Source organism: Alkalihalobacterium chitinilyticum, assembly GCF_029028005.1.
In the GTDB taxonomy this organism is placed as follows: domain Bacteria; phylum Bacillota; class Bacilli; order Bacillales; family Bacillaceae_F; genus Alkalihalobacterium; species Alkalihalobacterium chitinilyticum.
Genome location: NZ_JAOTPO010000024.1, coordinates 1 through 57,671, shown reverse-complemented (window position 1 = coordinate 57,671; position 57,671 = coordinate 1). Strand labels below are relative to the sequence as shown.

Sequence of the window (57,671 nt, the reverse complement as noted above, 5' to 3'; positions counted from 1 at the left end):
GACTGAGGAGGTATGTGTAGTGAAGTTAATTATAGCTGTTGTCCAAGATAAAGATAGTAATCGCCTGTCAGAGGCACTAGTAAAGACGGACTACCGAGCAACGAAACTTGCAAGTACAGGTGGTTTTTTAAAAGCAGGAAATACGACTTTTTTAATTGGGACTGAAGATGAGAATGTCGATGATGTATTGGAAATCATTAAGGACAATTGTAAAAGCAGGGAACAACTAGTGGCCCCTATTTCACCAATGGGCGGAAATGCCGACTCGTATGTTCCTTATCCAGTAGAGGTGCAAATTGGTGGTGCAACGGTATTTGTTTTACCAGTTGAACAGTTCGAGCAATTTTAAAATAAAAGGTGTTGGGAATTAATGACGTGGGAGCAGCTTAATCAAACTCAACATAAGGTTGTCCAAATATTAACGAATAGTATTACTAAAGATCGCTTAACCCATGCCTATGTTTTTGAGGGAAGCAGAGGTACAAGGAAAATGGAAGTCGCTCTGCAACTAGGGAAAAGTTATTTTTGTAAAGAAAAAACGACTGCTGAACCGTGTGGTCAGTGCTCGGATTGTAAACGGGTCGCTTCTGGAAATCATCCCGATGTTCACCTGATCTCACCCGATGGGCAATCCATTAAAAAACAGCAAGTAGAATTACTGCGAACTGAGTTTTCTTACCGTGGAATGGAATCAAGTCAGAAGTTTTATATTATTAAACATGCAGAGAAAATGACTCCAAGTGCTGCAAATAGCTTGCTTAAGTTTCTTGAAGAACCTGAAGCACCTACTATTGCAGTGCTTCTTACTGAAAATTTACATCAAATGTTAAATACAATTATTTCACGAAGTCAAGTCTTATCCTTTACGCCGCTTTCTAATAGAGAGATGGAAAAGGTGTTAGTAGATGAAGGTCTATCACGCCCTATAGCAAAAATTCTTACGGAAATGACTTCCAATCTAGAAGATGCACGCCAACTTTGTCAGGAAGACTGGATTGTACAAGCACGTAATGTAGTGTTACAATTAACGGAAGAGGTCTATTCTCGCCCCCAGCAAATGTTCTTTACCCTTCAAGAAAAGTGGTTACCGCACTTCAAAGGAAAAGAAGAGCTTGGGTTAGGAATTGATTTATTGCTCTTATGGTATAGAGATTTATTATACACACAGCTTGGTGAAAAAGATGGTCTGATTTTTGTAGATCAACTGGAACGCCTTGACCACCAAGCGTTATATAGCTCACAAGAGAAAATTTCCAGACAAATGTCGGCTATTTTTGATGCAAAGAGACATCTGAGTTCAAATGTAAATCCGCAATTATTAATGGAGCGGCTTTTGCTCAGATTACAGGAGGGATAGTTGATAGTGCATCATGTCGTAGGTGTTCGCTTTAAAAAAGCGGGTAAAATTTATTACTTTTCCCCTGGTGAATTCGAGTTACCTAAAGGTGAATGGGTAATTGTCGAAACATCAAGAGGGGTGGAATATGGAAGGGTAGTCATTGAAAAAAAGGAAGTCGATGATAACGATGTCGTTCTTCCGTTAAAGCAAGTTCTTCGTATTGCTGATGAAAAAGACAAACTAATTGTCAATGAGAATAAAGAAGCCGCGAAGAAAGCTTTCAATGTTTGCCAAGAAAAAATAATAGAACATCAACTAGATATGAAGCTTGTTGATGTAGAATATACGTTTGACCGCAATAAAGTTCTGTTTTATTTTACAGCTGATGGAAGAATTGACTTCAGGGAGCTTGTAAAAGACTTAGCAGCTATATTTAGAACCCGAATTGAATTACGTCAAATTGGTGTTCGAGATGAAGCCAAAATGCTAGGTGGAATTGGTCCATGCGGGCGAGTTCTTTGCTGTTCATCGTTTTTAGGCGATTTCGAACCTGTCTCAATTAAAATGGCTAAAGATCAAAACTTGTCGTTAAATCCGGCAAAAATTTCAGGGTTATGTGGTCGTCTCATGTGTTGTTTAAAATATGAAAATGATCATTATGAGTCTGTTAAACAATCTTTACCTGATATTGGGAAAGAAATTAAAACGCCAAATGGACGAGGTAGAGTAGTGGGGCTTAACATTTTAGAGCGTATTATTCAAGTTGAGTTATTTGAACAACAACGAATCGTTGAATTCACACTTGAAGAGCTTTTTGAAGAAACGGTTTCGACCCAAGTCACAGAGTAATGAGGTGGGAAACGTGGATAAAAAGGAGATTTTCTCACAAGTTAGTTCAATTGAAGAGCGAATTGGCGGTTTACACGATGAACTCCGCGGTTTAAAGGAACAGCTTGCGCTACTCATTGAGGAAAACCACTATTTAAAGGTGGAGAATGAGAATTTAAGAAAACGCCTTAATGAAACAGTTGAACAAGAAGAAGCGATTGAAGAAAGAGATCCTGCGAAGAAGAAACCAGTAGGTGAAGGGTATGATAATTTAGCTAGGTTGTACCAAGAAGGGTTCCACATTTGTAGTACGGATTACGGTAGTATCCGTAAAGATGATTGTCTCTTTTGCTTATCATTTTTTAATCAAAAATAATCGAACAGCTATTTAGGATGACTCAAAAATGTTTGATCTGTTGTTTACAATAAAGCCTTGCTAATTACAGCAGGGTTGTAGCAGAAGGTCTGGACATTTTACTGGGTCATCTTTTTTTTAGAGTTATAATTGTGAGTGTTAGTGTACAATAGGACTAACGCAATGAAATCTGGAGGAAGTAATGGTTACAATACATACGAGTGAAAGAATAGATTATTTACCCAACCGGTCCTTGCAAATTATACAGGCTAGTGACGTATTTTCATTTTCAATGGATGCCGTTTTACTAGCTAAGTTCGCTTATGTCCCGATCCAAAAAGGAAAGATTATCGATTTATGTACAGGAAACGGGATCATCCCATTTATGTTAAGTACGAGAAGTAAAGCCTCGATTACTGGGGTAGAAATTCAAGAAAGATTATATGATATGGCTGTTCGGAGTAATGAACTTAACCAACTTTCTAGTCAGATCGATTTTGTTCAAGCCGATATTAAGTCATTGCCTCCAGAAATTTTAGGTCAAGAATACGATCTGGTCACATGCAACCCACCTTATTTTGAGAAAAAAGAATTATCCGATCGCAATGTAAATATACATTTTCAAATAGCACGGCATGAGATTTATTGCACATTAGAAGATGTTATACAAGTCTGTTCAAAATTAGTAAGACAAAAGGGAAAGGTTGCTCTCGTTCATCGACCAGAAAGGCTGACGGATATCTTTGAGCAGATGAGAAAATATCGAATTGAACCTAAACGAGTTCAGTTTGTTCAACCGAAGGCTAATAAAGAAGCCAATATTGTGCTAGTTGAAGGAATTAAAGACGGGAAACCTGGCGTTAAATGTTTACCGACTATTATCGTCTATGAAGATGAAAAAACGTATACGAAGGAGTTTCAAGCCATCTATTATGGGTAATCATTATGTATATATGATTCGGTGTCAAGATGACTCGCTCTATACAGGATATACCAATAATATTGAGCGCAGAATCCAAATGCACGAAGCTGGAAAAGGAGCAAAGTACACTCGCGGGAAGGGCCCATTTGTACTTGAATTTTGTCAGGAGTATTTGACGAAAAAGGAAGCGATGCAATCAGAATATGCGATCAAACAACTTTCAAAACGAGACAAAGAGCGTTTAATACAAGAAGGGAAGTTAAATGATGTGGCAGCAAAAGAGCTTTGAAGAAAAAGAAGAAGATATAGGAAGTTTGTATTTAATACCAACTCCTATCGGGAACTTAGAAGATATGACGTTTCGAGCGGTCAAAATTTTAAAAGAAGTAGATGTCATTGCAGCAGAAGATACGAGACAAACGAAAAAATTATGCCTTCATTTTGATATCGATACTAAACTTGTAAGTTATCATGATCATAATAAACGAGGGAGCGGGGAGAAGTTACTCCAAACTCTAAGAGAAGGACGAAATGTGGCTTTAGTAAGTGATGCAGGCACACCTGCTATTTCAGATCCTGGTTATGAACTCGTTGTAGATTGTCTAGCAGAAGAAATTTCAGTTATTCCTTTACCAGGAGCAAATGCAGCCATTACAGCTTTAATTGCGTCAGGACTTAATACACAGCACTTTTACTATTATGGTTTTTTAAATCGACAAAAAAAAGAGCGGAAAAAGGAATTAGAGCAGTTAAAGAATATTCAAGTTCCGCTTATTTTTTATGAATCTCCTCATCGTTTAGAAGAGATGTTAAAGCATGTGCTAGAACAATTAGGTGATAGGAAAATAGCCATTTGTCGCGAACTAACTAAGAGATACGAGGAATTTATTCGTGGAACAATATCTGAGGTCATTGAATGGAGTCAATCTTCCCAGGTCAGAGGGGAATTTTGTGTAGTTGTCGATGGAGCAAGTGAAGTACTGCTCACAGAAGACGTATGGTGGGAGAACTTTTCAATAAATGAACATGTTGAACATTATATAGAAGAGAAGCAGATGAGTAGTAAGGAAGCCATTAAGGAAGTAGCTAAAGAAAGGCAGTTACCGAAGCGTGATGTGTATGCAGAATACCATAAGTAAAAAAGAGAAGGCTCTGCATTTGCAGAGCCGCGTTTTTTATATCAACTTATTTATTCGTTTTTTCTAAGTAACTAGAAAGCTCATCAATGATTGCTTTAGCACCTTGAGGACTTAAGATGATTTTTCCGTCAGCAATTGAAAGGTTGTCATCAGATACTTCCCCAGTAATTTGACAAGTCATATTTGGCTTATATTTCTTTAAAATAATACGGTCGTTATCAACATAAATCTCTAATGCATCTTTCTCTGCAATATCAAGTGTACGGCGAAGCTCAATTGGAATAACTACCCGTCCTAACTCATCAACTTTACGAACAATACCTGTAGATTTCATGTTCTTTTCTCCTCCCAATGTTTGGTTATATCTTGTTTTATTGATGTCATTTTTCGACAAAATTCTTTATAAACCAAGAATACCAGTGTTTCCAAAACAAGTCAATTCATTTTTTTTACAAATTTAAGTATATCGCTAGTAATTTTTTCTAATTTTTATGTTAAGTTGTTGTATAACAAGGGTTTTAAAATGAGAGGTGAGTGTGGTTGTTAGAAGTACAAAGACATTTAATAGAAAAAATGACAAAAATGGATAGTGAACTGCGTATGAAATATGGAAATAAGCAAAGTGTTAATTCGACAATTCGACAAAGTTTATTCGACAAAAATGGACAGTTTCGACAAATGTCTCGTAGTGAAGCTGATTTTTTGTCGAACTGGATTGCCGAACTAGAGGTAGCAGCTGTTGATGGTTCGGTTAATCAGACAAAAGGTGAATATCCTCATGTTATCTATTTCTTTCAAGCACTGGCACGAACCATTAAAGGAAAAGAAAAATGGGAATTTGATCTATACACTCCTTTGCTGGAAGAAGTCGAAGAAACGATTGAAGAGGAAATTGAAAGTCAAAAGCGAGTCCGTTCATCAAAAATGGCTGAATTAGAATTGATGGTGGCTAAAGCGATGATGGAAGAAGGATCTATCAAACTTATTTTAATGGATGGTTCACTTACACATTATGCCATTGATGCACCAAAACTTTGGCAAGAAGTAAGAGAGCTGGCGCTTTTGAATAATGTTCTTATCGCCGGTGTTACAGAGGAAGTAGGTACAAGCTTTTTGTATCAGGTTTTAGAGCTGGAGTTTAATGAAGCACAGGGTCAACAGTTGGTGTATGACCGAGATTTGTTATTTGGTGTATTAAAGCAAGGTGAGATGTTGTTTCTTGAAAAAGCTCAACATAAACCCCATGTGCATACAGCATGGCTGAGGCCTTCGACGGATCCAGCTGTAATTGGTGTCGATGTATTAATTGAACAAACAGAAGAAATCAATCGAATTTGTGACTTTATTTTCTCGATTACTCCGAAAGAGGGAAGAGGAATTCCCTTATTTCTAGATATGGTTGATCGCGATGTGCGTATTACTGATAAGTTAGTAGAAGCTTTAGTCGAACAGTATATTGATCCGGAACTTATTCGACGTTTATTCTCACCGAAACGAACACATAGATTATATTGATAAAAGGGAGAGGGTAGTATGCAAGTAGTTGGTATAACGACACAACATGAAATATATGTTGTCTCAAAAGAACATAAATTTAGAATTAATGAAATTTTGCTCATTGAAGATGATAGCCTTGGAAATCCAATGGGTGAAGTCGTAGAAACCTTTTCCTATAATCGCTTTATTCCGATGGGGTATGACAAAGGAATTGTGGATGCTCAGGTGTTAAAGACACTAGAACAACTAGGGTATGATATCGGTGCGGACGAGATCAATCTCTCTAAAGTGAGGTTATTTGAAGAAGCGATCCAACCGATTCAAACGGGTGCTACTGTAAGAACTCCCGAATTTGCCGAAGTTCAACATTTTTTAGTAAAAGTACAACCTCAGGAGGGCTTAGTGTTAGGTGAAATAAGAAGTACAGATCATTTAGTGGAAACGTTACCCTCTAACCTTAAGCAGCTTATGAAAATTCAAGAACAAGAAGTGGAACGTGACCAAAATGGAGTACCTTTTATTTTTGATATAAAAGCAATGCAACAATACCCGCATATTGGTGTGTTTGGTGGATCTGGTTCTGGAAAATCTTTTGGTTTACGAGTGATGTTAGAAGAAATCATGAAACAATCGATTCCTGCAATCGTATTCGACCCTCACTTTGAAATGAACTTCAGTCATTTTTCAGACGGGATGAATGGAATAGATTATCGTACTAAATACGTATCAGTGCAAATTGGAAGAGATGTAGGGGTTGATTTTAGTTCTTTAACAACGAGAGATATTGAACGTCTTCTCGGTGCTGCTGGTTCTTTAACAGAATCGATGGTAAACGTGATCCAAAGTGTACATAAGCGAAAAGACAGTTACCAATCGTTTAGTGACCGCATAGCTAATCTAGTGGATGCTTTGGAGTTAGGTAAACAGAAAGTAGAAGCATTTATTTATGATGGCAATGGTTTGTCTCGTGAGCAGCTGGAACAATATGATACGTATCAAAAACTTTTAAATCAGTTTGGCAGCTTGCCTTTGTCTTCGGTGAAAGGAATTCAATGGCGTTTAAACCGGTTATATCAATCTGGTTTGTTTCAACATAACATCCGTGCCATTGAAGAAGGCTTGAATAGTGGTAAATTAGTAGTCATCCAAGGTTCGGTTTGGCTATTGCAAGTATTCTCCAGCTTTGTCATTGGAGTACTTTATACGAAAAGAAGAACGTATAGAGACGCTAAACTACAAAATGAACAAGGAACCTTTTTCCCGCCATTTGTGATCGTAACTGATGAGGCTCATAATTTTGCTCCAAAAGGATATGATGCTCCTGCCAAAAGTGTATTAAAAGAAATAGCGCAAGAGGGACGAAAATATGGGGTGTTTCTTATTTTTGCGACACAACGACCGACTCTATTAGATGAAACGATTACAGCTCAATTAAACTCAAAATTTGTATTTCGGACGGTTCGTGGTACAGATATTCAAACGATAAAGGAAGAAACCGATTTAACACACGAAGAAGGAAAAAGACTGCCGTATTTGCGTTCTGGAGATGTTTTTGTTTCGTCTGCTATTTTTGGGAGAACGCTGGCAATTCGGATTCGCCTTGCAGATACGACGAGCCCGCATGTCCTAAATCCTTTTGATGAATTAAAGGAAATGAGTCATCAGGAAGATGAAGGTGTGCTAGAGGTGATACAGTCTCTTCTCCCATTATCAGAAACGGCATTAATTCGTCACACCGATGAAATCAATCAAACTCTTGGGAAAAGCTGGGATGTGGCTCAACTCAAAAGAGAGTTAGAACAATTAGCGGAAAAAGGGAAACTGAAAAAGGTCAAAAATCCATTTGCCACAATCTATGATCGACCTTGACATTAGCTGTATTTATTCGGTATATTTTTTGGTGAGATGTGGAAGAACTTAAATGAAAGAAATGAATAACACTTCCGATGAACGGATGAGTATAATAGGTCGACTATTTAGCGAGGACGCTAAGACAGAGAGCTGGGGTAGCTGGGAACCAGTATAGTCACTATTAGAAGATGGTCCAGTGAGGAATTGCTTTCGAGTTAGACACACTAATAAGGGAGCAACGTACTCTAGCGTTACTAGAGAAGTCAAACGACTTATTGAGCCTGTTCTTGTGAAAGAATGGGGAAATAGGGTGGTACCACGTGAGTTCGCTCTCGTCCCTTGCTGGATGAGGGCTTTTTTATATGTTCAGCTCCTTTCTTAAACAGTACATAAAGGTAGCGATTACCTAAAGCCTATTTTAGTTTGAGTGAAGGTGGAACACAAGCTTCTTATTGTAAAGTTTTATTGAAGAAATTGAAAGGGCAGTAAAGAAAACTAACTAAGTGGAGGACGTTTTGAATGAGTGAAAAAAAGACATTTTATATTACAACACCAATTTATTATCCGAGTGATAAGCTGCATATTGGTCATGCGTATACAACGGTAGCCGGAGACGCGATGGCACGTTATAAGCGTTTACGTGGCTATGATGTCATGTATTTAACAGGTACTGATGAGCACGGTCAAAAAATCGAAAGAAAAGCAGAAGAAAAAGGCGTGACACCCCAACAATTTGTCGATGAAATTGTAAGTGGTATTCAGGATTTATGGAAGAAACTAGATATTTCATATGATGACTTTATTCGTACGACAGAAGACCGACATAAAGATGTAGTTGCTAAGATTTTCGAACAGTTACTTGCTCAAGGTGATATTTATTTAGATGAATATGAAGGATGGTACTCCATTCCAGATGAGACTTTTTACACGGAACACCAACTCGTTGATCCAGTTATGGAAGATGGTAAAGTAATCGGTGGAAAAAGTCCCGACAGCGGGCACCCTGTAGAAAAAGTTCGCGAACAATCGTACTTTTTCCGTATGAGTAAATATGCTGATCGCTTGTTGAAGTTCTATGAAGATAATCCGCAGTTTATCCAACCAGAGTCACGAAAAAATGAAATGGTTAATAATTTCATTAAACCGGGATTAGAAGATTTAGCTGTGTCTCGTACGTCATTTGAATGGGGTGTAAAAATCCCAAGCAACCCCAAACATGTCGTTTATGTTTGGATTGACGCTCTTTCCAATTACATTACAGCTCTTGGTTATGGAAGTACGAATGATGAGAAATATAAACAATACTGGCCTGCGGATGTTCACCTTGTTGGGAAGGAAATTGTTCGTTTCCACACGATCTACTGGCCGATTATGTTAATGGCCCTTGATTTACCGTTGCCGAAAAAAGTGTTTGGTCACGGTTGGTTACTAATGAAAGACGGCAAAATGTCGAAGTCAAAAGGAAATGTGGTCGATCCGGTACCACTAATTGACCGCTACGGCTTAGATGCACTTAGATACTATTTATTACGAGAAGTTCCATTCGGTTCAGATGGTGTATTTACGCCGGAAAGCTTTGTAGAGCGAGTCAATTATGATTTAGCGAATGATCTTGGTAATTTATTAAATCGTACGGTTGCCATGATTAACAAGTACTTTGACGGGCAATTGCCTTCTTATGTGAAGGATGGGACACCGTTTGATTCAAGCTTAGTCGAACTCGTAGATGCTACAGTTGAAAAAGTGGAAAATGCAATGGAAGATATGGAGTTTTCAGTTGCACTTTCAGCGATCTGGCAGCTTGTAAGCCGAACAAATAAATACATTGATGAAACACAACCTTGGGTATTAGCAAAGAACGAAGATGAAAAGGAAAAGCTGGGAGCTGTTATGTATCACCTGGCTGAGTCTTTACGCTATATCTCTATTTTAATTCAGCCGTTTATGACAGAAACACCTAAAAAGGTATGGCAGCAATTAGGGTTAGCCGAAAACATAACGACTTGGGATTCAATTCAAGCATTTGGCCAAATTCCTTCGGGGACGACTGTATCCAAAGGTGAGCCTATTTTCCCGCGTCTCGATGTCGAAGAAGAAGTGAAGTATATTGTTGAAATGATGGGTGGTTCACTAGTAAAAGATGAACCAAAACCTGAGACACCTAAAAATGAGGTCGATGAAACAGAAGAAATTACAATTGATGACTTTATGAAAGTGGATTTACGTGTGGCGGAAGTCATCAAAGCAGAACCTGTGAAAAAAGCAGATAAGTTATTAAAAATTCAACTTGACCTCGGCTACGAACAAAGACAAGTGGTTTCTGGTATTGCGAAATATTATTCTCCAGAAGATTTAGTCGGACGTAAAGTTATTTGTGTGACGAACTTAAAGCCAATTAAACTTCGTGGTGAAATGTCTAAGGGAATGATCTTAGCTGCTTCTGAAGGCGATCAACTTACACTTGCTTCAGTTGACCAGTCGATGCCGAACGGCGCAAAAGTAAAATAATAGAAAACAATACTTAGGGTTAGGGTAAGCTTTTAAATGACGGCTTACTCTTACCCTTTTTTAAAAAGTGATGTTTCCAACAATGTTTTATTTCAATAATAGTTAGTTTCGCAGTATTTAAACAACGAGAGGATGAAAAAGAATGTTATTTGATACACATGTTCACCTTAATGCGGATCAGTTTGAAGAAGACCGCGCGGAAGTAATCGAACGTGCGCAAGAAGCTGGAGTTACTCACATGGTAGTTGTCGGCTTTGATGAGAAGACGATAAAAGGAGCTTTAGAAATCGCTGAGAAGTATGAGAACATCTATGCAGCTGTAGGATGGCACCCAGTCGATGCAATAGATATGACAGATCAGCACTTAGCTTGGTTAGAAGAGTTGGCCGCACATCCGAAAGTAGTTGCCTTAGGTGAGATGGGTCTTGATTACCATTGGGATAAATCACCTAAGGACGTTCAGAAAGAAGTATTCCGGAAACAAATTCGCTTAGCGAAAAAAGTGAACCTGCCAATCATTATTCATAATCGTGAAGCGAGTCAAGATATTGTTGATATTCTAAGAGAAGAAGAAGCTTCACAAGTCGGCGGGATTATGCACTGCTTTAGTGGGAGTGTTGAAATTGCAAAAGCATGCCTAGACATGAATTTCCATATCTCCTTCGGGGGACCTGTAACTTTTAAAAATGCGAAAAAGCCTAAAGAAGTTGCTGTTGAAGTCCCGCTAGATCGTTTGTTAATTGAAACAGATTGTCCATTTTTAGCGCCTCATCCGTATCGTGGAAAGCGAAATGAACCGGCCTATGTTGAACTCGTTGCCAAACAAATTGCCGAGTTAAAAGAAATGACATATGAGGAACTGACAAAACAAACAATGGACAATGCAAAAAAGTTATTTAACATAATTTGATAGAATATTCTGTCGAATGTTGGGAGGGCTTGTCTAAATTTTCTTTTGTTCGTATGAGTTCTACAATGAAGCGGGCTTGCATACATTGAACTTGTCGATAAATATTTGTTTCCTTCAGGCGGATTTTTATGGATAATAGTTGTTATGAGGGAAACAAATTGACATTATACTAGTTGACAAAAGGAGGTGAAGTGTTTATAATTCGTACCTTAAGAAGGGGGAAGATTAAACATGGAACCCAGTAGGATAAGCTCGCTTTTTTCTAACCTAAATTTTGGGAAAAAGCTGACGATCTCCATACTATGTTTTGTCCTAGTTATCGGGACAATGAGCTTTGCAATCTATGAAACAACGAAAGCGAATGTAACGGTAACTGCAGATGAAGAAGAAGTGACAATTCGCACTCATGCCAATACTGTTGCTGAGGTAATGGAAGAACTCGGATATGTCGTAGGCGAATACGATGAGTTAGAACCAGCCATTAGTGAAAAGATTACAGGAAATATGTCCATAAGTTGGAAAATAGCTAAAGAAATCAATGTAGCTATCAACGGTGATGAAAAGCAGGTCTGGACAACTGCTGATAGTGTAGAAGATTTAATTGCTCAATTAGATATTACAGTTAAAGAACATGATAAAATCAGTCCTAGCTTAAATACAGAAATTCAACCTGAAATGAATGTTACGTATGAATCTGCTTTTATGGTAAGAGTCACAAGTGACGGGGAAGAACATGAAGTATGGACAACTTCGACTACTGTCGCTGACTTTTTAGAAAAAGAATCGATCACCCTAGGTGAGCTGGATCGGGTTGAACCAGCTTTGGAAGACATACTTAATACTGAAGAAGAAATTAAGGTAGTTAGAGTAGAAAAAGTCACCGATGTAGTGGAAGAGACTGTAGCATTTGCCACAGTAACGAAAAATGACAGTTCGTTACAAAAAGGAAAAGAGAAAGTCGTAGATTCGGGGCAAAGTGGTCTTGTTGAAAAGCATTATGAAGTTGTCTTAGAAGATGGAAAGGAAGTCTCTAGAGAGTTGATTAAGACAGAGACGACAAGAGAAAGTAAGGATCGAGTAGTCGCAGTAGGAACACGACAACCGACTCCGACAGTTTCTCGTGGAAGTTCTCCAACACAGACTTCAACTAGTCAGTCAAGCCCAAGTCAATCGAGCCCAAGTGGTAAAACACTAAGGGTATCTGCAACTGCTTATACAGCTAATTGCAGTGGCTGCAGCGGTATTACAGCAACTGGTATCAATTTAAAAAATAATCGTAATATGAAAGTAATTGCGGTCGATCCTAATGTCATTCCTCTCGGATCAAGAGTCCATGTCGAAGGTTATGGTACAGCTATAGCTGGAGACACAGGTGGCGCGATTCGCGGGAATAAAATTGATGTTCATGTTCCGACGAAAGCGGATGCATTCAACTGGGGCAGAAGGACAGTCACGATTACCATTTTAGATTAACTCGATGAGCACAGAGACATCTCTGTGCTTTTTCTGTTTGCCATCTATACCATCCATAAATAGATAAGTGGATAAAGATAAATACTAACAAGAAAAGCGGAAGCGGTCGTTAAACGGCGTAAGGACTGGAGCGTCTTGAGCCGAAGTATTGTACTTATAGCTAGTCAAGGAATGCCCCTGACAGCACCGTAGATAGACCCAGCAGCCTCTCTTTGTGAACTCGCATCACAAGCAATGTTTTAAATGTTGGAATTATTTAGCGGACTGAGAGGACGCTATTTTATCGAAAACCACCATATTTCAGTAATTAGAGGACTGAGAAGCCCTTATTTGACTAAAATCACGTAAGAACAGCATGATTATGAGTAAATAAGGGCCTTAGAGTCCGCTTAAACTCAAAAAAAGCATTTTTAGCAAAAATAAGGGCCTCAGAGTCCGCAAGTTCAAGCTCAACAATGCAAATTAGGATTGAAGAAGCAAAGAGAAGCCAGTCGCTCTAAAATAAACAAGAAAAGTGGCAGGTGACGTGTTAGTCAACGCCACCGAACAGTCGCTGCAACTAACATTACATTAGAGGTACTCAGCAGATGTCGCTCCCCTGCTATCACTAAAATACAGGTACGCCTCTTGTAGGTAACTCCACTCAAAAATAGTGCTGTGCATTCAACAGTATGAGCTAGGAATAGCTATATAATATACTTTAATATTTGTCTTTACTTATTAGACGTTCTATACTATAAAAAGTTTCATTTTTTCGGAGGATTTTTTATGAAAATTAAAGAAGTAATCGTCGTTGAAGGGAGAGATGACACGGTTGCGGTTCAACGTGCGGTTAATGCAGATACGATTGAAACGAACGGATCAGCAATTGGAGAGGCGGTCATTCACCGAATTCAATTAGCCCAAGCCCGCAGAGGTGTCATTATTTTAACCGACCCTGATTACCCAGGAGAGCGAATCAGGCATATTGTGAGTCAACGGGTTCCAGGGTGTAAACATGCTTTTTTACCTAAAGCGGATGCCATTTCAAAAAGTGGAAATGATTTAGGGGTTGAAAATGCGACGCCTGAAGCTATCCGACAAGCTTTAGCTAATGTAAAGCAGGAGTTTGAAAACCCGCAAGAAGAAATCACCTGGCAGGATCTAATTGATGGCGGATTGATTGGCGGGGCGCAATCCCGTGACCGCAGAGAACGGATTGGATCCGTTCTTAAAATTGGTTATGCTAATGGGAAACAGCTACATAAACGACTACACGTTTTTCAAATTACAAAAGAGGAATTTTCACAAGCGTTACAACAGGTGCTTGAGGAGGAAAATAATGATTAAAGACATTGCAACGCCAATACGAACGAGAGCCATACTAGAGAAATATAAGTTTTCATTTAAGAAAAGTTTAGGGCAAAACTTTTTAATCGATCTAAATATATTAGCGCGTATTCTAGATGCAGCAGGCGTGAACGAACAAGTAGGAGCGATTGAAATAGGACCGGGAATAGGGGCTCTTACAGAACAATTAGCGAAGCGTGCTGATAAAGTGGTAGCTTTTGAAATTGATCAACGTCTACTCCCGGTTTTAGGAGATACGCTGTCTCCGTATGATAACGTCAAAATTATTCATTCAGACGTTCTAAAAGCAGATGTAAGCCAAGTCATGAGGGAGGAGTTCAAAGAGGGACAAGACGTAATGGTTGTCGCAAATCTTCCGTATTATGTAACAACTCCTATACTGATGAAGCTGTTAGAAGAAAAGTTGCCGATTAAAAGAATTGTTGTTATGATCCAAAAAGAAGTGGCTGATCGAATTGCAGCTAAGCCGGGCTCGAAAGATTATGGTTCTTTATCAATTGCTGCTCAATATTATGCAAAAGCTGAAACTGTTTTTACTGTTCCCAAAACAGTCTTTGTTCCACAACCGAATGTAGAGTCTGCCGTATTAAGGTTAACTATTCGTGAGGAGCCGCCAGTTGAAGTTGAAGATGAAAGTTTCTTTTTCGAAGTGATTAGATCCAGTTTTGCTCAACGCCGGAAAACGATTTTTAATAATCTTACACATCATTTCGGAAAAGATCGTAAAGAACAAATTGAGGTAGCACTGACAACTGCTAGTGTCGATCCAAAGCGCCGTGGAGAAACACTGTCTATTGAGGAATTTGCGCAACTAAGTAACGAATTGATCGGATTATTAAAAGGTTAAATAAATTAGACTGGTAACTAAAAACTAAAGCACCCTTTCACTCCTTCTCACATAGGCTAATTGGTGAGGAGGAGTTTTTTATGAAGTTGAAGGTAGGGCAGATTGTAGGCCGGAAATCATATCAATGTGATATTTTATTTCGGATTTCTTCTATAAACGGTAATGTTGCAGAATTATATGGAGAAGATGTACGTCTTGTTGCAGACGCACCTGTAGACGATTTAGTTGCGATTACTGAGGATGAGCATAGAGAAAGAAGGAAAAAAGAAAAAGAAAAAGAGGATAACTGCTATTATCTGTTTCGCCAAGACAGTCGCGTTATAAAAAAGCGAGGCGATTATGAAGCGACTTCAGGTTATAGTACCGAACCTTCCTATTTTGAAATTCGAGGTCGAGTCCTCCATATTGATGGAGACTCGATGTATTTAAGAAAGTGTATGGAACTTTATGAAAAACTAGGTGTGCCTGTTTACGGTGTGCATGTTGTTGAAAAAGAAATGCCTCAACAAATCGATTCACTTTTAGAAATGGTACGACCTGATATTTTAGTTATAACAGGTCATGATGCCTATTTAAAAACACGAGGAAACCAAAAAGATATAAAAGGATACCGTCATTCCAAGTATTTTGCAGAAACGGTAAGGATAGCCCGTAAAAGAGTTCCAAGCCTCGACGATCTCGTAATATTCGCTGGAGCTTGTCAATCTCACTTTGAAACATTAATAAAAGCAGGATCAAATTATGCAAGTTCTCCTGAGCGTATAAATATCCATGCGTTAGATCCCGTTTATATTGTTGCAAAAATCAGCTTGACGCCATTTATGGACCGAGTAAATGTATGGGATGTATTAAAAAATACAATTACTGGCGAGCGTGGACTTGGAGGAATAGAAACAAAAGGTTTTATGAGAAGAGGTATGCCGATCTCTGATTATGAGGACGAACAGTAAAGTGTCGAATGGTGTCTACGTGCCTTATTAGCTTTATAGTTGCGATCAACAACCTTGTAACTATAGGCTGTGATGAGGGCGAGGCACTTTTCGTTTATACGTATTGAAAATTCATACATATATTTAGAAAAATGAGGAATAATACGATTTATTAAAGATGTTAGAAAAAAAAGTACAAGCAGTCAAATAAATATTATTGACAAAATTCTTGTCTAATTGATATAATTTTAAATTTATTTGACAAAAAATGTTGGATCATGTATACTATTGTATAGTGAGGTGGGGTGTTTAAATGGCGAAAACGTTGCTGGATATTAAACGTGAACTGGATGAAAATGTTGGAAAACGGATTGCGATTAAGGCAAATGGTGGAAGAAGAAAAACCATTGAACGGACAGGCTTTTTAGAGGAAACATATCCATCTGTATTTATTATTAAACTCGATGAGCAGCAAAATGCTTTTGAACGAGTATCGTATAGTTATGCAGATATCTTGACAGAGACAGTAGAACTTACGGTTTTTGAGGAAGAAGAAACAGGTCATTCTGTGCAAGTATAATCGTAGGAATGTCATATTATTATAAATTAGCTTTCCGGGTTAAATCGGGAGGCTATATTTATTTTCTGGTAAAAGATGATACATAAAAGAGAATTTCATATTTGTGCCTGGAAAGACTCATAATATAAACGTCTCACCATCTATTACAGACAACAAAGGAGTTGTTTTACCATGGGCAGAAGACGAGGGGTTATGTCGGATCGCTTTAAAGAAGAGCTTGCGAAGGAGCTTGGCTTCTATGATGTCGTCCAACAAGAAGGATGGGGCGGTATTCGTGCTCGCGATGCAGGTAATATGGTAAAAAGAGCTATTGAAATTGCTGAAAAACAATTGGTAGCTAAGCAACAGAATTAGATGGGAGACAGCCGAAGCGTTCGCTTCGGCTTGTTTTATAAAAATAATGTTGGATTTGGCATTTAGTTATCGAAAATGGTAAAATAACGTAAGTGTTTGGAATTCGGTCAAGGTAGAAGGTGGATTAGGGTGGAGTTAAAAATATCGGTGAAGGCACCTGCTAAAATTAATTTATCATTAGATGTTCTAAGAAAGAGGGAAGACGGTTATCATGAAGTAGAAATGGTGATGACAACTGTTGATTTGGCAGATCGTATCGACCTTGTACATTTGGAGACAGATCAAATCATTGTCGATGTATCTGAAGGCTTTGTTCCTAACGATGAGCGGAACCTTGCTTATCAGGCAGCTAAAATCTTAAAAGAGCGTTACAACATTAATAAAGGTGTTTCAATATACATAACCAAACGAATACCCGTCGCAGCTGGACTAGCAGGCGGCAGCAGTGATGCTGCAGCAACGTTAAGAGGGCTTAATGAATTATGGCAATTAAATCTTTCTCTTGATGAACTTGCGTCGATCGGTACGGAAATCGGTTCAGATGTTGCCTTTTGTGTGTATGGAGGAACTGCTTTAGCTACAGGCAGGGGCGAAATCATTGAAAGGATTCCTTCGCCGCCACCTTGTTGGGTTGTTTTAGCAAAACCCCCAATAGGAGTTTCTACGGCTGAAGTATACGGAAAGCTTAAAGTTGATCAAATTACTCATCCAGATACGAAAGCAATGGTAAAGGCGATTGAGGAAAAGAACTTTACTGAGATATGCTCGTTACTACATAACGTGTTAGAAGATGTGACGTTTAAAGCTTATCCAGAAGTTAAGCATATTAAAGCACAAATGGAGCGCTTTGGAGCAGATGGCGTCCTTATGAGTGGAAGCGGTCCGACCGTCTTTGGACTTGTTCTAAAAGAGTCTCGATTAAATCGTATTTATAACGGTCTTCGAGGATTTTGTAGCAATGTATATGCCGTTCGTTTAATTAGTCAACAACACCTTGATAAAAACCGTACAAAAGTGTAATATTTATTTATAAATATTCGGATTTTGGTTGGAGGGTGCAATGAAAAAGCTAAGAAGAAGTGGTAGGTTAGTTGATATGACTAACTTTTTGTTACAAAATCCACATAAACTCATTTCATTAACTCACTTTTCGGAACGGTATCAATCTGCTAAATCTTCCATTAGTGAGGATTTGGGGATTGTTAAAGAGATTTTTGAAGAACAGGGAATTGGTTCTTTACTTACAATACCGGGCGCGAGTGGCGGCGTGAAATATATGCCTATGGTAACAGTTGAGCAAGCGAAGGAGTATACAACAGAACTAAATGCTCAATTATCGAAAGCAGATCGGCTATTACCTGGCGGTTATTTGTATATGATGGATGTATTAGGTCAACCTCGAATTATGAACAATATCGGCCGGCTGTTTGCTGCTGTTTATGGAAATGTTAAAATTGATGCCGTTATGACAGTAGCGACGAAAGGGATTCCGTTAGCTTACGCGGTTGGGAGTCATCTAGATGTTCCAGTTAGTATTGTTCGCAGAGACCATCGAGTAACGGAAGGGTCAATGGTTAGTATTAACTACGTCTCAGGTTCATCAAAACGGATTCAAACTATGTCGCTCGCACGTAGAAGTCTTTCACCAGGATCGAACGTTCTCATTATCGATGATTTTATGGTAGCTGGCGGTACTGTACGAGGAATGATGGACCTACTGGCAGAGTTCCAAGCCAATGTAGTTGGAATTGGTGTTCTCGTTGAGTCTGAAGGCGAAGAAGAACGGCTGGTTGATAATTATATTTCAATTTCTAAAATATCGAGTGTAGATATTCGAGAAAAAGAAATTAAGGTAGAGCCTGGAAATTATTTAAGTAAATTACAAGAGCGTATGAAGGAGGAAGTAAAATGAAAACAGTCCACACAAGTGATGCACCACAGGCAATTGGGCCATATTCACAAGGAATTATCGTAAATAATATGTTCTATAGCTCAGGACAAATTCCGCTAACCGCAGAAGGCGATTTAGTTACAGGAAACGTTCAAGAGCAAACACACCAAGTTTTTAAAAATCTAAAAGCTGTTTTAGCTGCTGCAGGTGCTTCTTTAGATACGGTTGTAAAAGCGACTGTATTTATTAAAAACATGGATGACTTTCCGCTTTTAAATGAAGTGTATGGTGAATACTTTAGCACACACAAACCAGCACGTTCATGTGTTGAAGTAGCGAGATTACCAAAAGATGTTTTAGTTGAAATTGAAGTTATTGCTTTAGTGAAATAAGAAAAATACGAAATCAGGCTGATTCTAGTTTAGGTGTTCTGACTTCCCTTCTGGATAGAAGAGTGAAGCCACCTCCTATAACTAGGGTCAGCTTTTTTTAATTCAACTCATACACTCTATTCTTGGATTGTCATTTTCTTCTGTAGGAATAAAGCTCTCAATTGAAATATCAGAATCGCTCCCTGTTAATGTTACACCTTCTTTTGTTGCAACAATCTTAATACCAGTAAGAATGGGAATAAAGTTCAAGGCTTTTAGACGCCACCTCCTTTACTATTCCAAAAAAGGAATACTAATCTTTTTTGTCGAAAGTAGTAGATGTGAGGTGAATATTTTGGTTTTTGCAAAAGAATTATTCAAAACATGTCTAGGCTGGGTGGCAGCTATACTCATTATCATTTTACTTGTCTTCATCCCGCGGGATTTAGGGTTTGAGTTTACCGAGTATGAAATTAAACCTGTCTATACGTTTTCTTTAGCTAATTACTTAGAGAATTTAAAATCGTATTCAAATATGATTTTTATAGAACGGACCCTTGGCGAAACACGTTTTGGTTCATCGGTATTTTCAGATGTCATCACATTTGGAGGTCGAAGCTTAACGATCCTAGCGATTGCTTTTTGTTTTGCCTTAATATTTGGTGTATTGAAAGGCTTTTTTGATTATGCAACCAGCCATAGCAAATGGTCGGTCTTTGGACACCATATGACATTCACTTTACAAGCGTTACCTGATTTCTTTCTTATTATTTTGGTACAAGTTTTTCTATTGTGGCTTATAAGTATTGGGTTTCCTCATTTCAGTTTGTATGGCTATGAAAGTTGGCATAACTTTTTACTAGCAGGTTGGTTACTTTCTTTTTTTCCCACGATGTACATGGCAAGGATTGTATCTTCCTCCCTGGAAAAAGAGAGAACGCAACCGTATGTTGTTACTGGTAAAAGTAAAGGACTGACAAACTTATATGTTCTGAGGAAGCATCAATTTGGGAACAGCATCATTCAAGTTTTTCCTCATATTCCGACCATGTTGCTTTATGCACTATCCAATATACTTATCATTGAGTATTTATTGTATTTCCCAGGGGCGGGTTATCGGTTATACCAAGCGCTAGGATTTGGGAGTGCTACCATTGGAGGAGGAGTGAACCGCACCCCTTTTGATGCTAATTATTACGAACCAGAGTTAGTCATTGCGATCGTTATTGTTTTTATATCATTGGTAGCTTTCGTCCAACTTATATGTAAGCTGTTTATGTATCGTTCTCCCCTTTGGAAAGGAGGAGGCCGCGGTGAATAAACCATTAATTATATCTAGTATCCTATTAATATTTTTATTCGTCATTTGTTTGGTTGGGCCCTATTTTCCATTTTTACAGTCCCCAGACGATGTCAAAGAGTACATTTTACACGAAGATGGCACGATAGAAGTTGCTCCATTTTCCCCTTCTCAAATGTATTGGCTGGGAACGGACCATTATGGTGTTGATTTGCTAACATTAATCATTACAGGGGGTAAAGATACGCTACTGGTCGTTTTTGCGATTACTCTTATTAGGTATGTAATGGCTGTGCCTCTTGGCGTTCTGGCTAGAAAAAATAAAGGTTTTTTTCATTTCACCGTTTCAAGTTTAAATAGTTTCTTTTCAATGGTTCCCATTTTATTTTTCGCTTTGCTATTTATGAATTTACCGATGTTTCTCGCATCAGATTACCGGTTTATATTAATTCTATTTACTTTAGCACTTCTTGAATGTGGACGAACGGCTGCAGCTGTTCAAACTCAGGTAGCACAAATTGATCGATCTACATATATGGAGGGTGCCATCATAAATGGAAGTAAGTGGTTGACCGTGTTACGCCTATATTACTGGAGACATTTAAGGACGTCCTTAATCGTACTCTTTTTTTTAGATGCTTCAAGAGTGATGTTGTTACTAGGACAGTTGGGATTTTTATCCATGTTTTTTGCACAAACCTGGGTATTGGACGAAGCCATAGGGATCCTAGTTCGAAATGACCTCCATATTTGGCCGACGATGTTAGCCGATACCAGAAAATACTTACATTCAAACATATGGATACCGTTAGCTCCGGCTTTAATGATTACCATTACAATCTTTGCGCTTCAATTATTTGGTGAAGGATTGCGTTCACGTTTTGAAAAAAAGTAAAATGCACTGCTTGTAAATTAGAGAATGACTAATGAAGAATATACGCCCAAATTTGAACATTCTGTGAACAACTTTGTAATATCCAAAAAAAATTTAAATTTTCTTACAGAAAAAAAGGAAATGAAGAGGAAATGGCGAAATAAATAGTTGTTGATTTACATTGAAAAAAGGTGGTGACATTCATGGAAGTGACAGATGTGAGACTACGCCGTGTCAACACGGAGGGACGTATGAGAGCGATTGCTTCAATTACGATTGATAACGAATTTGTTGTACATGACATTCGTGTAATTGATGGCAATAATGGACTATTTGTTGCAATGCCAAGTAAACGAACTCCGGATGGGGAGTTCCGTGACATTGCTCATCCAATTTCTTCACAAACTCGCGAAAAAATTCAATCTGCTGTTCTTGCTGAATATGAGCGAGCAGGTGAAACTGAAGGAGTCGAATTCGAAGAAGCTGGTGCCTAAACATAGGTTTAGATAGAGGCTGACTCATGACAAAAGTCAAGCAACTTTTCCCGGTACATTCATGTGCTAGACATAGTGCAAAGTGTACTGGTTGGAAGAGAGCTGACATTTGTGAGTCAGCCTCTTTTGATTCTAATGGCAAAATAAGTGACAAATCTGTGAAAATTAAAATTACTGCATATTTGCGTACAGACTAACCGGTCACTGGCGTTTCCCCTTGTTTTCCAACGTGATTTCCGACTTTAGTAAACGGAGTTTATCTTGAAATAAGACCGTATTTAAGATATATTCTTAATGGAATAAAACTGTGGAGGGTAAACATGAGCAATCGATTTGCGGTCATTTTAGCCGCGGGACAAGGAACACGTATGAGATCAAAGCTTTATAAAGTTCTACATCCTGTTTGCGGAAAACCGATGGTACAGCATGTTGTTGACCAAGTCAAGCAACTGCAATTTTCTGATATCGTCGTCATCGTTGGCCATGGTGCTGAGCTGGTAAAAACACAATTAGGTGATGATGTAACTTATGCGCTTCAGGCAGAACAGTTAGGGACAGGTCATGCCGTGTTGCAAGCTGAGCAGCTATTAGCAGCAAAAGAAGGAGTGACTGTTGTTTTATGTGGTGATACACCTCTTGTGACAGCAAAGACAATCGAAGGTTTGCTTTCTTATCATGAACAAGAGAGTGCACTAGCCACTGTATTAACAGCTCATGCAGACGACCCTGCGGGATACGGCCGAATCGTCCGAAACGAAAGCGGACTGGTTGAACGAATTGTCGAGCATAAGGATGCTTCAGAGGAAGAAAAAACGATCCAAGAAATAAATACAGGTACGTATTGTTTTGATAACCAGGCGTTATTTAAAGCGCTTCAAAACGTAGGAAATCAAAATGTGCAAGGAGAGTATTACCTTCCCGATGTCATTGAAATCTTAAAGGATGCTGGTGAAAAGATTGCTGCTTATCAAACGCCTTCTTTCGATGAAACACTAGGTGTAAATGACCGTGTGGCATTAGCTGAGTCAGAACGAATTATGAAAGAACGGATAAATAAAAAGTGGATGAGAGAGGGAGTTTCTATTATTGATCCTTCTAACACTTATATTTCTGCTGATGCTGAAATTGGGCAAGATACAGTTATCTACCCAGGTACAATGATTATGGGAGCGACAACAATCGGCAGTGACTGTGTGATTGGTCCGCAATCAGAAATTGTTGATAGTCAAATTGGTAATCAAACAACGATTAAACAATCAGTTGTCCATCAAAGCTCGATAGGAAATGAAGTTTCCATTGGCCCATTTGCTCATATTCGACCGTCATCATCTATTCAAGATGAAGTGCGGGTAGGTAATTTTGTCGAGATTAAGAAAACAACGATGGGGTTAAGAAGTAAAGCTTCCCATTTAAGTTATATAGGCGATGCCGAAATAGGTGCAGATGTAAACTTAGGTTGTGGTTCCATAACCGTAAATTATGACGGTATGAATAAATATTTAACAAAGGTTGAAGATGGTGCGTTCATTGGTTGCAATAGTAATTTAATTGCTCCAGTTACAGTTGGGAAAAACGCCTATGTCGCTGCAGGTTCAACGATAACAGACGATGTACCAGGCGAAGCTCTTTCTGTTGCACGTGCAAGGCAAGTGAATAAAGAAGGCTATGTATCAAAAATTAAAGATAAAAAGAAGAACAACTAACTGGTTGGAGGTAAAACAACAATGCCCAAATATGGTGATCCAAGTTTAAAGGTATTTACATTAAATGCAAACCCAGAATTAGCTCATGAAATTGTCGAGCATATTGGTATTCCGATGGGAAAAAGCTCTGTCACAAGATTTAGTGATGGCGAGGTACAAATTAACATTGAAGAAAGCATCCGAGGTGGAGACGTTTTTCTAATTCAATCCACAAGTGCTCCAGCTAATGAGCATATAATGGAACTTCTCATCATGATTGATGCTTGTAAACGCGCATCAGCAAAATCTATTAATGTTGTATTACCATATTACGGTTATGCTCGTCAGGATCGTAAGGCCCGTTCGCGTGAGCCGATTACGGCGAAACTTGTAGCTAACCTGCTGGAAACTGCCGGAGCTTCTAGAGTATTAACACTTGATTTACACGCAACACAAATTCAAGGATTCTTTGATATTCCTGTCGATCAGTTAATGGGTGTACCGATCTTAGCTGACTATTTTAAAGGCAAAGAATTAGATGATGTTGTTGTTGTATCTCCAGACCATGGCGGCGTTATTCGTGCACGTAAACTTGCTGACCGCTTAAAAGCACCAATTGCTATCATTGATAAGCGTAGACCGAAGCCAAATGTTGCAGAAGTAATGAATATTGTGGGTAATATTGAAGGAAAAACAGCAATTATTATTGACGACATTATTGATACGGCAGGAACGATTACATTAGCAGCAAATGCTCTTATAGAACACGGAGCTAAAAATGTTTATGCATGCTGTACTCACCCTGTACTTTCAGGTCCAGCAATTGAACGCATTCAAAACTCAAAAATTTGTGAACTTGTTGTAACGAACACGATTCCTTTAGGGGAAGAAAAGAAAATTGAAAAAGTTACTGAGTTGTCTGTTGCACCATTAATGGCAGATGCAATTATTCGAGTTCATGAAAATAAATCAGTTAGTACATTATTTGATTAAAAAGTGCAATGCTGCTTAGTTTATTCACTTTATTTGTTTGAATTACTATAAATAGGGAAAACCTTATATAGAGAAATGAAAAACAAGTTAGAGGTGATTATAATGGCAGTAGCTCTTCAAGCAACAACACGTCCAGACTTGAAAAATTCAACAAAGAGGAAATTTAGGGAAGACGGCCAAGTTCCCGGCATATTATACGGGAAAAAAATTGAGAGTCAACCAATTGCCGTTGACCAAATTAACTTTGTAAAGTTAATAAGAGATGAAGGACGAAATTCTATTATTTCACTTGATGTAAATGGGAAGAAGCATGAAGTAATGGTGTATGATATGCAGGTCGACCCATTAAAAAATGAACTTGTTCACATTGATTTCTGTGCGGTCGATATGAGTTCTGAAGTCGATACAGAAGTAAAAGTTCATCTTGTAGGGGAAGCACCAGGTGTAGGTGAAGGTGGAATGGTATCTCATTTAGTTCACCAACTATCCATACGTGCATTACCTTCAGAGATTCCATCAGAAATTACAGTGGATATATCGAACCTGAATATTGGTGACTCTATCCAAGTGAAAGATATAATCGGTCAGCAGTCTGTAGAAATTACGAATGACCCTGAAGAAACGATTGTCACCGTTCTTGTACAACCAGCAGAACAGGAGTCCGGCCAAGTAGAGGAAGAAGGCGAACCTGAAGCTGTACAAGGCGATGAAGCACAAACAGAAGGAAATGAAGAGCAGTAAGAAGCTAAAGGTATAGCCTACTTAAAGGTTATACCTTTTTCTAGAGAATAAAGGAGAAAACCTTTATAGCAGAATATAGAGTTGAGGAGTTGGGAGAAATGAAGCTGATTGTCGGACTTGGCAACCCAGGGACAAAATATGAAAATACGAGACACAATGCTGGGTTTATGGTGATCGATGAATGTGCCAAATCGATGGGTATTGAACTAAGTGAAACGAAATTCAAAGGCGTGTATGGGTCAGCTGTTATAGACGGAGAAAAAGTCTTTCTTTTAAAGCCCCTTACATATATGAATTTATCAGGAGAAAGTGTTCGTCCATTAATGGATTATTTTAAGATAGATCTTGAAGATGTACTTATTATATTTGATGATATGGATCTTCCGGTTGGACAAATCCGATTGAGGCAAAAAGGTGGCCATGGTGGTCATAATGGGATAAAATCATTAAATGCGCATTTAGGTACGAACGAATTTAAGCGTATTCGAATTGGTGTTGAACGCCCAGATCCAGGTGTGAGTGTCGTTAATCATGTACTTGGGACTTTTCGAGCGGAAGAGAAGGCTGCGCTTGATCAAGCGATAAGTAAAGCGACGGAAGCTTGTCGATTTTGGCTGAAAAATGAATTTCCAAATGTCATGAATCAGTATAATTAGACAATGGATAAGTGCTGAATAGATTACCTTAATGTGGACAGACTAGCAATAAGACTGTCAATCGTCAAGGAGGAAAATCTATGGCTATTCATTACCAATGTCGTCATTGTCAATTAGATCTAGGTAAGATAGAGGAACAAACGCTCACATCGACACAACTCGGTTTTGATCACTTAAATGATGTGGAACGAAAAGAGATGCTTCATTATGATGGTAATGGTAATATCCATGTAAAAGTCATCTGTGAAGACTGTCAAGAAGCTTTAAATAGAAATCCAGATCTCCACCAACTTGAATCTTTTATTCAATAATGCAGTAAAATAAACACAATGTTTTACAGCTTTGGTTGAAAAGCCAAAGCATTTTTCTATTGTAAGATCCCTGTCTGCTAACTGTTTCATAAACGTAGGGATTTGAAAAAGAAACATAAAATAAAAAAAGGGAAATACGATTACTACATAGAAAATACAAAAGACTGTAGAATAGGTACAACTATAATATCAGTATGTTAATAATAGATGGTCGGAAGTAATAGGGGGAACATCCATGTTTGGCTTACAACAGTATATGTTAGAAAGTGACGAGATTAAAGCGGTTTCAACTAGTGTTGAAGCAGGACTTTCAGAGCAATTAATTACAGGGCTGACAGGTTCAGCACGAACCTTGTTTTTATCGACACTTTATCAGGATATTAAAAGTCCTCAGATCGTTATCACTCATAATCTATTTCAAGCTCAAAAATTATATGAAGACCTTTCCACACTTGTTGATAGCAGCAAAGTGTTTCTTTATCCTGTCAATGAGTTGATCTCATCTGAAATAGCAATAGCCAGTCCTGAAATGAGAGCTCAACGAATTGAAGTTTTAAATCAACTTGTCAATGGGTATGATGGGATCGTTATTGTACCAATGGCAGGTTTCAGACGGTTATTGCCACCTGCTCAATTATGGAGAGAAAGTCAATGTCATTTAAAAGTCGGTACAGACATTGATTTTGAGAAATTACTGCAAAAATTAATAAAGATTGGCTACGCCCGAACAGACATGGTTGCTTCGCCAGGGGAATTTTCTATTCGTGGAGGAATAGTAGACATTTATCCCCTCACTGAAGAGCAGCCTATTCGCGTTGAGTTTTTTGATACAGAAATCGATTCACTTCGCTATTTTAGTGTTGAAGACCAACGATCACAAGGACAATTGGACGAGATTGTAATTGGTCCAGCAAACGAGCTTATTCTAGATGAAGAGCATTATGTGAAGGGTGCAGAGCGTCTGGAGGAAGGCTTGTCACAGACGTTAAAGAAAATAAAGAATAAAACAGTAAAAGAAAAAATCACTCAACATATATCCTATGAAGTCAGTCAATTAAGACAAAAGATTGCCTTCCAAGGTATGAACAAATACATGTCCTTATATTACGATGAAAAATCGACGATTCTTGATTATGCTAGTAAAAATAGCGTCATGATCATTGATGAGATTAGTCGTGTACAGGAGATGGCTGCAAATTTAGAAAAAGAAGAAGCTGAATGGTTAACCGCTCTGTTAGAACAAGGAGAAGTTATCTCAGATTTAGAGATGTCTAGATCGTTTGAAGGTTTATTAAATACAGGCACGTTTCCAATCATTTATTTATCACTATTTTTAAAACATGTACCTTCGACCAATCCAAAAAATATTGTCAATATTAATTGTAAGGCGATGCAAAACTTCCATGGGCAATTACATCTGCTCAAAACCGAAACCGATCGCTGGTTTAAATCGAAATGGACCGTCCTTTTTCTAGCCGCAACTAAAGAACGTGCCAAAAGACTTCAACACGTTCTTGATGATTACAAAATAGAAGCAGAATTAATCGAAGAGAAGAGTCCGCTTTTACAAGGCAGAGCGCAAATATTTACCGGGACTTTAAATAGTGGATTTGAGCTGCCTCTTCAAAAGCTAGTTGTGATCACTGAAGAAGAAGTTTTTACAAAGAAAATAAAACGCTCGCAAAGAAAACAGAAAATATCTAATGCAGAACGAATTAAAAGTTACTCTGAGTTACAAGTGGGTGACCTTGTCGTTCATTCGAATCATGGAATTGGAAAGTACTTAGGAATTGAAACACTTGAAATTAACGGAACACATAAAGATTACTTGAATTTAAGGTATGCAGGAAATGACAAGCTCTATGTTCCGGTTGAACAAATTGATCAAGTTCAGAAGTACGTAGGCAGTGAAGAAAAAGAACCAAAGATCTATGCTTTAGGTGGAAGTGATTGGAAAAAAGTAAAGCGGAAAGTTCAGTCTTCTGTCGAGGATATTGCCGATGATCTTATTAAACTTTATGCAGAACGAGAAGCAAGTGTTGGACATCCGTTTTCTAAAGATGGGATAGAGCAACAAGAATTTGAAAACTCATTTCCATATCAAGAAACAGAAGATCAGCTTCGTGCGATTGAGGAAATTAAAGAAGATATGGAAAGACAACGGCCGATGGACCGTCTTCTTTGCGGAGATGTAGGTTACGGTAAAACTGAGGTGGCGATCCGTGCTGCATTTAAAGCCATTATGGACGGAAAGCAAGTTGCTGTACTTGTACCGACAACGATCCTTGCTCAACAGCATTACGAGACGATCAAAGAGCGCTTCTCAGAGTTTCCAATTGGAATTGGTGTACTGAGTCGCTTCCGTTCCCGGAAAGAGCAAAATGAAACGATAAAAGGGTTGAAAGCTGGTACAGTTGATATTGTCGTGGGAACTCATCGACTGTTATCGAAAGATGTCGTGTACAAAGACCTTGGTATACTAATCGTTGATGAAGAACAACGGTTTGGCGTTACACATAAAGAAAAAATTAAACAGTTAAAATCGAACGTTGACGTTTTAACACTAACGGCAACGCCTATTCCGAGAACGCTGCATATGTCGATGTTAGGTGTTCGTGATCTCTCTGTCATTGAAACTCCGCCAGAAAACCGTTTTCCAGTTCAAACCTATGTTGTGGAATATAACGCTTCACTCGTAAAAGAAGCGATTGAACGAGAGTTGACAAGAGGTGGTCAAGTTTACTTCTTGTACAACCGCGTGGAAAATATTACAAAGATGGCAGACCAAATTTCGATGCTTGTTCCAGATGCCAGAGTTTCATTTGCGCATGGTCAAATGAATGAGCGTGAACTAGAGTCAATTATGATTGACTTTCTTGAAGGAAACAGTGATGTGTTAGTTACGACTACGATCATTGAAACCGGTGTAGATATTCCAAATGTTAATACGTTGATCATTTATGACGCAGATAAGATGGGCTTATCACAGCTTTATCAAATACGCGGCCGGGTAGGGCGTTCGAATCGGGTTGCTTACGCTTATTTTACGTACCAGCGCGATAAAGTTCTTACAGAAGTTGCTGAAAAACGTTTACAGGCTATTAAAGAATTTACGGAGCTTGGTTCAGGATTTAAAATCGCGATGCGTGATTTGTCAATTCGTGGAGCCGGGAACCTGTTAGGGGCTCAGCAACATGGATTTATCGAATCTGTAGGGTTTGATCTTTATTCACAAATGCTGAAAGAAGCGATTGAGGAACGAAAAGGAGACAAACCGAAAGAACCTCCATTTTCAGTAGAAATCAATATGTTAGTGGATGCATATATTCCGGAAACCTATATACAAGATGCTAAGCAGAAAATCGAAATGTATAAAAAATTCCGTGGCGTTGAAAATATGGAAGACCTGTCAGATTTACAAGATGAGCTCATCGACCGTTTTGGGGAATATCCTGAAGAAGTGGCTGACCTATTAAGTATTACGAAAATCAAGCTCTACGCGAGAGAAGAGAAAGTAAGTGAAATTACACAAACGAAAGATAACTGCACATTGCTGATGACGGAAGAGGAAAGTAAGCGAATCGATGGAGCCAAGTTGTTTGAGTTAGTGAATCAACTTGGGCGAGCGGTTACTTTAGGAACTTCAGGCGATAAGATTAAAGTTGTAATTAAAACAAAAGGGATGACGAGTAAAGATTTACTTTCGACTTGCGAAAGACTTCTAAGTGAACTCAACCTTGTTAAAAAGAAAATATAACGTGCATTTCTAATTTTTCACAAAAATTGGAAATAGCAAATTGACAAGAAATATGAAAAATTGGTGAATAGTTCTTTTCCAAGCAATAGATAATATAGACAAGACGAATTCAACATTTGTGGATGGTTTTTCAAAGGTTTAAAAAACTAAATGAGGTTTTTTAACAACCATTTCCTATGCTACTACATCATTAGAAAGTGAGGCATCTAGGTATGAAAGCTACTGGAATTGTTCGTCGCATTGATGATCTAGGTCGTGTTGTCATCCCCAAGGAAATCCGACGTACGTTGAGAATTAGAGAAGGGGATCCGTTGGAAATCTTCGTTGATCGAGACGGTGAGGTTATATTAAAGAAATATTCACCTATTTCAGAGTTAGGTGATTTTGCAAAAGAGTATGCTGAAGCTCTTTACGACAGCTTAGGCCATACTGTACTTATCGCGGACCGTGATACATATATTGCTGTATCTGGAGGTTCAAAGAAAGAGTATTACAGTAAGAGCATTGGTGAAATTGTAGAAGCTACGATGGATGAGAGAAAATCTAGAGTAGAGTCTTCAGCAGGAGAGTTCAATATTGTAGGTGACCATAAAGAGGATATAAAAGGTTTAGTTGTTGCACCTATTATTGCTAACGGCGACCCAATTGGTGCAGTGGTCATGCTTAATAAGGAAGAGTCTTTTTCAGGTGAGGTTGAGCAAAAGTTAGCGGAGACCGCGGCCGGATTTTTAGCAAGACAAATGGAACAATAAGAGAAAGATAACTCTGACAGGAAGCTTACGCAATGTAAGTAATTAAAAGCGAAATTATTTAATATCGTAAGCTTAAAAAGAAGGGGGGATGATATCCCTCCTCTTTTTTTATTTAAAGGTAATCAATTATTAGCGGCTAGCGGGAATCGTTTACGGTTCGTTGCTGCTTTTCATGAATGCCCCAGCTGTAACTAAGTGCTGTGCAAAATAACCGATTATCGATGGACTGTGATATAATAGCGATTAGTTTTATCCTGTTTGACCCGCATCGTGTGGGCCTCAAGTAAACACTCAAGATGGGGGAGGAGAATGGTTTGTGTCTCAATATAGTGACCAAACGAAGAGGGTTTGGCAAGGCGCAATAATATTAACAGTTGCAGCGATACTAACAAAAATACTAAGCGCGGTGTACCGTATTCCTTACCAAAATATCGCAGGGGATATCGGTTTTTATGTATATCAACAAGTGTATCCTTTTTATGCGATTGCATTTACCTTATCCATTTATGGCTTTCCAGTCATCATTTCAAAGGAGCTTTCAAGCCAACGAAAAGTTCAGAAAGAACAGACGCTTTTATCAACCTATTTTTATGCACTTATTTTTATTTCAAGTATAGCAGGTATATTGTTATTCATCTTAGCTGAGCCGCTTGCAAAATGGATGGGCGATCCACTGCTTACGTCTCCTTTACGGGTAACCGCTTTGACATATTTCATCGTTCCAATTCTCTCTGTTTTTCGTGGCTATTTTCAAGGCCAGGAATGGATGACACCTACAGCTGTTTCTCAGCTGACGGATCAAAGTCTGCGCGTCATTTTAATCTTAGTTTTAGCTTTTGTCATGATGTTTTTAGGGTATGGTCCTTATGGGGCTGGGCTAGGGGCAGTCATTGGATCGGTGCTGGGAGCAGTAGCAGGTGCGATTTGCTTACTATTGTATTTTCGTCAAAATAAGAAAAGAAAAGGAATTTCAATACGTTTAAAGAAAGTAAATAAAGAATACATATTACCCTTTGTAAAAAACAGCGTACTTTTCTCGATGACCATTTTAGTTATCGTCTTTATTCAGCTCATCGATAGTTTAACGGTACTGCGTTTTTTACTTGAGAGCGGTGTCCACATAGAAGCTGCTAAAATATCTAAAGGAATTTACGATCGCGGGCAACCTTTAATCCAGTTAGGAACCATTGTCGCTACGGCTTTTGCTTTAACTGTTGTACCCATGATATCAAGAGCAAAAACGTTAAAAGATCAAACAGAAGCGAGGCAGAAAACAGAATTAACGCTTCGATTAACTTATGTGTTTGGCCTATTAGCATCGGTCGGACTGGCCATTATTATTGAGCCGACGAATCACCTTTTGTTTACAAATCGTGAAGGATCGAACGTTTTGTTTATTTTAGCGTTTTCGATTGTGTTTGGAGCACTCGTTATGACATCAGCAGCGATTCTTCAAGGTTATGATAAAGGAGATATTGCTGCTAGACATATCGTTATCGGGTTAGTGCTGAAAGCCCTCGGTAATGTATGGCTCGTTCCTTCACTCGGAACAGCAGGTGCTGCAATGGCAACGACTTTTTCTTTAGCGGTTATCGCCTTTTTAAATATATTCATCATTTATAAATTCGATGGAGCCTCGCCGATCAAACGAATTCAATTCTTCGGCATCGTTTGTACAGTAATGATAATGGGAGCGATAACGTTTGTTTGGAGAAGCGGGTTAGAGTATATGCTTGATGAGTCTTCACGAATAATAGACGGTGTAATAGCGTTGTCTAGTGTATCCGTTGGAGGAATTATGGCCATTTATTTAATGATAAAGTTCCGAGTATTTTCTGAGAATGAAGTATCTATTATTCCGGTTCTCGCTAAACTATACAATGTAATTAACCGAAGGAGAGATTTATAGTGAAAAAAATTACGGTTATTGGCTTAGGGGCTGGCGAACTTGCTCAATTATCGTTAGGTACCTATCAAATCTTAAAAAAGGAGAAACCGCTCTTTTTAAGAACAGAGAGGCACCCGGTTATTGAAGAGTTAAAAAGCGAAGGCTTAACGTATTCATCCTTTGATGAAGAATATGAAAAGCATGAGCGTTTTGAAGATGTCTATCGATCGATTGTAGATATACTCTTAGCTGAATTAGAAACGCAAGCGGAAATTACATATGCAGTGCCTGGCCATCCATTAGTTGCAGAAGAGACGGTTCAACTTTTATTGAGGGAAGGAAAAGAACGTGACATTCATGTAGAGATCCAAGGAGGGCAAAGCTTCTTAGACCCAATGTTCAATGCGTTGAAAATCGATCCGATCGATGGATGTCAAATTGTAGATGGAACCCAATTAAAAAGGGAAGACCTACAAATACGGCAACATATCATTATTTGCCAAGTGTATGACGCGTATATTGCTTCGGAAGTTAAATTAACGTTAATGGATTTATTGCCAGATGATTATGAAGTTAGTGTTGCGACAGCAGTTGGAACGTCAAAGGAAACGATTATCACTTGTCCGTTATATGAACTCGACCATGTGACTGAGCTGAACAATTTAACGGCTGTTTACGTTCCTCCTGTAGAGAATGAACAACTCTTGTATAAAGACTTCCAAAAACTAAGAGAAGTTATCGCAACCTTAAGAGGACCTGAAGGCTGTCCTTGGGACCAAGAACAAACCCACCAATCTTTAAAACCTTTTTTGTTAGAGGAAGCGTATGAAGTGTTAGAAGCCATCGATGAAGAAGATGACGATCACTTAGTAGAAGAGCTTGGTGATGTTTTACTTCAGGTGATGTTACATGCACAGATCGGTGAAGATGATGGATGGTTTACGATTGATGATATCATTCAATCGATTACGGAAAAGATGATTCGCAGACATCCTCATGTCTTTTCCAATCAAGATGCAAAAGACGCAGCGGAAGTTGTCGCCAATTGGGAAGAAATTAAGCGAAAAGAAAAGAAGGATGAACGAAACGGATCTGCGTTAGATGGAATTCCAAAAAGTATGCCTGCTTTAATGAAAGCTTTTGAAATACAGAAAAAGGCTGCAAAAGTAGGGTTTGACTGGGATGACGCTGCTCCTATGTGGATGAAACTACAAGAAGAAATCGGTGAATTCTTCTCCGAATTTAAAGTGAATAATGAAGAGAAAATGAAAAAGGAACTAGGTGATATTCTCTTTGTCGTCGTTAATCTAGCAAGGTTTTATAAGATTAACCCAGAAGAAGCACTGCATATGACGAATCAAAAGTTCTCAAGTCGATTTAAAGCAATTGAAGACCAGTTAACAGAGGAAGGTTTAACATTCGCAGATGTGACATTAGAAAAGATGGATGAAATTTGGGAAAAAAGTAAAGAAAAGTTCCAATAAAAAGGAGGAATTTCTAATGAGGTTGGATAAGTTTTTAAAGGTGTCAAGATTAATTAAGCGTCGTACGCTAGCTAAAGAAGTATGTGATCAAGGAAGAATTACGGTAAACGGGCAAGTTGCAAAAGCAGGGACAAATGTCAGTGTAGGTGATGAGCTTGTCGTTCGCTTCGGACAAAAACTCGTGACAGTGAAAGTAGAAGCCATTAAGGATACAACGAGAAAAGAAGAAGCTGGTATGATGTATAAAGTAATTAAAGAAGAACCCGTAGCAACAGCCGAATAGGAAAAATAAACAGCTTGTTCTATTCTTTGTCCTCTAATCATAAATTTGTAATAAATGACGTGTTGAGGAGGAGTCAGAATGGAACAAAATTACGAGTTTGGTACACCGATGGGGCATGCAAGACAAACGAAAGAACATGACATTACGTTACGTGGTCGAAAAAAGCTGGATATTACCGGAGTCAGACAAGTAGAAAGCTTTGATAATGAGGAGTTTTTACTAGAAACAGAAATGGGCTTTCTATCGATTAGAGGGCAAAACCTGCATATGAAAAACTTAAATGTTGAGCAAGGACTAGTTTCGATTGAAGGTAAAATCTTTGACCTTGTATACCTTGATGAAAGCCAGGGCGGAAAAACAAAAGGCCTGTTTGGGAAGTTATTCAAGTGAGCTTAACTATCCAATTTTATACAATGTTATCAATGGTGGCTGCAGGCACTTGGCTTGGGGCTTCTATTGATACATATAGGAGATTCGCCAGACAGCCTCGGCCTAAATGGTCATGGATGACGATATTCAATGATTTCTTATTCTGGTTAATTCAAGGTCTTCTCATTTTCTATGTTCTGCTCAAAGTCAATGAGGGTGAAATGAGATTTTATATCTTTCTTGCTCTTATATGCGGGTATGCTGCCTATCAGGCTCTGTTTCAACGGATTTATTTGCGAAGCTTAGAAACTTGCATTCGTGCATCTGTTGCTATTTATCGTTTTGTTCGTGCACTTATTATCAGTATCTTCATCAATCCTATTAAATGGCTATTGAAACTATTATATTCCTTGGTTATCATGGTAATATCACTAATATTATCCATATTAATGTTTATCTTTAAGGTCATCTTTAAACCGCTTAGCTGGCTTGGAAAAATAGTATACAAGCTTTCTAGGTTAGATCGACTAGTGAATAGTATAAAAAAGAGTAAATGGGTGAAAAAAGCTGTTGCCTTATGGAAGTATATACGCACACGTGGCAACAAGGGGGATGATTAATGGTTACGGAACGAAAGCGAAAGGTAAGGGAGCTGGATGCCAGTTTCAATCGAGCGCAGGAACAAGTGTCGGAAGAACAGCTTCGTAAAAAAAGAGGTTTATTTCGACGTTTAACAGCACTCGCAGTGATTGTAGTCACCCTTAGTGTCGTTGCTTTTATGACTATTCATACTCAAGCTCAGTTAATAGACGAGAAGATGGAAGAGAGACAAGCGCTTGAGGCAAAGTTAGAAGCGCTGCAGCTTGAACAAGTTTATCTCGAACAGGAGATTGAAAACTATAACGACTTAGAGTATATTGCAGAAATTGCAAGACGGGATTACTTTTTAGCTAAGGATGGGGAAATTTTGTTTAAATTACCTAAATTATCAACAGATTGACACTCTTTTTCCACATCAAGTATAATTTATAATATAAGTGTGTTTTTAAAAGAAGGCATTACATGCTTAATCTTTTGAAGCATCTCTATAAAACATTATTTTATTTGTTTTTTAAGGAGGAGCAATTTTTAACATGTCAATCGAAGTAGGCAGCAAGTTGCAAGGTAAGGTAACGGGTATTACCCATTTTGGGGCATTTGTGGAGCTGCCAGGAGGTACTACTGGTCTGGTTCATATTAGTGAGGTCGCTGACAATTATGTAAAAGACATTAAAGAAGTCTTAAAAGTTGGCGATGAGGTTCTAGTTAAAGTTGTTAATGTTGAGCAAGATGGAAAGATCGGACTTTCAATCAGAAAAGCTCAAGAACGCCCTAAAGAGGAGATGGCAAGCCGTCCACCTCGTCCGGCCCGTCCGCCACGCCCAGCAAGATCTGGAGGAAATTACGGTAAAGGTGGAAATAGTGGTGCGCGCAACCAGCGTCCATCCTTGTCTTTTGAAGATAAAATGAATCGTTTCTTAAAAGATAGTGAAGAACGTCTCTCCACGCTAAAACGCCAAACAGAGTCGAAGCGAGGTGGTCGAGGCGCTAGACGTGGGTAAGTCTTGCTGCCGGCTTTTTAATAAAAGGAAATGAAAGGCAAGCGTTTTACGCTTGTCTTTATTTTTTTCAATTACTCCTATCTATTTGAAATACAGTGTTGACAATAGCAGGAGATCTATTATAGAATAAAACATGTCGTTAACATTAGCTTTATTTGATATGGCGGTGTAGCTCAGCTGGCTAGAGCGTACGGTTCATACCCGTGAGGTCGTGGGTTCGACTCCCTCCGCCGCTACCATACATATTAATGACCAAACTGTATCCTTCTAGGGTGCAGTTTTTTTGTTTCTCTTTGTTTAATTTATATGATTTTTTTACAAATATAAAAGAATAGTTCAACATACCTTTTTTATATAAGTGCTGCAACCATTATATACTAAAAAGCTTTCGTCATAACTATCGGTGATAAGTCACTGTTTTTGCAATTTTTATAAACTTTGCTGTCAATCTATTCTTACTTATGGGTAAGAATGGAAATCGAACAACCTTTTACACGAAAGCCGTCGAAGACTTTTTTATATTCGACTTGTAATTCTGACAAAAACTGAATCCAACCTATGTTTATAATGAAACCACGAAAATTAACCGTGGGGTGTTGCGAATGTTACGTAGAGTTACAAAAGGAGTTATTGAGCCCGTTCGTGGTTTGGCATTTCCTGACAAAGCATTGACGTTAACTACATCAGCAACAGAAAAAATCAAAAAGGGAACAAACATTGTGTTCTATCAATGGGGACTGCTTATTTTTGTGGTTGGTTTTTTACTTGGACGAGCTATGATCCTATCAGAAATCACACCATTTGTCTTACCTTTTGTTGCTGCTATCTATGTATTAAAACGGGACAAGTTAGGAATTGCAGCACTTGCAGTATTTGCTGGGGCAATGACACATATGTTAGAGAGCAGTTGGTTTGTATTAGCTTCACTGTTAATCTTTATCATCTATCAAAAAGTAGTCGAGAAATTTAATGACAATACGACAAAGGTCCTGCCTTTTACCGTTTTCTTTGCAAGTCTATCGGCTCGTATTATTTTAACGTTTTTCATGCAAGGGCAAATCACGAGCTATGATTGGATGATGGCTGGAGTAGAGGCGAGTCTAAGCTTTATTCTTACGATGATTTTTCTGCAGAGTGTACCGTTAATTACAGCCAAACGAAGTCAACAGCCGTTAAAAAATGAAGAAATTGTTTGTTTAATTATATTATTAGCATCCGTAATGACAGGAACAATCGGCTGGATGATTTATGATTTAACAGTCGAACATATACTAGCTCGTTATCTAGTTTTATTATTTGCATTTGTGGCTGGAGCGGCAATAGGCTCGACAGTAGGTGTAGTCACTGGTTTAATATTGAGTCTGGCTAGTGTGGCCAGCCTTTATCAAATGAGTTTACTAGCTTTTGCTGGTCTTCTTGGTGGTTTATTAAAAGAAGGGAGAAAGATTGGGGTAAGTATTGGTTTACTCATCGGTACTCTCCTAATTGGGTTGTATGGTGAGGGGTCAGAACATGTATTAGTTACTGTGATGGAGTCAGGTGTAGCCATTGCTGTTTTTCTTATCACACCAAGATCGTGGATTAGTAAACTAGCTCGCTACATTCCGGGTACAGTAGAGCATTCCAAGGAACAACAACAATACTTGCGGAAAATAAGGGATGTTACAGCTGGTAGAGTGGAGCAGTTCTCTCATTTATTCCAAACCTTATCAAATAGTTTTTCATCGACATCTGCAAACGTAGAAGTAGATGATGTTGAAAGTGAAGTTGATTATTTCCTAAGCAATGTTACGGAAAAAACATGTCAGGCTTGTTTTAAAAAAGACCGTTGCTGGGTAAATAACTTTAATAATACGTATGAGTCGATGTACAAGATTATGAATGAAGTTGAAAAAAATGGTGAGATTAAAGATCCTATTTTCAAAGCAGAATGGAAAAAGTACTGCGTGAAACATGAAAAGGTTGTTCATGTTGTCCGGAATGAGTTAGGTCAATTTCAAGCGAACCAGAAGCTCAAAAAGCAAGTATTAGAAAGTCGAAAACTGGTAGCCGATCAGTTACTCGGTGTTTCTCGAGTAATGAATGACTTTGCAAAGGAAATTCAAAGAGAAAAAGAGGCTCATTATGTTCAAGAGGAGCAAATACTAGAAGCGTTAAGAAGTGTTGGATTAGAAGTAGGACATATTGATATTTATCAACTAGAACAAGGAAATATCGAAATTGAAATGAGTGTTGCTAATGATGGCGGCCATGGCCAATGTGAAAAGGTTGTTGCGCCGATGCTTTCTGACATATTAGGAGAGACCATTATTATAAAAAATGAGGAACGGGGTTTTTATCCGAACGGCTATAGTCACGTTTCGTTCGGGTCAGCCAAAAAGTATGTAGTTGAAACCGGAGTGGCTACAGTTGCAAAGGGCGGGGCCTATGTTTCTGGCGATAGTTATTCAACGATCGAGTTAGGGTCTGGAAAATACGCAATTGCGATCAGTGATGGAATGGGTAATGGTGAACGTGCCCATTTGGAAAGTAATGAAACATTACAACTCTTGCAAAAAGTGTTGCAGTCAGGAATTGAAGAAACGGTTGCCATTAAATCTGTGAATTCAGTTTTATCGTTACGGACAACAGATGAGATCTTTTCAACACTTGATTTGGCAATGATTGATTTACAGGACGCTAATGCAAAGTTTTTAAAAATTGGTTCGATCCCTAGTTTTATTAAAAGAGGGTCAACCGTAACAAAAATAGAAGCTAGTAATTTACCAATGGGAATTATTCAAGAATTTGATGTGGATGTCGTTAGTGAGCAAATGAAAGCTGGAGACTTATTAATTATGATGAGCGATGGCATTTTTGATGCACCAAAACATGTTGAAAATAAGGAAATGTGGATGAAACGAATTATTTCTGAAGTGTCTTCTGAAGATCCTCAGGAAGTTGCTGATTTAATATTAGAGAGAGTAATTCGTAATGAAGGCAGCATTGAAGATGATATGACCATTGTAGTTGCAAAGGTGAAGAGAAATATGCCTAAATGGGCAGCTATACCAATCTATAAGCCGAAAAAAATAGAGAAAAAGAAAGCTCAATAATAAGATGGGAAAACGCTCAGTTGTTATGTATAAACCCCCTTCAATTGGTGAATGATGGTAACATTCAGAAAATTGGAGGGGATATGTTTGGGTAAAGGTACGATACGACAAATCTTGCTTATTACTGATGGTTGCTCAAACCAAGGCGAAGACCCGGTCGCAATTGCAACTTTAGCAAAAGAACAAGGGATCACAGTGAATGTGATAGGTGTAGTAGATAATAGTCCGATGAATGAACAAGGTGTTCAGGAAATAGAATCAATTGCTATGGCAGGCGGAGGCGTCAGCCAGATTGTATATGCGCAAAACTTAGCGAAAACGGTACAAATGGTAACACGAAAAGCTATGACTCAAACATTATATGGGGTCGTTAATCGTGAGCTTCAACAAATATTAGGTAAAGAACAAGAGATGGAAGATTTGTCTCCTGAAAAACGGGGGCAAGTGATGGAAGTTGTAGATGAATTAGGAGAAACCATTGATTTAAATGTTTTAATTTTAGTAGATACAAGTGCTAGTATGAAGAATAAATTACCAATGGTACAGGACGCGTTAACTGATTTATCTATAAGTCTTACTTCTCGAATGGGAGACAATCGGTTCTCGCTCTACTCATTCCCAGGTAAAAGAAAGGATATCGACCGTCTATTAGATTGGTCACCTAAACTAGACTCATTAACAGGCATTTTTCATAAGTTGTCTTCAGGCGGCATTACTCCAACGGGTCCTGCCTTACAAGTTGCACTACAAAAGTTTGAGAAAACTAACTCGAGAAGGAGTTTGATCTCTAGTGGCGAGGATGAATTACTCGAAGACTCAGGCATGTAACTTAAAACCAGGAGCAACAGTTGTTGGAAAATGGCATCGGAAAAAGTACCAAATTGTTAAGTTACTAGGATCGGGTGCAACCGGTTCGGTCTACTTAGCACGTTGTATAGAGGGCGAGGTTGCCTTAAAAATCGGTGTGGATAGCATGGCCATCACATCTGAGGTTAATGTCTTAAAGCATTTTTCGAAGGTCCAAGGTCAGGTACTTGGGCCTTCTTTGTTAGATGTGGATGATTTAGTAATCAACCAAGGAGTCCTTCCTTTTTACGTAATGGAGTATTTAAAAGGGGAACAATTGATCGAATTTACTTCAAAGCGAGGAGAAGAGTGGATCGGTATTTTAATGGTTCAACTATTAGGTGATTTAGACCGACTGCACCGTGCGGGTTGGGCATTTGGAGACTTAAAGCCTGATAATTTAATCGTTATTGGACCAACGCCGCGCATACGATGGCTAGACGTTGGCGGTACGACCCTGCTTGGAAGATCAATTAAAGAGTACACTGAGTTTTTCGATCGCGGCTATTGGGGAATGGGTTCAAGGGTAGCGGAGCCGAGCTATGATTTGTTTGCTCTCGTGATGATTATGATTAATTGTATGTACCCTAAACGATTTGATAAAAAAGGAGATCCACTACAACAATTGAAACAAGCCATTGAGATGAAGCCAGGGCTGAAGCCGTATCGTAATATCATGTTAAAAGGAATTCAAGGAAAGTACGGTGATGCCCAAGTGATGAAAAAAGATCTAATGGATGCAATCCAAAAAAAATCTACTTATTATACTAAACCTAAACATAAACCTTCAACCCCGCCAAGAGTGCGTCGGAAAGAGCAAAAAAAACCAGCCAAATCGTCGTATTTAATTGAAATCTTACTTGTTACCTCTTTTCTTATATTGGCATATATCCTATACTTATTTGGACAATTAATGTAAGGATATTCAAAAAGTCCGGGAGTTGTGGAGGGTGCCATGTCTAGAGCAGATAAGATGATGGATGTATGTTTGTTAGCTGGGGAAATTATGCTGACGTACGGTGCAGAAACTTATCGGATAGAAGAAACGTTAGAGCGAATGGCTAAAGCAGCAGGGTTCGTTAATGTTCATAGTTTTGTAACAACGACTGGAATATTCCTCTCCTTTGACGAAGTTGGCAAAGGAGATACGATGCAGATGATTCGAGTCGATGACCGAATCTATGACTTAAATAAAGTTACATTAGTTAACCAAGTATCCCGTGAATTTGTAACGGGAGAAATAGATGAAGAAGTCGCTTATGATAAATTAAATGAGATTGCCAAAGCACCAATGAATTACCCTGTTTGGCTCGTTCATATCGCTTCAGGTGTAGCTGGTGCAGGGTTTTCTTACTTATTTGGGGGCAGTTTACGTGATATGCTCCCTGCTTTCATTGCTGGCTTTATTGTAAGTGTTTGTGTTTTTAAATTCCAAGAGTACTTAAAGGTGAAGTTTTTTGCTGAATTTATATCTGCATTTATTGGTGGAAGTGTTGCTATTGGCCTGGTCTATATCGGGGTTGGCGCTAATTTAGATCAGATTATTATAGGAATTTTAATGCCTCTAGTACCAGGAGTCCCCCTCACTAATTCGGTTCGAGATTTAATATCAGGCGATTACGTTGCTGGTGTAAGCAGGGGAGCTGAGGCTATTTTGACGGCACTCTCGATTGCAACAGGAGTGGCATTAGCCATAGGCTTATTCTTAACGTAATCATTATTAAGAACACTTAATTGGGGGGAACAGTGATGTGGTTGGAGTTATTATTTGTATATGCAGCGACGCTTTGTTTTGGGATTTTGTTTAATGTGCCAACAAGAGCTTTATTTATCGGTGCACTTATTGGCTGCTTATCGTGGTTTATCTACCGAACTTTGCCAGAGTACGGAATTTCAATAATATTAGCTACTGCTTTAGCTTCTTTTATGAGTGCTACTCTAGCGCAAGTACTTGCTAAGAAATTTCGAATACCTGCAACCACTTTTAGTATTCCAGCAATTATTCCATTAGTTCCTGGAAGCAAGGCGTATTTTACGATGCTCGCATTTGTCGAAAGTGATTACTTACTAGGGTTAGAACTTGGGATTAGCACTATGCTTCAGGCCGGGGCCATTGCAGGCGGGCTTGTTTTTGCGTTAGCCATTTTCTCTTTTAAGAAGGGAGGTATCGGTCAGCGTTATGAACCAGGACGTTAAGCAATTCATTAAAGACCACCAACTGCTCCGCCCTAATTCCACTATTGTTGTAGGAATTTCTGGAGGACCTGATTCACTTGCATTGTTACACTTCTTATGGAAAGAAAGCCAAAAGGAAAATTTCCAATTAATAGCAAGTCACATCGACCATCAATTAAGAAAAGGGACTTCCGCAGAAGATTTTGAGTTTGTTAAGCAGTATTGTGCGGATCGGGATATTCTTTTTGAAGGAAGTCGAGTCAATGTAAAAAGAGTTCAAAAAGAATTTGGATTAAGTGTTCAAATGGCGGCAAGGAAATGTCGGTATGATGTATTTAACCAGGTGATGACGAAGTATCAAGCGGACTATCTCGCTTTAGCTCATCACGGGGATGACCAAATCGAAACAATCTTAATGAATCAAGTGAGAGGAACTGCTGCAGAAGGGCTTTCCGGTATTCCTGTATCGAGGCAATTTGCAACAGGGACCCTGATTCGACCATTCTTAGGAATAACTAAAGCACAAATCGTGCAATACTGTAATGAGGAAAAATTGCAGCCAAGAATAGATGAAAGCAACGTCTCTGATAAGTACATGCGAAATCGTTTTCGAAAAGAAGTGCTGCCGTTTATTAAAAATGAAAACCCGAAGGCACACATTCATTTTCAGCGAATGAGTGAACAAATCGAGTTAGATCAGGTCTATCTTGAGGAAATTACTCGTACACATTTAGAAGAGGTCGTTGAAACGAAAACGAAGGAATTAGTCGTCATTTCTGTTAATCGCTTCAAAGATATGGCCGTCGCTTTACAAAGAAGGGGTATTCATCTAATATTAAAATATCTTTACGGGGAAAATTACCCATTTCTCTCATACATACATATTGAACAAGTTCATCAACTGATTCACTCTCACAATCCCTCTGGCCAATTAGATTTCCCACAAGGGTTATTAATTGAAAGAGTTTATGATCGTTGTCGGTTACGTTTTAAAAAAGCCGAGGAAGGTTTTGAGTCTTTTACATACGAATTACAAATTCCAGGATGCATATCTACAAAGTTGGGAATAATAAGTGCAAAATTCACATCAAACCTGATGGACATCAAACGAACTCCATTTACTTATATTTGTGATGCAGAGCAAGTTGTGTATCCACTGAATGTTAGAACGAAAATGGATGGGGATCGTATCCAATTAGTAGGGATGACTGGATCAAAGAAAATTAGTCGTGTTTTTATTGATCATAAGATTGAGCAATGGAAACGAAAAGTATGGCCGCTTGTTATCGATGGAAATAATGAAGTGATATGGATTCCCGTATTAGGACATTCTAAAAAAAGTGCTGTCACAGAAATGTCGCAAAAATATTTAGTGCTTTCATTTGAATTTCATGATGAAGGCTCGGTATAATTCTTTTCAGCAGCAGTTACAGGAGGGTATAACAGTAGAATGAGAGACGAAATCAAAGAAGTTTTAATCTCGGAAGAAGAAATACAACAGAAGGTACGCGAGCTAGGAGGCGTGCTGACGAAAGAATATGAAGGCCGGTTTCCCCTTGTTGTCGGAGTTTTAAAAGGTGCTCTGCCTTTTATGGCCGATTTAACGAAAAGAATAGATACACATATCGAGCTTGATTTTATGGATGTATCAAGTTACGGTGCGGGTACTGTTACTTCAGGTGAAGTTAAAATTGTAAAAGATTTAAATACTTCAGTAGAAGGACGCGATGTCCTCATTGTAGAAGATATTATAGATAGCGGTTTAACACTAAGTTATTTAGTAAAGTTATTTCATTACCGCAAAGCAAAATCGGTTAAGATTGTCACTCTGTTAGATAAGCCAGATGGCAGAAAGGTCGATTTAGTACCGGATCTTGCCGGATTTACGGTTCCAGATGCGTTTGTTGTCGGATATGGATTAGACTTTGCTGAGCGCTATCGAAACCTCCCGTATATTGGCGTACTAAAGCCAGAAATTTATGGGACGTAAAGATTGTGAAAAAAGTGGTAAATATGATACTATAATTTAAGCTTATTGTACGTGGGAGGAGGTCAGGAATGAATCGGATTTTTCGTAACACGATATTTTACTTATTAATTTTTCTAGTCATCGTAGGAATTGTAAGTGTCTTTAGCGGTGATCAAGTCGAGACGACACCGATGACAGTTGATCAGTTTTATGAAAAACTTCAAAATGGCGAGGTTACCACTCTTTCTTTAAAGCCTGAGCGACAAGTGTACTTAGTGCGCGGACAGCTTGTAAACATGCCAGAAGGAGAGTATTTCCAAACATATATTCCTAGGGCTGAGTTGGCAGTTGAAAGACTGTTTGCTGTTCAAGAAGGTGGAGGTGCTGCACCGGAGTTCACGATGGAGCCTGCTGATGAGACAAGTGGTTGGGTTACCTTTTTTACGTCAATTATTCCATTTATCATTATTTTCATCCTATTCTTCTTCTTACTAAGCCAGGCTCAGGGCGGTGGAAGCCGTGTCATGAACTTTGGTAAGAGTAAGGCGAAAATGGTTCAGGATGATAAGAAGAAAGCGAAATTCAAAGATGTTGCTGGTGCAGATGAAGAAAAGCAAGAACTTGTTGAGGTTGTTGAATTCTTAAAAGACCCTCGAAAGTTCTCGGCAATTGGTGCTCGTATTCCAAAAGGGGTTCTATTAGTTGGACCGCCAGGTACAGGTAAAACGTTATTAGCACGTGCTGTTGCAGGTGAAGCGGGTGTACCGTTCTTCTCAATCAGTGGTTCTGATTTCGTGGAAATGTTCGTTGGGGTCGGTGCTTCTCGTGTACGTGACCTATTTGAAAATGCGAAGAAAAATGCACCGTGTATTATCTTTATTGATGAGATTGATGCGGTTGGACGACAACGTGGAGCAGGTCTTGGCGGGGGTCACGATGAACGTGAGCAGACGCTAAATCAGTTACTCGTTGAGATGGATGGATTTAGTGCAAATGAAGGAATTATTATCATCGCGGCAACAAACCGAGCGGATATTCTAGACCCAGCATTACTGCGTCCAGGTCGTTTTGACCGACAAATTCTAGTAGGCCGACCAGATGTTAAAGGTCGTGAAGAGGTATTAAAAGTGCATGCACGTAATAAACCTCTTGCTGATGACGTCGATCTTAAAGCAATTGCTGCTCGTACACCTGGCTTCTCGGGTGCTGACTTAGAAAACCTTCTGAATGAAGCGGCTCTAGTTGCTGCCCGTCAAGACAAGAAGAAAGTGAACATGGTTCATATTGAAGAAGCGATAGACCGAGTGATTGCTGGTCCGGCTAAGAAGAGTCGTGTGATATCAGCGAAAGAAAAGAAAATTGTTGCTTGGCATGAAGCAGGCCACACGGTCGTTGGTGTCAAACTTGAAAATGCAGATATGGTTCATAAAGTTACGATTGTTCCACGCGGGCAAGCTGGTGGATATGCTGTTATGCTTCCGAAAGAGGATCGCTACTTTATGACCAAACCAGAGTTGCTTGATAAAATTATGGGCTTACTTGGCGGGCGTGTTGCTGAGGAAGTTACTTTTGGAGAAGTAAGTACTGGAGCTCATAATGATTTCCAGCGCGCAACAGGTATCGCTCGTAAGATGGTTACTGAATATGGTATGAGTGAGAAACTAGGACCAATGCAATTTGGACAAAGTTCCGGTGGCCAAGTGTTCTTGGGTCGTGATATTCAAAATGAGCAAAACTACAGCGACCAAATTGCTTATGAAATTGATTTAGAAGTTCAACGTTTCATTAAAGAATGTTATGAACGTTGTAAGCAGATCCTTCTTGATAATAAAGATAAGCTAGATCTTGTGGCAGAAACGTTGATGGAACTTGAAACGTTAGATGCTGAACAAATTAAGTCACTTGTTAACGAAGGAAAACTTCCTGAAAACCATCATACAGATGCGTATCGTAAACAAGAGCTTAAGTCTGAAACGACTCAAGATGGTGATGTTAAAGTTAATATTTCTTCTAAAAAAGATGAGGCAGAAGCAAAAGAAGAAACTGGTGCTAAGCCTTCAGATGAAACACCTGCGAAGCCAAAATCAGAAGATGAAAATAAAACCGATAAGTAATAGGAAAAATAGGATGTCACAAGACATCCTATTTTCTTTTGAAAATGATAAAATTGAGGTAAAGTAAACATACATATAAAAAAGGGAAATGTGGTGAAACAATTATGATATTTGTTGTTGATGTAGGGAATACGAATATTGTTCTTGGTGTATATGATGGTGATGAACTAATTCATCATTGGCGTATTGCTACGAGTAGAGATAAGACAGAAGATGAATACGGTATGCTTGTTAAAAGCTTGTTTCAAGATCAAGATCTCAGCTTAACTGAAATCGATGGAATTATTATTTCTTCTGTTGTTCCACCGATTATGTTTGCATTAGAAAAGATGTGCAAGAAATATTTTAAGTTAGATCCAATTGTAATTGGACCTGGAATTAAAACCGGTTTAAATATTAAGTATGAAAACCCTAGAGAAGTAGGGGCAGACAGGATCGTTAATGCCGTTTCTGCCATCGATTTATATGGAAGCCCTTTAATTATCGTCGATTTTGGTACAGCTACCACGTTCTGTTATATTAACGAAGAGAAGCAATATATGGGAGGCGCGATTGCCCCGGGAGTCGGTATTTCAACTGAGGCTTTATATACAAGAGCATCGAAATTACCTCGTATTGAAATTTCAGAACCGCCTTCAGTAGTTGGTAAGAACACGGTAAATGCCATGCAAGCGGGTATCTATTATGGATATGTAGGACAAGTTGATGAAATCGTCAGAAGAATGAAAGAGCAATCTCCGGTAGAACCTAAAGTTATTGCCACAGGAGGACTCGCTACCCTGATAGGAAAAGAGTCCAGAACGATTGATGTTGTAGATCCGTTTTTAACGCTAAAAGGTCTGCAAATGATTTATATGAAAAATGCTAGAAAGGACGAAGAGCATGAGTGATTATCTTGTACGAGCGATTGCATTTGATGGTAGTGTGAGAGCGTATGCAACGCGAACGACCGCAATGGTTGGTGAAGCAGCAAAAAGACAAGACACTTGGCCGACGGCATCCGCTGCCTTAGGAAGAGCGATGACAGCGGCAACGATCATGGGCGCCATGCAAAAAGGTGATGCAAAAATCACTGTAAAAATCGAAGCAGACGGGCCAATCGGTCATATTATTGTTGATACGAATGCTAAAGGAGAAACAAGAGGTTATGTTAAAAACCCACATGTTCACTTTGATTTAAATGCTCATGGGAAACTCGATGTTGCAAGAGCAGTAGGAACAAATGGCCAACTTTCTATTGTAAAAGATTTAGGTCTCCGAGATTATTTTACAGGAAGTGTTCCGCTTATTTCCGGGGAATTGGGTGAGGATTTTACATACTACTTCGTAACATCTGAACAAATTCCTTCTGCTGTTGGCGTTGGGGTACTCGTTAACCCTGATTACTCCATCTTAGCATCCGGTGGATTTATCCTTCAAATGATGCCTGGTGCTGGAGATGACATCATTGAGTTTATAGAAAATCGTTTAAGCCAAATCCCGCCAATCTCTAAATTAATTGAAGCGGGTAAAAGCCCCGAAGAAATCCTTGAAGAGTTACTTGGTAAAGAGAACTTGAAGATCCTTGATCAAATGGATGTTAAATTCTCCTGTACTTGTTCAAAGGAAAGGTTTGAAACGGCTATTATCAGTTTAGGTGCCGAAGAAATACAAGCAATGATCGACGAGGAAGGAAAAGCCGAAACTCGTTGTCACTTTTGCAACGAAACTTATGTGTTCACTAAACCAGAGTTAGAAGCGTTACTAACAGAAACAGGAAAAAATAATTAGAGTTAAAATTATCAAAAAAATCCGTTGACTAATTGGAAATCATTTGCTACTATAATCTTAACAAAACCAATGAATTTACTCGGTATTAACGAAAGGGGAAGTTAAAAATGCGTGTAGCAAATTCTATTACAGATTTAATTGGGCAAACGCCATTAGTAAAATTAAACAGAATCGTACCTGAAGGGTCTGCAGATATTTATTTAAAACTTGAGTATTTTAATCCTGGAAGCAGTGTAAAAGATCGTATCGCTTTAGCGATGATTGAAGCTGCTGAGAGAGACGGTCGATTAAAGAAAGACGATATTATTGTTGAGCCGACTAGTGGAAACACAGGAATTGGGTTAGCGATGGTTGCAGCTGCAAAAGGCTATAAAACAAAGCTGGTTATGCCAGAAACAATGAGTATGGAGCGTCGTAATCTTTTAAGAGCTTATGGTGCTGAGTTAGTACTTACTCCAGGGCCAGAAGGTATGGGTGGTGCGATTCGCAAAGCAACAGAATTATCCAAAGAAGATGGTCACTTCATGCCTCAGCAATTTGAGAACGAAGCAAATCCCGAAGTTCATCGTGAAACAACAGGCCGTGAGCTTTTAGAGCAAGTTGAAGGAAGTGTCGATGCATTTGTATCAGGAATCGGTACTGGTGGAACGATTACAGGTGCAGGCGGATTGTTAAAAGAGAACTTCCCTAACCTTAAAATCTATGCAGTAGAACCTGCAGATTCTCCAGTTTTATCAGGAGGAAAACCAGGTCCGCATAAAATCCAAGGAATTGGAGCCGGTTTTGTTCCTTCCATTCTAAACACGAACGTTTATGATGAAGTTATTCAAGTTACGAATGATCAAGCATTTGAAATTGCACGCCGTGCCGGACGTGAAGAAGGAATTTTAGGTGGTATCTCTTCTGGTGCAGCTATTTATGCAGCGCTTCAAGTGGCTGAAAAATTAGGTGCAGGCAAAAAGGTAATAGCGATTATCCCAAGTAATGGTGAGCGTTACCTCTCAACTCCACTTTATCAATTTGATGAATAATAGAAAAAAATTAAAGGCTGACGCAAATGTGTCAGTCTTTTTTAAGGTATTGCCTTCATAAAAGCTCTGCTGTTGTTCTTTGAGCTACAAACAGGCAGTACTGCTTTCCGTATTTTATAAATTGTTGTAGAATGAACGTAAGAAAAATGGTTAGAAATCATTCGCCATTAATGAGGAGAGTGTGTGTATTGCTTCAAGACAATTCCATAGATAAACAACAGGTGTTGACAGCGAAAATCCCATTAAGTGAAAGCGATTGGTTTCAACAATATAAGCAGCTTTCCAAAGAGGAGCCGTATCATGTTTTATTAGAAAGTGGCAGAGCTGGTCGATATCATATTATAGGTTTAAGTCCAATAGCTATTATTAAAGGAAAAGATCAAACATTAACGATTGAACATAATGGACAAACCCACACTAGATCAGGGGACCTCCTTACGAATATGAAAGCATGGATGCAAGAGAAACAGCGTGGCTGTTGCGAAGAGGCTGTTCCATTTCAGGGTGGAGCAGTAGGATATATTAGCTATGACCTTGTAAGGCAAATTGAAAAATTGCCCACTACAGCTCAAGATGATTTAGGAATGGAAGAGCTTTACTTTCTCGTTTTTGATGACGTATTTGTTTATGATATCGAGAGCCAAGAATTAAACATCATCATTCATTACAAAGAAAGTGAAACACAAACAGCTGTGGAACGGTTGGAACTCTATAAAACAACATGGATCCAACCATTAGATGAATGGAAGTGGCAAGCATCAGACGTTCAAGTGGAAAACGGTTGGACAGCTTCTTTGTCAGAAGCTGAATTTGCAAATGCTGTTAAAAAAATTCAAGAATATATTGCTGCTGGCGATGTTTTTCAAGTTAATTTGTCGGTCCGTCAGGCAAAGCCGCTGCTAACAGAACCACTCCACATCTATGAAAAGTTACGTGAAGTTAACCCTTCGCCATATATGGCCTACTTCCATACTCCTGAATTCCAGTTAACAAGCGGTTCACCAGAGCTTCTTGTCAAGAAAGCCGGACAAGAAGTAAGTACTCGGCCGATCGCAGGAACGAGATCAAGAGGAAAAAACGAAGAAGAAGACGAAAGAAATGCTAAGACCCTGATTGAAAACGAAAAAGAACGTGCAGAACATATTATGCTCGTTGACCTTGAGCGAAACGACTTAGGAAGAGTGTGTGAGTTTGGTTCAGTTGAAGTGGACGAGTTAATGGTCATTGAAAAATACTCGCATGTTATGCATATTGTTTCAAATGTAAAAGGAAAGCTTACGGAAGGAAAAGACGCATACGATATCATTCGAGCAACTTTCCCAGGTGGAACGATTACAGGAGCACCTAAAGTGAGAACGATGGAGATCATTGAAGAACTTGAACCGGTTAGAAGAGGAATTTATACAGGATCGATTGGCTGGATCGGTTATAATGGAGACATGGAATTAAATATTGTCATTCGAACAATCCTTGCAAAAGACGGTATGGCTTATGTACAGGCCGGCGCAGGTATTGTGATTGACTCTAATCCACAACATGAATATAAAGAATCATTAAAAAAAGCAACTGCACTATGGCGTGCAAAAGAGTTGAGTGAAGAAGAGGTCAGTGAAGAAAAAGTAAAGTAGAGCTGAGGAGGAGTACTAATGATTTTAATGATTGATAACTATGATTCATTTACGTACAATTTAGTGCAGTATTTAGGTGAGATGGGTGAAGAGTTAGTCGTTCGACGAAATGACGAAATCACCATTGAAGAAATTGAAGAACTAAATCCAGACTATTTAATGATATCGCCGGGGCCATGCAGCCCGAATGAGGCAGGGGTAAGTTTAAAGGCAATCGAACACTTTGCCGGGAAAATCCCGATCTTCGGCGTTTGTTTAGGACATCAGTCGATTGGGCAAGTGTTTGGCGGCAAAGTCATTCGAGCGGAACGGTTGATGCACGGAAAGACTTCTGAGATCACTCATAACGAACAAACCATTTTTAAAGGTATAGAACGTCCTTTTACAGCAACAAGATACCATTCCTTAATTGTTGAAAGAGAAACGTTTCCAGACTGCTTAGAAATTACAGCTGAAACAGCAGAAGGGGAAATTATGGCTCTGCGCCATAAAACACTCCCTATTGAAGGTGTTCAGTTCCACCCAGAGTCCATAATGACGGAGTCAGGTAAGCGTTTATTGCTTAATTTTATTGAACACTATAGGGGGCGTACCTCAGCATGTACATCTATGTAAATGGTGAAATTGTAACACCGGAAAATGCAAAAATTTCAGCGTTTGATCATGGTTTTATGTATGGCTTAGGTGTATTTGAGACGTTTCGTATTTATGACGGTCATCCATTTTTAGTGGATGACCATTTTCTTCGGTTACGCCAAAGCTTAAGTCATCTCTCCATCAATTGGGACTGGACAAAAGGTCAGGTCATGACGGTCTTACAGCAATTATTAGCTAAAAATAAATTAACGAATGCATACGTGAGATGGAATGTTTCAGCAGGAGTTGGCCCGTTAGGACTACAAGATGAACCATATGATCAACCTTCAACGATTGTGTACGTTAAACCACTTCCAGAAAAGATGTCAGTGACAAAACGTGGGGTTATGTTGAACACAAAACGAAATACACCCGAAGGAAATGAACGGTTAAAATCCCATCACTATTTAAATAACATTATTGGAAAACGGGAAATAGGTTCAGATGCAAGTGTTGAAGGAATTTTCTTAACGCAAGACGGGTATCTTGCTGAAGGAATTGTCTCCAATCTTTTCTGGCTAAAAAATAATGTTATTTATACACCAGCAGTTGAAACGGGAATACTAAATGGTGTAACGAGGCAGTTTATTTTAACGTTATTAAACGATCTAGGGTACGAGTACCAAGAAGGTTTTTATAAAAGTGAAGACTTGTTTGAAGCAGATGAAGCTTTTGTAACCAATTCCATTCAAGAAGTTGTCTCACTTGAAGATGTTGAAGGCAAGACGAACTACGACAGCGAAATGACATTGGCTAATCAGTTGCGGAAACATTATTTCTCACTAAGGAAAAAACTTAACAGTCGAGTCGAAATATATAAAAAGGAGTAAGTCGAAATGTCTGTTCAAATGAATCCTCCAAAAGTTAGAGCATCACAATTTTTAGGTGAAACAACTGTAATGGGAATTTTAAATGCAACACCCGATTCTTTTTCTGATGGTGGTCAGTATAACGAGATAGAAACAGCTGTTCGCCATGCTAAAGAAATGGTAAGTCAAGGAGCTAAAATTATTGACATTGGCGGGGAGTCAACAAGGCCGGGAGCAGAAAAGGTAGAACAAAATGAAGAATTGGAAAGAGTTATTCCTATAATTTCCGCGATTGCACAAGAGGTTGATGTCCCGATTTCGATCGATACGTATAAAAGTGAGGTCGCTAAACAAGCGATTGAAGCAGGAGCATCGATTATTAACGATGTATGGGGAGCGAAAGCAGACCCTAAGATGGCAGGAGTAGCAGCAGCTTACGATGTTCCGATTATTCTCATGCATAACCGTACAAACAAAAACTATGTCAATCTGTTAGAAGATATGAAAAGAGATCTGCAAGAAAGTATAGATATTTGTCACGAGGCTGGGGTCCGTGATGATCAAATTATTCTTGATCCTGGAATTGGCTTTGCTAAAACGTATGAGCACAACCTCGAAGTCATGAGAAAGTTAGATGAAATTGTTGACCTGGGGTATCCCGTCTTATTAGGGACTTCCCGGAAGTCTTTTATCGCCAAAGCATTAGACCTTCCAGTGGACGAGCGAGTAGAAGGAACTGGAGCAACGATTTGCCTCGGCATTGCGAAAGGTTGTCAAATTGTTAGAGTTCACGATGTTTTAGAAATGAGCCGAATGGCAAAAATGATGGATGCGATGTTAGGGAAAGGTGTATAAAATGGACAAAATTATTATCGATCAAATGCAATTTTATGGATACCATGGTGTCTATCCTGAAGAAAACAAATTAGGTCAACGCTTTAAAGTAGATGCAACCTTATGGTTAGACTTGAGTCCGGCAGGGACGAATGACGATTTAAATCAAACAATCAACTATGCAGAAGTATACGAACTTACAAAAAAAGTGGTGGAGAACCAAACCCATAAATTAGTGGAAACAATTGCTGAAAACATCAGTTCCTCAATCCTTAAAACATTTCCGATCGTCCAGTCTTGTACAATAAAAGTCATTAAACCAGACCCACCAATAAACGGCCATTACAATTCTGTAGCAGTAGAAATTACAAGGAGTCGAAATGGTGAATAATCTCGTATATATCGCATTGGGTTCTAACATCGGTGCTCGAGAAGAATATCTTTTATTTGGCTTGAAGGAATTGAATGAGGAAGCCGGTCTCACGATCAACCGTGTTTCCTCCATCTACGAAACGGAACCGGTGGGTTATTTGGATCAACAAGATTTTCTGAATATGGTTATTGAGGTTTCAACTTCCTATTCACCTGAACAACTATTACAAGTAACCCAAGAAATAGAAAGTAAGGCAAAAAAAAATACTCCTGTCCGTTGGGGTCCCAGAACATTAGACCTTGACATTTTACTCTATAATCAAGAAAATATTAAGATGGATGATTTGATGATTCCTCACCCAAGAATGAGTGAGCGTAGTTTTGTCATCATTCCGTTGAAGGAAATTAACCCTCAATTAATACTGCCTCATGAGCAGGTAACAGTTTCGGAGATCTATAGAAGGTTAACAGATAAAGAAGGTGTTAGAGTATGGAAAATGAACAATGGGGTAGGAGAATACGGGCTTTTCGAAAATTGAAAGGTTATACGCAAGAATCGTTTGCTCACGCTTTAGGGATTTCAATCTCAGTATTGGGCGAAGTTGAAAGAGGGACGAGGGTGCCAACGGAAGATTTAATTGAAAAAATAGCTGAGGCTTTGCAAATTAGTAAAGATGAGTTGACTTCAAATAAATAGTTATAAAAGATGTTGGAGGTGAAAAGTGATGCTGAAGATTGGGAATATTGAAATGAAAAACCCAGTTGTTTTAGCGCCTATGGCAGGTGTCTGTAATCCAGCTTTCCGATTAATTGCGAAAGAATTTGGAGCGGGACTTGTATGTGCTGAAATGGTTAGTGATAAAGCAATCTTACACAAAAATGAAAAGTCATTAAGTATGCTGTATGTAGATGAGCGTGAAAAACCATTGAGCTTGCAAATCTTCGGCGGTGAAAAAGAAACATTAGTTGAGGCTGCCAAATTTGTAGATAAAAATACGAATGCAGACATTATCGATATTAATATGGGGTGTCCAGTACCGAAAATTACGAAATGTGATGCAGGGGCTAGGTGGCTGCTCGACCCTAACAAGATCTACGAAATGGTATCAGCTGTAGTTGACGCTGTAGATAAGCCGGTAACCGTTAAAATGCGTATCGGTTGGGATGATGAGCATATTTTTGCTGTTGAAAATGCACGTGCAGTCGAACGTGCAGGAGGAAAAGCGGTAGCTGTGCATGGCCGTACGCGAGTTCAGATGTATGAAGGTGTAGCAAATTGGGATATCATTAAAGAAGTGAAGGAATTTGTAAATATTCCTGTTATCGGTAATGGCGATGTAAAAACACCTGAGGATGCGAAACGCATGTTAGATACTACAGGGGTAGACGGTGTCATGATTGGAAGAGCTGCATTAGGGAACCCTTGGATGCTTTATCGTACAGTTCACTTTTTAGAAACAGGCGAACTCCCTGGAGATCCAACACCGCGAGAGAAAATCGATGTATGTATGATTCACTTAGATCGTTTAATCGCATTAAAAGGTGAAAGAGTAGCTGTCCGTGAAATGAGGAAGCATGCAGCGTGGTATCTTAAAGGAATGAGTGGAAGCTCAAACGTGAGAGATCAAATCAATCAGTTCGAAACGCGCGATGATGTATACAATTCTTTATACAGCTATATTGATGAAGTTGAAGCAAGAATGAACGAGACTGTCGAAGTAGGCTAAGATAGTTGACTTTATCACTTTACTTTTCTATAATTCGTCTGAGATAATCACAAACTGCCAGTATCTGCTGGCAGTTTTTCTACATATAAGCCAAAACTAAATCATTCACGAAATGGTTAACTTTAAGTTACATAAAATTCTCTTTGTTTATGAAGTGAGTTAGTGAATGTTAACTATCAATATTAATCTATAGTTTTAAAGAAAATTAGGAGTTGATGAAATGTCACAGGAATTAGAATTAAATGACTTACTAGCCGTACGTAGAGAGAAATTAAAAAAACTAGTGGACAAAGGTGTCGATCCATTTGGAGGTAAGTTTGTACGAACGCATTCTGCCAAAGAGATGACAGAGCAATTTGGTGAAATCTCTAAAGAGCAGTTAGAAGAGGATAAGCATGAAGTCGTTCTTGCTGGCCGTATCATGACAAAGCGAGGCAAAGGAAAAGCAGGCTTTGCTCATATACAGGATCTGACTGGGAAAATTCAAATCTATGTTCGACAAGATGCTATCGGTGAAGAAGCGTATGATCTATTTAATACGATCGACATTGGTGATCTTGTTGGAGTTTCTGGTGTGGCCTTCAAAACCAAAGTTGGAGAGTTATCTATTAAAGTAACTAACTTCCAATTACTTACGAAATCATTAAGACCTTTACCAGATAAGTTCCACGGGTTAAAAGACATTGAGCAACGTTACCGTCAAAGGTACGTTGATTTAATTGTAAACCCTGAAGTTCGTGATACGTTTGTGCTTAGAAGTAAGATTTTACAGTCTATGAGACGTTACTTAGACAGCCGAGGATACCTAGAAGTAGAAACACCGATGATGCATTCCATTGCTGGCGGTGCCTCAGCACGTCCTTTTATTACGCATCATAATGCTCTTGATATGACTCTCTATATGAGAATAGCGATCGAGCTCCACTTAAAGCGTCTGATTGTTGGTGGCTTAGAAAAGGTGTATGAAATTGGACGCGTTTTCCGTAACGAAGGGGTATCAACACGACATAACCCGGAATTCACGATGATTGAGTTATATGAGGCCTATGCTGACTATAAAGATATTATGAGTTTAACTGAAAACTTAATTGCGCATATTGCGGAAGAAGTGTTAGGAACTACAACTGTTCAGTATGGAGACTATGAAGTCAATCTAAAGCCTGAATGGAAAAGACTTCACATGGTTGATGCGATTAAAGAATATGCGGGTGTAGATTTCTGGAAAGAAATGAGCGACGAAGAAGCTCGAGCAATAGCAAAAGAGCATAAGGTTCATGTAAAAGATACAATGACTTATGGACATGTAGTAAATGAATTCTTTGAGCACTTTGTTGAAGAAAAATTAATACAACCTACATTTATTTATGGTCATCCAACGGCAATTTCTCCATTAGCGAAGAAGAACCCAGAAGATGAGCGTTTTACAGACCGATTTGAACTCTTTATTGTGGGCCGCGAACATGCGAATGCATTTACTGAGCTTAATGATCCAATTGATCAAAGAGAAAGATTCGAAGATCAATTAAAAGAAAGAGAACAAGGTGACGACGAAGCACATATGATGGACGATGATTTTGTAGAGGCGCTAGAATATGGAATGCCTCCAACTGGCGGTTTAGGTATCGGTATTGATCGTTTAGTTATGTTATTAACAAATTCTCCATCTATCCGTGATGTATTATTGTTCCCGCAAATGCGTCACCGTGAAACTACTGAAGAATAGATTATTAAAACGTGCCTGTACTTCTCCTAACGTATATATTGGAGGGTACAGGCATCTTTTTGTGTAAAATCTGTTGAAAAAAGCTCGTGTTGGTTATAATGGATCTTAGCAATGTAAAAGTTACTAAGGAGCCTTAGAAGCAATAAATAGACAAACGCAACTAATACAATAAATTTGCATAATGTTTAAGGCAAATAGGTTAGTTAGTAAAGAAAAAGACTTTTTCCTTAAAAATACTCTTTATTTTTTTAAGACAATCAGTATAATAGGTAACAGGCATTATTTTGTCGACGTTAATTGTATTTTGTTTTTATAAAAAAATAAAATTAATTGTTGACTCCCATTTAACAGCGTGTTATATTAGTAAAGTCGCTGTCACACAGCAGACAAGCTATAAGTTCTTTGAAAACTGAACAAAAAGCCAAGCGAAATAAATGAGATACATGATATCTCGTCAATGTTTTAAAAACGTCACGTTTGTGACAATGAGCTATATCAAACACTTTTATGGAGAGTTTGATCCTGGCTCAGGACGAACGCTGGCGGCGTGCCTAATACATGCAAGTCGAGCGGACCTCATAAGAGCTTGCTCTTATGAGGTTAGCGGCGGACG

The 57,671-nt window shown here is 38.7% G+C and carries 58 protein-coding genes, 1 tRNA gene, 1 rRNA gene and 1 pseudogene; 59 read left to right on the top strand and 2 right to left on the bottom strand.

The features are described 5' to 3' along the window. Nucleotides 1-19: 19 nt before the first annotated feature. The 7 genes from darA (at nt 20) to rsmI (ending at nt 4,583) form a co-directional block, all read left to right on the top strand. The gene (gene darA, locus N7Z68_RS22015) at nt 20-349 is read left to right on the top strand and encodes a cyclic di-AMP receptor DarA (RefSeq protein ID WP_275120601.1); all 330 of its coding nucleotides are present in this window, start codon (nt 20-22) and stop codon (nt 347-349) included. Nucleotides 350-370: 21 nt separating this feature from the next. Continuing rightward, complete coding sequence (gene holB / locus N7Z68_RS22010) at nt 371-1,357, top strand: DNA polymerase III subunit delta' (RefSeq protein WP_275120600.1); 987 nt, start codon at nt 371-373, stop codon at nt 1,355-1,357. Nucleotides 1,358-1,363: 6 nt separating this feature from the next. Beyond that, nucleotides 1,364-2,188 carry a PSP1 domain-containing protein gene (locus N7Z68_RS22005; RefSeq protein ID WP_275120610.1) on the top strand — a complete coding sequence of 275 codons (825 nt, stop codon included), beginning with the start codon at nt 1,364-1,366 and terminating at the stop codon, nt 2,186-2,188. Between the two features lie 13 nt (nt 2,189-2,201). Beyond that, nucleotides 2,202-2,543 carry a DNA replication initiation control protein YabA gene (gene yabA, locus N7Z68_RS22000; RefSeq protein ID WP_275120599.1) on the top strand — a complete coding sequence of 114 codons (342 nt, stop codon included), beginning with the start codon at nt 2,202-2,204 and terminating at the stop codon, nt 2,541-2,543. Nucleotides 2,544-2,724: 181 nt separating this feature from the next. Further along, a complete protein-coding gene (locus tag N7Z68_RS21995) occupies nt 2,725-3,462 on the top strand; it encodes a tRNA1(Val) (adenine(37)-N6)-methyltransferase (RefSeq protein ID WP_275120598.1) in 738 nt (245 codons plus the stop codon). After that, entirely contained in the window at nt 3,455-3,733 is a 279-nt protein-coding gene (locus N7Z68_RS21990) for a GIY-YIG nuclease family protein (RefSeq protein WP_275120597.1), read from the top strand. Before N7Z68_RS21995 ends, N7Z68_RS21990 begins: the two co-directional genes overlap by 8 nt. Further along, nucleotides 3,711-4,583: a 16S rRNA (cytidine(1402)-2'-O)-methyltransferase gene (gene rsmI, locus N7Z68_RS21985; protein WP_275120609.1), complete on the top strand. Its 873-nt coding sequence runs from the start codon at nt 3,711-3,713 to the stop codon at nt 4,581-4,583. Before N7Z68_RS21990 ends, rsmI begins: the two co-directional genes overlap by 23 nt. A 46-nt stretch (nt 4,584-4,629) precedes the next feature. Here rsmI and abrB read toward each other — a convergent pair whose 3' ends face one another. Further along, entirely contained in the window at nt 4,630-4,917 is a 288-nt protein-coding gene (abrB, locus tag N7Z68_RS21980) for a transition state genes transcriptional regulator AbrB (RefSeq protein ID WP_275120596.1), read from the bottom strand. 206 nt (nt 4,918-5,123) lie between these two features. Between abrB and N7Z68_RS21975 the strand changes: the two genes are divergently transcribed. From N7Z68_RS21975 to N7Z68_RS21915, 13 genes are all read left to right on the top strand, one after another. Then, nucleotides 5,124-6,098 (top strand): DNA double-strand break repair nuclease NurA, encoded by a 975-nt coding sequence (locus N7Z68_RS21975; RefSeq protein ID WP_275120595.1) that lies wholly within the window; start codon nt 5,124-5,126, stop codon nt 6,096-6,098. An 18-nt stretch (nt 6,099-6,116) separates the two neighbouring features. After that, complete coding sequence (locus N7Z68_RS21970) at nt 6,117-7,949, top strand: ATP-binding protein (protein WP_275120594.1); 1,833 nt, start codon at nt 6,117-6,119, stop codon at nt 7,947-7,949. Between the two features lie 501 nt (nt 7,950-8,450). Then, nucleotides 8,451-10,439: a methionine--tRNA ligase gene (metG, locus tag N7Z68_RS21965; RefSeq protein ID WP_275120593.1), complete on the top strand. Its 1,989-nt coding sequence runs from the start codon at nt 8,451-8,453 to the stop codon at nt 10,437-10,439. 142 nt (nt 10,440-10,581) lie between these two features. Beyond that, nucleotides 10,582-11,349: a TatD family hydrolase gene (locus tag N7Z68_RS21960; protein ID WP_275120592.1), complete on the top strand. Its 768-nt coding sequence runs from the start codon at nt 10,582-10,584 to the stop codon at nt 11,347-11,349. A gap of 231 nt (nt 11,350-11,580) precedes the next feature. Further along, complete coding sequence (locus N7Z68_RS21955; protein ID WP_275120591.1) at nt 11,581-12,822, top strand: G5 and 3D domain-containing protein; 1,242 nt, start codon at nt 11,581-11,583, stop codon at nt 12,820-12,822. A 768-nt stretch (nt 12,823-13,590) separates the two neighbouring features. Continuing rightward, the gene (gene rnmV / locus N7Z68_RS21950) at nt 13,591-14,151 is read left to right on the top strand and encodes a ribonuclease M5 (RefSeq protein ID WP_275120590.1); all 561 of its coding nucleotides are present in this window, start codon (nt 13,591-13,593) and stop codon (nt 14,149-14,151) included. Beyond that, on the top strand, nt 14,144-15,019 hold the full coding sequence (gene rsmA / locus N7Z68_RS21945) for a 16S rRNA (adenine(1518)-N(6)/adenine(1519)-N(6))-dimethyltransferase RsmA (RefSeq protein ID WP_275120589.1): 876 nt from the start codon (nt 14,144-14,146) through the stop codon (nt 15,017-15,019). The genes rnmV and rsmA overlap by 8 nt, the downstream gene beginning before the upstream one ends. An 80-nt stretch (nt 15,020-15,099) precedes the next feature. Continuing rightward, complete coding sequence (yabG, locus tag N7Z68_RS21940) at nt 15,100-15,969, top strand: sporulation peptidase YabG (RefSeq protein ID WP_275120588.1); 870 nt, start codon at nt 15,100-15,102, stop codon at nt 15,967-15,969. A gap of 292 nt (nt 15,970-16,261) precedes the next feature. Beyond that, nucleotides 16,262-16,528, top strand: coding sequence for a biofilm formation stimulator Veg (gene veg / locus N7Z68_RS21935; RefSeq protein ID WP_275120587.1), 267 nt, complete (start codon nt 16,262-16,264; stop codon nt 16,526-16,528). A gap of 171 nt (nt 16,529-16,699) precedes the next feature. Then, nucleotides 16,700-16,882 (top strand): small, acid-soluble spore protein, alpha/beta type, encoded by a 183-nt coding sequence (locus N7Z68_RS21930; RefSeq protein WP_275120586.1) that lies wholly within the window; start codon nt 16,700-16,702, stop codon nt 16,880-16,882. Nucleotides 16,883-17,011: 129 nt separating this feature from the next. Then, nucleotides 17,012-17,902 carry a 4-(cytidine 5'-diphospho)-2-C-methyl-D-erythritol kinase gene (gene ispE / locus N7Z68_RS21925; RefSeq protein WP_275120585.1) on the top strand — a complete coding sequence of 297 codons (891 nt, stop codon included), beginning with the start codon at nt 17,012-17,014 and terminating at the stop codon, nt 17,900-17,902. Nucleotides 17,903-17,942: 40 nt separating this feature from the next. Further along, nucleotides 17,943-18,794, top strand: coding sequence for a pur operon repressor (gene purR / locus N7Z68_RS21920; protein ID WP_275120584.1), 852 nt, complete (start codon nt 17,943-17,945; stop codon nt 18,792-18,794). Then, entirely contained in the window at nt 18,791-19,165 is a 375-nt protein-coding gene (locus N7Z68_RS21915; protein ID WP_275120583.1) for a RidA family protein, read from the top strand. Before purR ends, N7Z68_RS21915 begins: the two co-directional genes overlap by 4 nt. Before the next feature lie 114 nt (nt 19,166-19,279). Here the strand turns inward: N7Z68_RS21915 and N7Z68_RS21910 are convergent. Further along, nucleotides 19,280-19,405 (bottom strand): annotated as a pseudogene (locus tag N7Z68_RS21910) (DNA polymerase III subunit beta); the annotation flags it as partial. 94 nt (nt 19,406-19,499) lie between these two features. Here N7Z68_RS21910 and N7Z68_RS21905 point away from each other — a divergent pair. From N7Z68_RS21905 to N7Z68_RS21715, 39 genes are all read left to right on the top strand, one after another. Further along, nucleotides 19,500-20,465 (top strand): ABC transporter permease subunit, encoded by a 966-nt coding sequence (locus N7Z68_RS21905; protein WP_275120582.1) that lies wholly within the window; start codon nt 19,500-19,502, stop codon nt 20,463-20,465. Continuing rightward, nucleotides 20,458-21,339 carry an ABC transporter permease gene (locus N7Z68_RS21900; RefSeq protein ID WP_275120581.1) on the top strand — a complete coding sequence of 294 codons (882 nt, stop codon included), beginning with the start codon at nt 20,458-20,460 and terminating at the stop codon, nt 21,337-21,339. The genes N7Z68_RS21905 and N7Z68_RS21900 overlap by 8 nt, the downstream gene beginning before the upstream one ends. A 182-nt stretch (nt 21,340-21,521) precedes the next feature. Then, entirely contained in the window at nt 21,522-21,812 is a 291-nt protein-coding gene (gene spoVG / locus N7Z68_RS21895; protein ID WP_075388474.1) for a septation regulator SpoVG, read from the top strand. A 320-nt stretch (nt 21,813-22,132) separates the two neighbouring features. Further along, entirely contained in the window at nt 22,133-23,515 is a 1,383-nt protein-coding gene (gene glmU / locus N7Z68_RS21890) for a bifunctional UDP-N-acetylglucosamine diphosphorylase/glucosamine-1-phosphate N-acetyltransferase GlmU (RefSeq protein ID WP_275120580.1), read from the top strand. 21 nt (nt 23,516-23,536) lie between these two features. Beyond that, nucleotides 23,537-24,487: a ribose-phosphate diphosphokinase gene (locus tag N7Z68_RS21885; RefSeq protein WP_275120579.1), complete on the top strand. Its 951-nt coding sequence runs from the start codon at nt 23,537-23,539 to the stop codon at nt 24,485-24,487. Between the two features lie 102 nt (nt 24,488-24,589). Then, entirely contained in the window at nt 24,590-25,228 is a 639-nt protein-coding gene (locus tag N7Z68_RS21880) for a 50S ribosomal protein L25/general stress protein Ctc (protein ID WP_275120578.1), read from the top strand. A gap of 98 nt (nt 25,229-25,326) precedes the next feature. Then, on the top strand, nt 25,327-25,884 hold the full coding sequence (gene pth, locus N7Z68_RS21875) for an aminoacyl-tRNA hydrolase (RefSeq protein WP_275120577.1): 558 nt from the start codon (nt 25,327-25,329) through the stop codon (nt 25,882-25,884). A gap of 80 nt (nt 25,885-25,964) precedes the next feature. Beyond that, nucleotides 25,965-26,195 (top strand): anti-sigma-F factor Fin, encoded by a 231-nt coding sequence (fin, locus tag N7Z68_RS21870; RefSeq protein ID WP_275120576.1) that lies wholly within the window; start codon nt 25,965-25,967, stop codon nt 26,193-26,195. Between the two features lie 235 nt (nt 26,196-26,430). Beyond that, entirely contained in the window at nt 26,431-29,952 is a 3,522-nt protein-coding gene (gene mfd, locus N7Z68_RS21865; protein WP_275120575.1) for a transcription-repair coupling factor, read from the top strand. Nucleotides 29,953-30,164: 212 nt separating this feature from the next. After that, the gene (gene spoVT, locus N7Z68_RS21860; RefSeq protein WP_275120574.1) at nt 30,165-30,704 is read left to right on the top strand and encodes a stage V sporulation protein T; all 540 of its coding nucleotides are present in this window, start codon (nt 30,165-30,167) and stop codon (nt 30,702-30,704) included. 316 nt (nt 30,705-31,020) lie between these two features. Next, the gene (locus tag N7Z68_RS21855) at nt 31,021-32,613 is read left to right on the top strand and encodes a putative polysaccharide biosynthesis protein (protein ID WP_275120573.1); all 1,593 of its coding nucleotides are present in this window, start codon (nt 31,021-31,023) and stop codon (nt 32,611-32,613) included. Beyond that, a complete protein-coding gene (yabN, locus tag N7Z68_RS21850; RefSeq protein WP_373323214.1) occupies nt 32,613-34,076 on the top strand; it encodes a bifunctional methyltransferase/pyrophosphohydrolase YabN in 1,464 nt (487 codons plus the stop codon). Before N7Z68_RS21855 ends, yabN begins: the two co-directional genes overlap by 1 nt. 16 nt (nt 34,077-34,092) lie before the next feature. Then, nucleotides 34,093-34,359 carry an RNA-binding S4 domain-containing protein gene (locus N7Z68_RS21845; RefSeq protein ID WP_275120572.1) on the top strand — a complete coding sequence of 89 codons (267 nt, stop codon included), beginning with the start codon at nt 34,093-34,095 and terminating at the stop codon, nt 34,357-34,359. 78 nt (nt 34,360-34,437) lie between these two features. Further along, a complete protein-coding gene (yabP, locus tag N7Z68_RS21840) occupies nt 34,438-34,749 on the top strand; it encodes a sporulation protein YabP (RefSeq protein ID WP_275120571.1) in 312 nt (103 codons plus the stop codon). Next, nucleotides 34,746-35,348, top strand: coding sequence for a spore cortex biosynthesis protein YabQ (gene yabQ / locus N7Z68_RS21835; RefSeq protein WP_275120570.1), 603 nt, complete (start codon nt 34,746-34,748; stop codon nt 35,346-35,348). The genes yabP and yabQ overlap by 4 nt, the downstream gene beginning before the upstream one ends. After that, nucleotides 35,348-35,728, top strand: a complete 381-nt coding sequence (locus tag N7Z68_RS21830) for an FtsB family cell division protein (RefSeq protein WP_275120569.1) — start codon at nt 35,348-35,350, stop codon at nt 35,726-35,728. The genes yabQ and N7Z68_RS21830 overlap by 1 nt, the downstream gene beginning before the upstream one ends. 133 nt (nt 35,729-35,861) lie before the next feature. Continuing rightward, the gene (locus tag N7Z68_RS21825; protein ID WP_275120568.1) at nt 35,862-36,329 is read left to right on the top strand and encodes a S1 domain-containing RNA-binding protein; all 468 of its coding nucleotides are present in this window, start codon (nt 35,862-35,864) and stop codon (nt 36,327-36,329) included. Between the two features lie 162 nt (nt 36,330-36,491). Continuing rightward, nucleotides 36,492-36,568 (top strand) — tRNA-Met (locus tag N7Z68_RS21820). 363 nt (nt 36,569-36,931) lie between these two features. Further along, nucleotides 36,932-39,424 carry a stage II sporulation protein E gene (gene spoIIE, locus N7Z68_RS21815; RefSeq protein ID WP_275120567.1) on the top strand — a complete coding sequence of 831 codons (2,493 nt, stop codon included), beginning with the start codon at nt 36,932-36,934 and terminating at the stop codon, nt 39,422-39,424. An 87-nt stretch (nt 39,425-39,511) separates the two neighbouring features. Further along, complete coding sequence (locus N7Z68_RS21810) at nt 39,512-40,252, top strand: VWA domain-containing protein (RefSeq protein WP_275120566.1); 741 nt, start codon at nt 39,512-39,514, stop codon at nt 40,250-40,252. Continuing rightward, nucleotides 40,224-41,189, top strand: coding sequence for a serine/threonine protein kinase PrkT (gene prkT, locus N7Z68_RS21805; RefSeq protein WP_275120607.1), 966 nt, complete (start codon nt 40,224-40,226; stop codon nt 41,187-41,189). Before N7Z68_RS21810 ends, prkT begins: the two co-directional genes overlap by 29 nt. A 36-nt stretch (nt 41,190-41,225) precedes the next feature. Continuing rightward, nucleotides 41,226-41,984, top strand: a complete 759-nt coding sequence (locus tag N7Z68_RS21800; protein WP_275120565.1) for a threonine/serine exporter family protein — start codon at nt 41,226-41,228, stop codon at nt 41,982-41,984. Nucleotides 41,985-42,019: 35 nt separating this feature from the next. Beyond that, a complete protein-coding gene (locus tag N7Z68_RS21795; RefSeq protein ID WP_275120564.1) occupies nt 42,020-42,466 on the top strand; it encodes a threonine/serine exporter family protein in 447 nt (148 codons plus the stop codon). Continuing rightward, complete coding sequence (tilS, locus tag N7Z68_RS21790) at nt 42,450-43,856, top strand: tRNA lysidine(34) synthetase TilS (RefSeq protein ID WP_275120563.1); 1,407 nt, start codon at nt 42,450-42,452, stop codon at nt 43,854-43,856. The genes N7Z68_RS21795 and tilS overlap by 17 nt, the downstream gene beginning before the upstream one ends. Nucleotides 43,857-43,895: 39 nt before the next feature. Continuing rightward, nucleotides 43,896-44,435 (top strand): hypoxanthine phosphoribosyltransferase, encoded by a 540-nt coding sequence (hpt, locus tag N7Z68_RS21785; protein WP_275120561.1) that lies wholly within the window; start codon nt 43,896-43,898, stop codon nt 44,433-44,435. Between the two features lie 68 nt (nt 44,436-44,503). Then, nucleotides 44,504-46,528, top strand: a complete 2,025-nt coding sequence (ftsH, locus tag N7Z68_RS21780; protein ID WP_275120560.1) for an ATP-dependent zinc metalloprotease FtsH — start codon at nt 44,504-44,506, stop codon at nt 46,526-46,528. 104 nt (nt 46,529-46,632) lie between these two features. Then, on the top strand, nt 46,633-47,418 hold the full coding sequence (locus N7Z68_RS21775; RefSeq protein ID WP_275120559.1) for a type III pantothenate kinase: 786 nt from the start codon (nt 46,633-46,635) through the stop codon (nt 47,416-47,418). Then, a complete protein-coding gene (hslO, locus tag N7Z68_RS21770) occupies nt 47,411-48,298 on the top strand; it encodes an Hsp33 family molecular chaperone HslO (RefSeq protein WP_275120558.1) in 888 nt (295 codons plus the stop codon). The genes N7Z68_RS21775 and hslO overlap by 8 nt, the downstream gene beginning before the upstream one ends. Nucleotides 48,299-48,405: 107 nt before the next feature. Next, nucleotides 48,406-49,329: a cysteine synthase A gene (cysK, locus tag N7Z68_RS21765; protein ID WP_275120557.1), complete on the top strand. Its 924-nt coding sequence runs from the start codon at nt 48,406-48,408 to the stop codon at nt 49,327-49,329. A 170-nt stretch (nt 49,330-49,499) separates the two neighbouring features. Then, nucleotides 49,500-50,957: an aminodeoxychorismate synthase, component I gene (gene pabB, locus N7Z68_RS21760; RefSeq protein ID WP_373323215.1), complete on the top strand. Its 1,458-nt coding sequence runs from the start codon at nt 49,500-49,502 to the stop codon at nt 50,955-50,957. An 18-nt stretch (nt 50,958-50,975) separates the two neighbouring features. Continuing rightward, nucleotides 50,976-51,572, top strand: a complete 597-nt coding sequence (gene pabA / locus N7Z68_RS21755) for an aminodeoxychorismate/anthranilate synthase component II (RefSeq protein ID WP_275120556.1) — start codon at nt 50,976-50,978, stop codon at nt 51,570-51,572. Further along, nucleotides 51,557-52,423, top strand: a complete 867-nt coding sequence (gene pabC / locus N7Z68_RS21750; protein ID WP_275120555.1) for an aminodeoxychorismate lyase — start codon at nt 51,557-51,559, stop codon at nt 52,421-52,423. The genes pabA and pabC overlap by 16 nt, the downstream gene beginning before the upstream one ends. Before the next feature lie 6 nt (nt 52,424-52,429). Beyond that, nucleotides 52,430-53,257 carry a dihydropteroate synthase gene (gene folP, locus N7Z68_RS21745; RefSeq protein ID WP_275120554.1) on the top strand — a complete coding sequence of 276 codons (828 nt, stop codon included), beginning with the start codon at nt 52,430-52,432 and terminating at the stop codon, nt 53,255-53,257. A 1-nt stretch (nt 53,258) separates the two neighbouring features. After that, nucleotides 53,259-53,627, top strand: coding sequence for a dihydroneopterin aldolase (gene folB / locus N7Z68_RS21740; RefSeq protein ID WP_275120553.1), 369 nt, complete (start codon nt 53,259-53,261; stop codon nt 53,625-53,627). After that, entirely contained in the window at nt 53,620-54,147 is a 528-nt protein-coding gene (folK, locus tag N7Z68_RS21735) for a 2-amino-4-hydroxy-6-hydroxymethyldihydropteridine diphosphokinase (protein WP_275120552.1), read from the top strand. Before folB ends, folK begins: the two co-directional genes overlap by 8 nt. Next, nucleotides 54,099-54,305 (top strand): helix-turn-helix domain-containing protein, encoded by a 207-nt coding sequence (locus tag N7Z68_RS21730; RefSeq protein WP_275120551.1) that lies wholly within the window; start codon nt 54,099-54,101, stop codon nt 54,303-54,305. Before folK ends, N7Z68_RS21730 begins: the two co-directional genes overlap by 49 nt. 28 nt (nt 54,306-54,333) lie before the next feature. Continuing rightward, a complete protein-coding gene (gene dusB / locus N7Z68_RS21725; RefSeq protein WP_275120605.1) occupies nt 54,334-55,335 on the top strand; it encodes a tRNA dihydrouridine synthase DusB in 1,002 nt (333 codons plus the stop codon). A gap of 220 nt (nt 55,336-55,555) precedes the next feature. Beyond that, the gene (gene lysS / locus N7Z68_RS21720) at nt 55,556-57,058 is read left to right on the top strand and encodes a lysine--tRNA ligase (protein ID WP_275120550.1); all 1,503 of its coding nucleotides are present in this window, start codon (nt 55,556-55,558) and stop codon (nt 57,056-57,058) included. Nucleotides 57,059-57,562: 504 nt separating this feature from the next. Then, nucleotides 57,563-57,671 (top strand): 16S ribosomal RNA (locus tag N7Z68_RS21715); the annotation flags it as partial.

What these genes read in the sequence shown, in the direction of transcription:
- N7Z68_RS21970 (WP_275120594.1), top strand. Translation starts at nt 6,117, where the DNA reads ATGCAAGTAGTTGGTATAACGACACAACATGAAATATATGTTGTCTCA.
- N7Z68_RS21930 (WP_275120586.1), top strand. Translation starts at nt 16,700, where the DNA reads ATGGGCAGAAGACGAGGGGTTATGTCGGATCGCTTTAAAGAAGAGCTT.
- cysK (WP_275120557.1), top strand. Translation starts at nt 48,406, where the DNA reads ATGCGTGTAGCAAATTCTATTACAGATTTAATTGGGCAAACGCCATTA.
- N7Z68_RS21990 (WP_275120597.1), top strand. Translation starts at nt 3,455, where the DNA reads ATGGGTAATCATTATGTATATATGATTCGGTGTCAAGATGACTCGCTC.
- dusB (WP_275120605.1), top strand. Translation starts at nt 54,334, where the DNA reads ATGCTGAAGATTGGGAATATTGAAATGAAAAACCCAGTTGTTTTAGCG.
- mfd (WP_275120575.1), top strand. Translation starts at nt 26,431, where the DNA reads ATGTTTGGCTTACAACAGTATATGTTAGAAAGTGACGAGATTAAAGCG.
- N7Z68_RS21960 (WP_275120592.1), top strand. Translation starts at nt 10,582, where the DNA reads ATGTTATTTGATACACATGTTCACCTTAATGCGGATCAGTTTGAAGAA.
- folP (WP_275120554.1), top strand. Translation starts at nt 52,430, where the DNA reads ATGTCTGTTCAAATGAATCCTCCAAAAGTTAGAGCATCACAATTTTTA.
- prkT (WP_275120607.1), top strand. Translation starts at nt 40,224, where the DNA reads ATGAATTACTCGAAGACTCAGGCATGTAACTTAAAACCAGGAGCAACA.
- pabB (WP_373323215.1), top strand. Translation starts at nt 49,500, where the DNA reads ATGAGGAGAGTGTGTGTATTGCTTCAAGACAATTCCATAGATAAACAA.
- folB (WP_275120553.1), top strand. Translation starts at nt 53,259, where the DNA reads ATGGACAAAATTATTATCGATCAAATGCAATTTTATGGATACCATGGT.
- rsmA (WP_275120589.1), top strand. Translation starts at nt 14,144, where the DNA reads ATGATTAAAGACATTGCAACGCCAATACGAACGAGAGCCATACTAGAG.
- pabC (WP_275120555.1), top strand. Translation starts at nt 51,557, where the DNA reads ATGTACATCTATGTAAATGGTGAAATTGTAACACCGGAAAATGCAAAA.
- N7Z68_RS21915 (WP_275120583.1), top strand. Translation starts at nt 18,791, where the DNA reads ATGAAAACAGTCCACACAAGTGATGCACCACAGGCAATTGGGCCATAT.
- spoIIE (WP_275120567.1), top strand. Translation starts at nt 36,932, where the DNA reads ATGTTACGTAGAGTTACAAAAGGAGTTATTGAGCCCGTTCGTGGTTTG.
- N7Z68_RS21845 (WP_275120572.1), top strand. Translation starts at nt 34,093, where the DNA reads ATGAGGTTGGATAAGTTTTTAAAGGTGTCAAGATTAATTAAGCGTCGT.
- purR (WP_275120584.1), top strand. Translation starts at nt 17,943, where the DNA reads ATGAAAAAGCTAAGAAGAAGTGGTAGGTTAGTTGATATGACTAACTTT.
- N7Z68_RS21880 (WP_275120578.1), top strand. Translation starts at nt 24,590, where the DNA reads ATGGCAGTAGCTCTTCAAGCAACAACACGTCCAGACTTGAAAAATTCA.
- pth (WP_275120577.1), top strand. Translation starts at nt 25,327, where the DNA reads ATGAAGCTGATTGTCGGACTTGGCAACCCAGGGACAAAATATGAAAAT.
- rnmV (WP_275120590.1), top strand. Translation starts at nt 13,591, where the DNA reads ATGAAAATTAAAGAAGTAATCGTCGTTGAAGGGAGAGATGACACGGTT.
- N7Z68_RS21730 (WP_275120551.1), top strand. Translation starts at nt 54,099, where the DNA reads ATGGAAAATGAACAATGGGGTAGGAGAATACGGGCTTTTCGAAAATTG.
- hslO (WP_275120558.1), top strand. Translation starts at nt 47,411, where the DNA reads ATGAGTGATTATCTTGTACGAGCGATTGCATTTGATGGTAGTGTGAGA.
- metG (WP_275120593.1), top strand. Translation starts at nt 8,451, where the DNA reads ATGAGTGAAAAAAAGACATTTTATATTACAACACCAATTTATTATCCG.
- N7Z68_RS21795 (WP_275120564.1), top strand. Translation starts at nt 42,020, where the DNA reads ATGTGGTTGGAGTTATTATTTGTATATGCAGCGACGCTTTGTTTTGGG.
- N7Z68_RS21830 (WP_275120569.1), top strand. Translation starts at nt 35,348, where the DNA reads ATGGTTACGGAACGAAAGCGAAAGGTAAGGGAGCTGGATGCCAGTTTC.
- veg (WP_275120587.1), top strand. Translation starts at nt 16,262, where the DNA reads ATGGCGAAAACGTTGCTGGATATTAAACGTGAACTGGATGAAAATGTT.
- spoVG (WP_075388474.1), top strand. Translation starts at nt 21,522, where the DNA reads ATGGAAGTGACAGATGTGAGACTACGCCGTGTCAACACGGAGGGACGT.
- N7Z68_RS21800 (WP_275120565.1), top strand. Translation starts at nt 41,226, where the DNA reads ATGTCTAGAGCAGATAAGATGATGGATGTATGTTTGTTAGCTGGGGAA.
- hpt (WP_275120561.1), top strand. Translation starts at nt 43,896, where the DNA reads ATGAGAGACGAAATCAAAGAAGTTTTAATCTCGGAAGAAGAAATACAA.
- yabP (WP_275120571.1), top strand. Translation starts at nt 34,438, where the DNA reads ATGGAACAAAATTACGAGTTTGGTACACCGATGGGGCATGCAAGACAA.
- glmU (WP_275120580.1), top strand. Translation starts at nt 22,133, where the DNA reads ATGAGCAATCGATTTGCGGTCATTTTAGCCGCGGGACAAGGAACACGT.
- N7Z68_RS21775 (WP_275120559.1), top strand. Translation starts at nt 46,633, where the DNA reads ATGATATTTGTTGTTGATGTAGGGAATACGAATATTGTTCTTGGTGTA.
- lysS (WP_275120550.1), top strand. Translation starts at nt 55,556, where the DNA reads ATGTCACAGGAATTAGAATTAAATGACTTACTAGCCGTACGTAGAGAG.
- N7Z68_RS21825 (WP_275120568.1), top strand. Translation starts at nt 35,862, where the DNA reads ATGTCAATCGAAGTAGGCAGCAAGTTGCAAGGTAAGGTAACGGGTATT.
- yabG (WP_275120588.1), top strand. Translation starts at nt 15,100, where the DNA reads ATGAAGTTGAAGGTAGGGCAGATTGTAGGCCGGAAATCATATCAATGT.
- N7Z68_RS21995 (WP_275120598.1), top strand. Translation starts at nt 2,725, where the DNA reads ATGGTTACAATACATACGAGTGAAAGAATAGATTATTTACCCAACCGG.
- rsmI (WP_275120609.1), top strand. Translation starts at nt 3,711, where the DNA reads ATGTGGCAGCAAAAGAGCTTTGAAGAAAAAGAAGAAGATATAGGAAGT.
- abrB (WP_275120596.1), bottom strand. Translation starts at nt 4,917, where the DNA reads ATGAAATCTACAGGTATTGTTCGTAAAGTTGATGAGTTAGGACGGGTA.
- tilS (WP_275120563.1), top strand. Translation starts at nt 42,450, where the DNA reads ATGAACCAGGACGTTAAGCAATTCATTAAAGACCACCAACTGCTCCGC.
- N7Z68_RS21885 (WP_275120579.1), top strand. Translation starts at nt 23,537, where the DNA reads ATGCCCAAATATGGTGATCCAAGTTTAAAGGTATTTACATTAAATGCA.
- ftsH (WP_275120560.1), top strand. Translation starts at nt 44,504, where the DNA reads ATGAATCGGATTTTTCGTAACACGATATTTTACTTATTAATTTTTCTA.
- pabA (WP_275120556.1), top strand. Translation starts at nt 50,976, where the DNA reads ATGATTTTAATGATTGATAACTATGATTCATTTACGTACAATTTAGTG.
- N7Z68_RS21955 (WP_275120591.1), top strand. Translation starts at nt 11,581, where the DNA reads ATGGAACCCAGTAGGATAAGCTCGCTTTTTTCTAACCTAAATTTTGGG.
- fin (WP_275120576.1), top strand. Translation starts at nt 25,965, where the DNA reads ATGGCTATTCATTACCAATGTCGTCATTGTCAATTAGATCTAGGTAAG.
- spoVT (WP_275120574.1), top strand. Translation starts at nt 30,165, where the DNA reads ATGAAAGCTACTGGAATTGTTCGTCGCATTGATGATCTAGGTCGTGTT.
- holB (WP_275120600.1), top strand. Translation starts at nt 371, where the DNA reads ATGACGTGGGAGCAGCTTAATCAAACTCAACATAAGGTTGTCCAAATA.